General features: G+C 45.6%; 57 protein-coding genes and 1 pseudogene (1 of these 58 running past the window's edge). 6 read left to right on the top strand and 52 right to left on the bottom strand.

All coding sequences use genetic code 11. The features are described 5' to 3' along the window. The 29 genes from spo0A to MHB46_RS24525 form a co-directional block, all read right to left on the bottom strand. On the bottom strand, positions 1–519 hold a 519-nt coding region (gene spo0A / locus MHB46_RS24385), incomplete at its 3' end, for a sporulation transcription factor Spo0A (RefSeq protein WP_341163796.1). A 216-nt stretch (positions 520–735) separates the two neighbouring features. Continuing rightward, positions 736–1,896 (bottom strand): SpoIVB peptidase, encoded by a 1,161-nt coding sequence (gene spoIVB, locus MHB46_RS24390; RefSeq protein ID WP_341163797.1) that lies wholly within the window; start codon positions 1,894–1,896, stop codon positions 736–738. A gap of 123 nt (positions 1,897–2,019) precedes the next feature. Then, the gene (recN, locus tag MHB46_RS24395; protein ID WP_341163798.1) at positions 2,020–3,738 is read right to left on the bottom strand and encodes a DNA repair protein RecN; all 1,719 of its coding nucleotides are present in this window, start codon (positions 3,736–3,738) and stop codon (positions 2,020–2,022) included. 58 nt (positions 3,739–3,796) lie between these two features. After that, positions 3,797–4,246: a transcriptional regulator AhrC/ArgR gene (gene ahrC, locus MHB46_RS24400; protein ID WP_013310809.1), complete on the bottom strand. Its 450-nt coding sequence runs from the start codon at positions 4,244–4,246 to the stop codon at positions 3,797–3,799. Positions 4,247–4,262: 16 nt separating this feature from the next. Next, a complete protein-coding gene (locus MHB46_RS24405; protein ID WP_341163799.1) occupies positions 4,263–4,739 on the bottom strand; it encodes a hypothetical protein in 477 nt (158 codons plus the stop codon). Positions 4,740–4,894: 155 nt separating this feature from the next. Further along, positions 4,895–5,746 carry a TlyA family RNA methyltransferase gene (locus tag MHB46_RS24410; RefSeq protein WP_023989243.1) on the bottom strand — a complete coding sequence of 284 codons (852 nt, stop codon included), beginning with the start codon at positions 5,744–5,746 and terminating at the stop codon, positions 4,895–4,897. Positions 5,747–5,821: 75 nt separating this feature from the next. Then, complete coding sequence (dxs, locus tag MHB46_RS24415) at positions 5,822–7,720, bottom strand: 1-deoxy-D-xylulose-5-phosphate synthase (RefSeq protein ID WP_341163800.1); 1,899 nt, start codon at positions 7,718–7,720, stop codon at positions 5,822–5,824. A gap of 107 nt (positions 7,721–7,827) precedes the next feature. Next, complete coding sequence (locus MHB46_RS24420) at positions 7,828–8,751, bottom strand: polyprenyl synthetase family protein (protein ID WP_103048687.1); 924 nt, start codon at positions 8,749–8,751, stop codon at positions 7,828–7,830. Further along, entirely contained in the window at positions 8,723–8,983 is a 261-nt protein-coding gene (xseB, locus tag MHB46_RS24425) for an exodeoxyribonuclease VII small subunit (RefSeq protein WP_013310814.1), read from the bottom strand. Before xseB ends, MHB46_RS24420 begins: the two co-directional genes overlap by 29 nt. Then, complete coding sequence (gene xseA, locus MHB46_RS24430) at positions 8,973–10,337, bottom strand: exodeoxyribonuclease VII large subunit (protein WP_165177310.1); 1,365 nt, start codon at positions 10,335–10,337, stop codon at positions 8,973–8,975. The genes xseB and xseA overlap by 11 nt, the downstream gene beginning before the upstream one ends. Before the next feature lie 12 nt (positions 10,338–10,349). After that, complete coding sequence (folD, locus tag MHB46_RS24435) at positions 10,350–11,207, bottom strand: bifunctional methylenetetrahydrofolate dehydrogenase/methenyltetrahydrofolate cyclohydrolase FolD (RefSeq protein ID WP_341163801.1); 858 nt, start codon at positions 11,205–11,207, stop codon at positions 10,350–10,352. 37 nt (positions 11,208–11,244) lie between these two features. Further along, the gene (nusB, locus tag MHB46_RS24440) at positions 11,245–11,694 is read right to left on the bottom strand and encodes a transcription antitermination factor NusB (protein ID WP_165177314.1); all 450 of its coding nucleotides are present in this window, start codon (positions 11,692–11,694) and stop codon (positions 11,245–11,247) included. Between the two features lie 135 nt (positions 11,695–11,829). Further along, the gene (locus MHB46_RS24445; RefSeq protein ID WP_023989248.1) at positions 11,830–12,063 is read right to left on the bottom strand and encodes a DUF2273 domain-containing protein; all 234 of its coding nucleotides are present in this window, start codon (positions 12,061–12,063) and stop codon (positions 11,830–11,832) included. A gap of 15 nt (positions 12,064–12,078) precedes the next feature. Continuing rightward, positions 12,079–12,618 carry an alkaline shock response membrane anchor protein AmaP gene (gene amaP / locus MHB46_RS24450; protein ID WP_013310819.1) on the bottom strand — a complete coding sequence of 180 codons (540 nt, stop codon included), beginning with the start codon at positions 12,616–12,618 and terminating at the stop codon, positions 12,079–12,081. A 73-nt stretch (positions 12,619–12,691) separates the two neighbouring features. Then, positions 12,692–13,105: an Asp23/Gls24 family envelope stress response protein gene (locus tag MHB46_RS24455; RefSeq protein WP_013310820.1), complete on the bottom strand. Its 414-nt coding sequence runs from the start codon at positions 13,103–13,105 to the stop codon at positions 12,692–12,694. A gap of 125 nt (positions 13,106–13,230) precedes the next feature. Then, a complete protein-coding gene (gene accC, locus MHB46_RS24460) occupies positions 13,231–14,574 on the bottom strand; it encodes an acetyl-CoA carboxylase biotin carboxylase subunit (RefSeq protein ID WP_165177316.1) in 1,344 nt (447 codons plus the stop codon). A 60-nt stretch (positions 14,575–14,634) separates the two neighbouring features. Further along, complete coding sequence (accB, locus tag MHB46_RS24465; RefSeq protein ID WP_039270944.1) at positions 14,635–15,126, bottom strand: acetyl-CoA carboxylase biotin carboxyl carrier protein; 492 nt, start codon at positions 15,124–15,126, stop codon at positions 14,635–14,637. 138 nt (positions 15,127–15,264) lie between these two features. Continuing rightward, positions 15,265–16,089 carry a SpoIIIAH-like family protein gene (locus MHB46_RS24470; RefSeq protein ID WP_165177318.1) on the bottom strand — a complete coding sequence of 275 codons (825 nt, stop codon included), beginning with the start codon at positions 16,087–16,089 and terminating at the stop codon, positions 15,265–15,267. A gap of 62 nt (positions 16,090–16,151) precedes the next feature. After that, the gene (spoIIIAG, locus tag MHB46_RS24475) at positions 16,152–16,793 is read right to left on the bottom strand and encodes a stage III sporulation protein AG (protein WP_029517255.1); all 642 of its coding nucleotides are present in this window, start codon (positions 16,791–16,793) and stop codon (positions 16,152–16,154) included. Between the two features lie 16 nt (positions 16,794–16,809). After that, positions 16,810–17,580: a stage III sporulation protein AF gene (gene spoIIIAF / locus MHB46_RS24480; protein WP_341163802.1), complete on the bottom strand. Its 771-nt coding sequence runs from the start codon at positions 17,578–17,580 to the stop codon at positions 16,810–16,812. 39 nt (positions 17,581–17,619) lie between these two features. Further along, complete coding sequence (gene spoIIIAE, locus MHB46_RS24485) at positions 17,620–18,810, bottom strand: stage III sporulation protein AE (RefSeq protein WP_039270939.1); 1,191 nt, start codon at positions 18,808–18,810, stop codon at positions 17,620–17,622. Positions 18,811–18,822: 12 nt separating this feature from the next. Next, on the bottom strand, positions 18,823–19,212 hold the full coding sequence (gene spoIIIAD / locus MHB46_RS24490; RefSeq protein WP_039270937.1) for a stage III sporulation protein AD: 390 nt from the start codon (positions 19,210–19,212) through the stop codon (positions 18,823–18,825). A gap of 8 nt (positions 19,213–19,220) precedes the next feature. Then, on the bottom strand, positions 19,221–19,424 hold the full coding sequence (gene spoIIIAC, locus MHB46_RS24495; protein ID WP_010345636.1) for a stage III sporulation protein AC: 204 nt from the start codon (positions 19,422–19,424) through the stop codon (positions 19,221–19,223). Between the two features lie 12 nt (positions 19,425–19,436). After that, a complete protein-coding gene (gene spoIIIAB / locus MHB46_RS24500) occupies positions 19,437–19,955 on the bottom strand; it encodes a stage III sporulation protein SpoIIIAB (protein WP_029517252.1) in 519 nt (172 codons plus the stop codon). Continuing rightward, complete coding sequence (gene spoIIIAA / locus MHB46_RS24505; protein ID WP_013310828.1) at positions 19,948–20,943, bottom strand: stage III sporulation protein AA; 996 nt, start codon at positions 20,941–20,943, stop codon at positions 19,948–19,950. The genes spoIIIAB and spoIIIAA overlap by 8 nt, the downstream gene beginning before the upstream one ends. A gap of 410 nt (positions 20,944–21,353) precedes the next feature. After that, positions 21,354–22,607, bottom strand: coding sequence for an aspartate kinase (locus MHB46_RS24510; protein WP_028540593.1), 1,254 nt, complete (start codon positions 22,605–22,607; stop codon positions 21,354–21,356). 196 nt (positions 22,608–22,803) lie between these two features. Continuing rightward, positions 22,804–23,361 carry an elongation factor P gene (gene efp, locus MHB46_RS24515; RefSeq protein WP_029517249.1) on the bottom strand — a complete coding sequence of 186 codons (558 nt, stop codon included), beginning with the start codon at positions 23,359–23,361 and terminating at the stop codon, positions 22,804–22,806. Positions 23,362–23,394: 33 nt separating this feature from the next. Beyond that, positions 23,395–24,468, bottom strand: coding sequence for a M24 family metallopeptidase (locus tag MHB46_RS24520; RefSeq protein WP_061829060.1), 1,074 nt, complete (start codon positions 24,466–24,468; stop codon positions 23,395–23,397). Positions 24,469–24,549: 81 nt separating this feature from the next. Beyond that, positions 24,550–25,131 (bottom strand): YqhR family membrane protein, encoded by a 582-nt coding sequence (locus MHB46_RS24525; RefSeq protein ID WP_341163803.1) that lies wholly within the window; start codon positions 25,129–25,131, stop codon positions 24,550–24,552. Positions 25,132–25,417: 286 nt separating this feature from the next. On the opposite strand from MHB46_RS24525, the gene MHB46_RS24530 reads away from it, so the two are divergent. The 3 genes from MHB46_RS24530 (at position 25,418) to MHB46_RS24540 (ending at position 27,916) form a co-directional block, all read left to right on the top strand. Further along, positions 25,418–26,419 (top strand): ABC transporter substrate-binding protein, encoded by a 1,002-nt coding sequence (locus MHB46_RS24530; protein WP_341163804.1) that lies wholly within the window; start codon positions 25,418–25,420, stop codon positions 26,417–26,419. A 176-nt stretch (positions 26,420–26,595) separates the two neighbouring features. Beyond that, positions 26,596–27,588: a DUF1385 domain-containing protein gene (locus MHB46_RS24535; RefSeq protein ID WP_039270928.1), complete on the top strand. Its 993-nt coding sequence runs from the start codon at positions 26,596–26,598 to the stop codon at positions 27,586–27,588. A 7-nt stretch (positions 27,589–27,595) separates the two neighbouring features. Beyond that, complete coding sequence (locus MHB46_RS24540) at positions 27,596–27,916, top strand: hypothetical protein (RefSeq protein ID WP_039270926.1); 321 nt, start codon at positions 27,596–27,598, stop codon at positions 27,914–27,916. A gap of 117 nt (positions 27,917–28,033) precedes the next feature. On the opposite strand, the gene MHB46_RS24545 is transcribed toward MHB46_RS24540, so the two are convergent. The 3 genes from MHB46_RS24545 to mntR form a co-directional block, all read right to left on the bottom strand. Next, positions 28,034–29,023: a patatin-like phospholipase family protein gene (locus MHB46_RS24545; protein WP_341163805.1), complete on the bottom strand. Its 990-nt coding sequence runs from the start codon at positions 29,021–29,023 to the stop codon at positions 28,034–28,036. Positions 29,024–29,118: 95 nt separating this feature from the next. Continuing rightward, positions 29,119–30,861: a family 10 glycosylhydrolase gene (locus MHB46_RS24550; RefSeq protein WP_341163806.1), complete on the bottom strand. Its 1,743-nt coding sequence runs from the start codon at positions 30,859–30,861 to the stop codon at positions 29,119–29,121. A 136-nt stretch (positions 30,862–30,997) separates the two neighbouring features. Next, a complete protein-coding gene (gene mntR, locus MHB46_RS24555; RefSeq protein WP_007430946.1) occupies positions 30,998–31,423 on the bottom strand; it encodes a transcriptional regulator MntR in 426 nt (141 codons plus the stop codon). Between the two features lie 252 nt (positions 31,424–31,675). On the opposite strand from mntR, the gene splB reads away from it, so the two are divergent. After that, positions 31,676–32,740 (top strand): spore photoproduct lyase, encoded by a 1,065-nt coding sequence (gene splB / locus MHB46_RS24560; RefSeq protein WP_341163807.1) that lies wholly within the window; start codon positions 31,676–31,678, stop codon positions 32,738–32,740. Here the strand turns inward: splB and MHB46_RS24565 are convergent. The 8 genes from MHB46_RS24565 to adhE all read right to left on the bottom strand — a co-directional run bounded on the left by MHB46_RS24565 (position 32,733) and on the right by adhE (position 45,538). Next, on the bottom strand, positions 32,733–33,449 hold the full coding sequence (locus MHB46_RS24565; RefSeq protein ID WP_250262059.1) for a cytochrome c biogenesis CcdA family protein: 717 nt from the start codon (positions 33,447–33,449) through the stop codon (positions 32,733–32,735). The genes splB and MHB46_RS24565 overlap by 8 nt on opposite strands. Positions 33,450–33,614: 165 nt before the next feature. Beyond that, positions 33,615–35,633: a methionine--tRNA ligase gene (metG, locus tag MHB46_RS24570; protein ID WP_013310841.1), complete on the bottom strand. Its 2,019-nt coding sequence runs from the start codon at positions 35,631–35,633 to the stop codon at positions 33,615–33,617. Positions 35,634–36,047: 414 nt separating this feature from the next. Then, complete coding sequence (yidD, locus tag MHB46_RS24575) at positions 36,048–36,338, bottom strand: membrane protein insertion efficiency factor YidD (protein WP_341163808.1); 291 nt, start codon at positions 36,336–36,338, stop codon at positions 36,048–36,050. Position 36,339: 1 nt separating this feature from the next. Continuing rightward, positions 36,340–36,831 (bottom strand): Fur family transcriptional regulator, encoded by a 492-nt coding sequence (locus MHB46_RS24580; RefSeq protein ID WP_013310843.1) that lies wholly within the window; start codon positions 36,829–36,831, stop codon positions 36,340–36,342. A 253-nt stretch (positions 36,832–37,084) separates the two neighbouring features. Further along, a complete protein-coding gene (locus tag MHB46_RS24585) occupies positions 37,085–39,307 on the bottom strand; it encodes a copper amine oxidase N-terminal domain-containing protein (protein ID WP_341163809.1) in 2,223 nt (740 codons plus the stop codon). A gap of 218 nt (positions 39,308–39,525) precedes the next feature. After that, positions 39,526–40,284, bottom strand: coding sequence for a pyruvate formate-lyase-activating protein (pflA, locus tag MHB46_RS24590; RefSeq protein ID WP_013310845.1), 759 nt, complete (start codon positions 40,282–40,284; stop codon positions 39,526–39,528). A gap of 51 nt (positions 40,285–40,335) precedes the next feature. Further along, on the bottom strand, positions 40,336–42,597 hold the full coding sequence (pflB, locus tag MHB46_RS24595) for a formate C-acetyltransferase (protein WP_103048672.1): 2,262 nt from the start codon (positions 42,595–42,597) through the stop codon (positions 40,336–40,338). 328 nt (positions 42,598–42,925) lie between these two features. Next, complete coding sequence (gene adhE / locus MHB46_RS24600; protein WP_341163810.1) at positions 42,926–45,538, bottom strand: bifunctional acetaldehyde-CoA/alcohol dehydrogenase; 2,613 nt, start codon at positions 45,536–45,538, stop codon at positions 42,926–42,928. 258 nt (positions 45,539–45,796) lie between these two features. Here adhE and MHB46_RS24605 point away from each other — a divergent pair, with 258 nt between their 5' ends. Then, positions 45,797–46,513 (top strand): Crp/Fnr family transcriptional regulator, encoded by a 717-nt coding sequence (locus MHB46_RS24605; RefSeq protein ID WP_013310849.1) that lies wholly within the window; start codon positions 45,797–45,799, stop codon positions 46,511–46,513. Positions 46,514–46,652: 139 nt separating this feature from the next. Here MHB46_RS24605 and MHB46_RS24610 read toward each other — a convergent pair whose 3' ends face one another. The 7 genes and pseudogenes from MHB46_RS24610 to MHB46_RS24640 form a co-directional block, all read right to left on the bottom strand. Then, entirely contained in the window at positions 46,653–47,420 is a 768-nt protein-coding gene (locus MHB46_RS24610; protein WP_341163811.1) for a DODA-type extradiol aromatic ring-opening family dioxygenase, read from the bottom strand. Positions 47,421–48,160: 740 nt separating this feature from the next. Next, positions 48,161–48,505, bottom strand: coding sequence for a winged helix-turn-helix transcriptional regulator (locus MHB46_RS24615; protein ID WP_071641521.1), 345 nt, complete (start codon positions 48,503–48,505; stop codon positions 48,161–48,163). A 246-nt stretch (positions 48,506–48,751) separates the two neighbouring features. Next, a complete protein-coding gene (locus tag MHB46_RS24620; RefSeq protein WP_322171439.1) occupies positions 48,752–49,483 on the bottom strand; it encodes a ThuA domain-containing protein in 732 nt (243 codons plus the stop codon). Positions 49,484–49,503: 20 nt separating this feature from the next. Further along, positions 49,504–50,472 carry a sugar phosphate isomerase/epimerase family protein gene (locus MHB46_RS24625; protein WP_341163812.1) on the bottom strand — a complete coding sequence of 323 codons (969 nt, stop codon included), beginning with the start codon at positions 50,470–50,472 and terminating at the stop codon, positions 49,504–49,506. A gap of 74 nt (positions 50,473–50,546) precedes the next feature. Then, positions 50,547–51,629, bottom strand: a complete 1,083-nt coding sequence (locus MHB46_RS24630) for a Gfo/Idh/MocA family protein (RefSeq protein ID WP_341163813.1) — start codon at positions 51,627–51,629, stop codon at positions 50,547–50,549. Further along, positions 51,622–52,389 (bottom strand): sugar phosphate isomerase/epimerase family protein, encoded by a 768-nt coding sequence (locus tag MHB46_RS24635; protein ID WP_341163814.1) that lies wholly within the window; start codon positions 52,387–52,389, stop codon positions 51,622–51,624. Before MHB46_RS24635 ends, MHB46_RS24630 begins: the two co-directional genes overlap by 8 nt. A gap of 189 nt (positions 52,390–52,578) precedes the next feature. Further along, positions 52,579–52,872 (bottom strand): annotated as a pseudogene (locus tag MHB46_RS24640) (Gfo/Idh/MocA family protein); the annotation flags it as partial. 166 nt (positions 52,873–53,038) lie between these two features. Here MHB46_RS24640 and MHB46_RS24645 point away from each other — a divergent pair. Beyond that, the gene (locus MHB46_RS24645; RefSeq protein ID WP_341163815.1) at positions 53,039–53,857 is read left to right on the top strand and encodes an AraC family transcriptional regulator; all 819 of its coding nucleotides are present in this window, start codon (positions 53,039–53,041) and stop codon (positions 53,855–53,857) included. Between the two features lie 84 nt (positions 53,858–53,941). On the opposite strand, the gene MHB46_RS24650 is transcribed toward MHB46_RS24645, so the two are convergent. The 5 genes from MHB46_RS24650 to MHB46_RS24670 all read right to left on the bottom strand — a co-directional run. Continuing rightward, positions 53,942–55,426 carry an alpha-N-arabinofuranosidase gene (locus MHB46_RS24650; RefSeq protein WP_341163816.1) on the bottom strand — a complete coding sequence of 495 codons (1,485 nt, stop codon included), beginning with the start codon at positions 55,424–55,426 and terminating at the stop codon, positions 53,942–53,944. A gap of 320 nt (positions 55,427–55,746) precedes the next feature. After that, positions 55,747–56,025 carry a hypothetical protein gene (locus MHB46_RS24655; RefSeq protein WP_254349974.1) on the bottom strand — a complete coding sequence of 93 codons (279 nt, stop codon included), beginning with the start codon at positions 56,023–56,025 and terminating at the stop codon, positions 55,747–55,749. Positions 56,026–56,122: 97 nt separating this feature from the next. After that, a complete protein-coding gene (locus tag MHB46_RS24660) occupies positions 56,123–56,443 on the bottom strand; it encodes a hypothetical protein (RefSeq protein WP_341163817.1) in 321 nt (106 codons plus the stop codon). A gap of 72 nt (positions 56,444–56,515) precedes the next feature. Then, positions 56,516–57,460: a Gfo/Idh/MocA family protein gene (locus MHB46_RS24665; protein ID WP_254349976.1), complete on the bottom strand. Its 945-nt coding sequence runs from the start codon at positions 57,458–57,460 to the stop codon at positions 56,516–56,518. Between the two features lie 167 nt (positions 57,461–57,627). Further along, positions 57,628–57,671 carry the end of a TerC family protein gene (locus tag MHB46_RS24670; protein WP_025722249.1) on the bottom strand. 646 nt of this gene lie beyond the right edge of the window, so the window shows 44 of its 690 coding nt (coding positions 647–690); its start codon lies beyond the right edge, outside the window — the gene reads right to left on this strand; the stop codon is at positions 57,628–57,630.

A 57,671-nucleotide genomic window follows, 5' to 3' on the forward strand; every position in this document is an offset into this window, starting at 1 on the left:
ATAGCCCTTGATGTGAGCTGGTACACCAATTTCATGTATGATGGCCGTGATACTGGCATCCAGGTTTTTAGTCTTACCCATAGGTACAACATTGGACCGCATGGATGAAATGGTCACCGGACTGCTGCTAACTAACTGCGGCCCCACTAATTGGCGAACACGGTTAGCCAGCACTTCCATGTCAAACGGCTTCAAAATATAATAAGATGCCCCGAGCTGTACGGCCCTCTGTGTAATATTTTCTTGACCGAATGCAGTCAGCATAATGATTTTCGGCTGTGGAGTCAGGTTCATTTCTCTTAAACGCTCCAATACACCGAGACCATCCAGATGAGGCATAATAATATCTAAAATAAGTACATCAGGTATGTTGCGGGATTCTGCGATGCGTTGGAGCACTTCTTCGCCGTTATAGGCGATTCCTGTAACTTCCATATCCTCCTGATCGGAAATATATTCAGCAAGCAAATTCGTAAATTCCCGGTTGTCATCAGCCAACAATACCTCAATTTTTTGCAATGTACTTCCTCCTCATTGAGTGATATTCCATTGTGATATCTGTTTACAGTATATAAATATTTCTTGTCGGAGTATATGATTTCGACATCGAATTATGAATTCCTTCTGTCGAAAATTATTTTTATTTATTTTTTTTATAGTTTCTATTATAATTGATTCTTTATCTTGCAAATATGAGTTATTCCCCTGCTTTTCGACAAAAAAATCTTAAGGCCACTAGCTCGCCTTAAGATTAGAAGATGATTTCAAGCTTACGTTATTCTGCATGATTCCTGCATCGCGCAGCATCCATTCGATAAAACAACCGTAACCTGATTTAGGATCATTCACAAATACATGTGTCACAGCCCCGATAAGCTTACCATTTTGAATAATCGGACTACCGCTCATTCCTTGCACGATTCCCCCGGTCTTATCCAACAGCTTTGGATCTACAATGCGAATCACAAGTCCTTTGGTTGCTGGTTTGTCCTGCTGAGAAATGTGTACAATTTCCGCCTGAAACCGCTGAATTTGTTGACCTTCCAGTACAGTCAAAATTTCTGCAGGTCCTTCCTTTACTTCATTCGCAAGAGCCACCGGAATAGGAGTTGAATACAATCCATATTGCGGCTCATCTGACATTTTCCCAAAAATTCCGAAATTCGTATTTCGTTCAATATTTCCTAATACCCGATGATCTTTGAGAAAATGAGCGCGTTTTTCTCCTGGTTCCCCACTTTGGCTTTTCGCAATTGACGTCACATTGGACTGCACAATCTCTCCGCTCCCCACGACAATAGGGGTTTGGGTATTCATATCGGTAATTACGTGGCCCAATGCCCCGTATACACCCTGGTCCGGTGCGTAAAACGTTAATGTACCTACACCTGCAGCCGAGTCTCTAATGTACAATCCAAGCCGCCACGCTTTATCATCTTGATCATATGCTGGTGTTAACTTCGTGGAAATCGTCTGTTCTCCTCGACAAAGTGTAATGTCGAGCGGCTTTTTATTCTTACCTGCTTCGTCTACTGCCTCAGCAACCTTTGCCAGGCTATTGAGTGGTTTGCCGTTCATGTGTGTAATCCGATCCCCTAGGCGAATCCCCGCTGTTTCACCAGGTGACACCTTACGATCATTACTTTCCTGAATGATATGGTGACCGACGACAAGCACTCCTGAAGATTTTACTTTGACCCCAATCGTCTGCCCCCCCGGGTATACTTTTAAATCGGGAACTACACTTTCTTGGGTTGTCCTCATGCTTTTAGAGCCGAACAAATCCAAAGAAGCTTGTGGAGGCAGCGCAGCTTGCACATGCTGAGCGTTACCGATAGAACACATAAGAAAAACAAGCAAAAGACCGAGCAATTTGATCCTGGAGTAAAAATTCAATGGCTGTCACGCTCCCTTTGCTTCTTTCGCTTGACGAGTAAAGGTGGTCGCCAATTGCGTACCTATAAGGTAACCTTGCCCCCAGGCTTTTATAACTGTTAAACATTACGCCAGCCGCTCTTTTCAGGCTTTCTTTCCTTCCGCCAAATTCAGCATTTCCTGTGCGTGATGCAAAGTTTTTTCGGTAATTTCCACGCCGCCCAGCATCCGTGCCAATTCCTTGACACGCCCATCCTCCGTAAGTCCCTCAATTTGAGTCATGGTCCGTCCATCATAGACATTTTTCTCAATAAGGTACTGATGATCTGCCATACATGCCACCTGTGGCAAATGAGTAATGGAAAAGACCTGACAAACGGAAGATAAACGATATAGCTTCTCGGCAATGGATTGAGCTGCACGACCACTCACCCCGGTATCCACCTCGTCAAAAATGAGTACTGGAATTTGATCATGACGCGCAAAAATACTTTTCATCGCCAACATGATACGTGATAGCTCACCGCCTGAAGCGATCTTACCAAGTGGACGTAATGGCTCACCTGGATTGGGGGATATAAGAAATTCCGCATTATCAATGCCCTGCTTGGTAGGTCTTACCTTCAGACCTTTATACTCATATCCGCGTGGATCTTCAATTGGATCAATGCGCACCTTGAGTGACGTTCTTTCCATCTGCAGGTCTTTTAACTCCTGCTCCACTTGCTCTGCAAGCTCTTCAGCACAAATTTCGCGTGCTTCTGTAAGCTCTTCCGAAATCTCAAGCAAATCGGAAAGCAGCTCGTCCCGTTTTGCAATGAGCTGCTCCAACCGCTCATCTTTATTTTCCAGCAGATCGGTTTCCTGCTCAATACGGCTATAGTATTCCAAAATCTGCTCTATACTATCACCATATTTTCGCTGTAATCCGGTAATTTGATTCAAACGTTGCTCCACTTCATACAGCTTGCCTGGATTAAATTCAATATCCTCACGATAAGAACGTAATTGGAATGCTGCGTCCTCCAACTGGTAAAAAGCAGACTGAATCTGCTCCGCAATGGGCTGAAGGCTTTTGCTGTCATAGCTTTGGACATCGTTTAATCTGGACAACACGTTATTGATCGTATCCAGTCCACCTCTGCCGCTTAGCAGTTCGTATGCTCCTGATATCCCATCCATCATTTTCTCACTATGGGATAGCTTGACCCGTTCCTCTGCCAATAATTCATCTTCTCCCAATTTCAACTCCGCCGCAGCGATCTCTTCTAATTGAAATCGGTACATATCCAAAAGCTGATAAGCCTTTTGACTGGAACTTTGCAGTTCTCTTACTTCTTTTTCCGCTTTGACAAAAGCATTGTAACGCTCCCGATAAATCGTTTTGACCGGACCGATGACCGAATCACCGAACGTATCCAGCAGCGCCAGATGACGATCTGCACGTAGCAGGCTTTGATGCTCATGTTGCCCGTGGATATTGACGAGTTGCTCACCTACCTCACGCAGCATCGTTAAATTAACCATCTGGCCATTAATTCGAGAAGAGCTTTTCCCTTGAACCGTAAGTTCGCGACGAATCAGCAAATGCTCCTCCGCATTAGCCTTAATCCCTTGTTCCTCAAGTGTATTCCAAACTGGATGTTTTACCGGCAGTTCAAATAAGGCTTCCATCTCTGCTTTATCACAACCGTAACGCACTAAATCAGCAGAGCCCCTACCGCCTGCAATCAGCCCAAGTGCATCGATAATAATGGATTTACCAGCACCTGTTTCCCCGCTCAACACATGAAACCCTTTATAAAAATGAACATCGACGGCCTCTACAACCGCCAAATTCCGTATAGACAAAGTGACCAGCATCGTTCTTTCACCTCTATGATGTACAAATTAAAACGCCTAATATGCGTAGCCATTATAATTAGGAAATGTAGCCCATAAGACGATTCACGATAGCTTCGCTGTTTTCTTCCGATCGGCAAATAATCAAAATGGTATCATCCCCGCTAATCGTCCCCATGATCTCGGACCATTCAATATTGTCCAATAAAGCAGCAATCGAGTTGGCTGTTCCCGGCAGGCATTTCATCACAATCAGATTGGTTGTGTAGTCAATATGCAAAAAGTTATCGACCAACGTACGTTTCAGTTTCTGGGCCGGATTGTAACGTTGATCTGAAGGCATCGAATATTTATATCTGCCATCGTCCATTGGAACCTTGATGAGCAGCAACTCCTTGATATCACGCGATACGGTCGCCTGCGTGACCTGAAAACCAGCCTTACGCAATGCTTCAACCAGATCATCCTGCGTCTCAATCTCATGTTGTGAAATAATTTCCCTAATTTTAATATGTCGTTGACCCTTCATATAATCCTCCTATGGATTAACCTTCATATTCCTCTTCTTCGAGGTCTTCCACTAATGTAATAAGGCGAATACTTCGCTCGTCCGTATCAACGTACAATACACCCGCGCAACCCGGATAGAGCAATAAATACGGCATGAGCCTGTCCCTTAAATCAGGACCACTCCACTCCATTGGTTTCTTGCGGCGTGACGTTTTGACCATATATGTCGAACCGTTTCGTACAGCCACGTAGTCTATAAACAAACGGCTATACACGGTATGTCCATTCACTTTAAAAGCAAGCGGTATTTTCATCTTCCCGCCCACTACTTCATATCCTGCTTCTTCGAGTAGGTCTGTGGCAGGTCCTTCGTCCAAGTCCTCGTTAATCGGTATCGTCTTTAGCACAAGCGGCCCTGGCTCCTTCAACCAGGCACGTAGGCTATACAAAGCCCATATCCCTAATATCACCCCGATCACAGCGATGATAACCGTATCATATCTTGTGTCCATGGACCGATCACCTCATGGACATATTCTAGGACAAGATGTAAAATCCCTTTTCCTTTGTACATCTCATTATAGGCGAACGTGAGTTCTGTAATCAATCCCTCACACCAAAAAGAGGTTCCCTTAAGTTCACAGAACTCATGGAGAACCCCTGAATGTTACTTACGCGATGGACCATTATTAAAAGTCTGACCTGCTTCCTGAACGGTACGTTCAATCAGTGGTCTGAAATCCATCTTCTCCAGCTGCGATTCTGCAGCAGGAAGCCCATCCAAACGCCAATGCGCTAAAAATTCAATATTGCCTTCTCCACCTGTAATAGGCGAATAAGCCAAACCTTGCAGCGTAAGTCCAAGCTCATGTGCAAACATCAGAATGGTCTGCAACACTTCTTTATGCGTAGCAGGATCACGGACCACACCGGATTTTCCGACCTTTTCGCGTCCAGCTTCGAATTGCGGCTTGATTAGAGCTACAATATCAGCAGGTTGATGCAACAAGGCAAGCAACGGGGGCAAAATAATACGTAATGAAATAAAGGAAACGTCAATACTAGCGAAATTCGGCACGGAACCATTCAAATCCGCGGGTGTCATATATCTGAAATTCGTTTTCTCCATTACGCATACTCGTTCATCATTACGAAGGGACCAATCCAGCTGATTATAACCCACATCAATGGCGTATACGTATTCAGCTCCATGCTGAAGCGCACAATCCGTAAAACCTCCAGTGGACGAGCCAATATCCAGCATTGTCCTGCCCTTCATATCCAGCTCAAATTGACGGATGGCCTTCTCCAGCTTCAATCCTCCACGGCTTACATACGGATGCACCGAACCCTTAACTTTAAGCTCGCTGGCGCGTGGTACCTTCATCCCCGCCTTCTCGATCCGTTCGCTGTCCGCCAGCACTAGCCCAGCCATAATCGCAGCTTTAGCTTTTTCACGGCTTTCAAAAAAGCCTTGTTCTACAAGTAATACATCAATGCGTTCCTTCGGAACAGACATGTTAATCTCCCTTTAGGCAGCCAGGCTGCTCTTGTCATACTTTTTATAAACGTCATGGTCTTCCTTCAAGTTACCCTATACGGATTGTCCCATGCCATATGCTGGCTCAGCAGCCCATTTACGCAGCTTTAAGCATACATCTTCAATGGTAAGACCTACTTCAGCACGCTGCTCTTTGATGGAGCCATGCTCCACGAACAGATCGGGAATCCCCATTAGGCGCACCTGTGCCTCTTGTATTTCGGCTTTAGCGTAAAATTCCAGTACAGCGCTACCCAAGCTTCCTGCTTCAGAAGCTTCTTCCAATACGATCAGCTTCGTATGCTGACGAGCCAGCTCACGCAACATATCCTCGTCCAAAGGCTTCAGGAAACGGGCATTCACGACGCCCACTTGCAAACCTTCCCGTTTCATCGCCTCCGCAGCCTCTGTCGCCACCTGGAGCATCGGTCCTGAAGCGATTACAGCAAAGCCCTCGCCTTTACGCAGGAGCTCCCAACTGCCGATGGGAATAGCCTGTAATTCTTTATCCATCGGCACGCCAACCACATTAACACGCGGGTAACGATAAGCAATTGGACCATCTTCATAGTCGAGCGCTGTTTTCATCATATGGCGTAGCTCGTTCTCATCCTTTGGCATCATAAGCACAAGATTCGGGATATGACGCAAGAATGCCACATCAAACACGCCATGATGAGTTTCCCCGTCAGCCCCAACAAAACCTGCACGGTCAATCGCGAACATTACGTTCGCATTATGACGACAGATATCATGCACAATCTGATCATAAGCACGCTGCATAAAAGTGGAATACACCGCAAACACCGGCTTCATCCCTTCCATTGCCAACGCAGCACACATGGTAGCTGCATGCTGTTCAGCAATGCCGACGTCAATCATACGGCTAGGAAACTCTTTACTAAACGGTACCAATCCTGATCCGCCAGGCATAGCGGGGGTGACCGCAACGATGCGCTCATCCTGCTCAGCCAGCTCAATCAACGTTCGACCGAAAATTTCCGTATACATCGGATTACCTACAGCTTTGAGTACCTGACCCGATTCAATTTTGTAGGGACTGATTCCATGCCATTTGTGTGAATCTGCTTCCGCAGGTTTATAGCCCTTGCCTTTGGTGGTTACGACATGCACCAATACAGGGCCAGTGACATTATCAGCCTGCTGGAAGGTTTCGATTAGCTTCGGCAAATCATGTCCGTCCACTGGACCGAGATACGTAAGTCCCAGTTCCTCAAACAGTACACCAGGCACCATCATATATTTAAGACTGTCCTTGACACGGCCAGCCGATTTGGCAAGTTTACCGCCGATCGCGGGTATTTTTTTCAGCAAAACTTCCAGCTCATCTTTTGCTCGCAAATAATGACGGTCCGAGCGAATTTTGCTCAAATAATTATGCATGGCCCCTACATTAGGTGCTATGGACATTTCGTTGTCATTCAGAATGACCATTAAATTTTTGCGCTCATGACCGATATGATTCAACGCTTCGAAGGCCATCCCCCCAGTCAACGCGCCGTCTCCGATCATTGCAATGACTTTATTGTCCTCGCCCTTCAAATCTCGAGCCAAGGCCATTCCTATTGCCGCCGACAGAGAAGTGCTGCTATGACCGGCTTCCCAAACATCATGCTCGCTCTCACTTCTTTTTACAAAACCACAAAGTCCATCACGCTGACGAAGTGTATCAAAACGGTCCATTCGCCCTGTCAATATTTTGTGTACGTAGGCTTGGTGCCCAACGTCATAAATCATCTTGTCCTTTGGACTGTTATAGCAATAATGCAGGGCGATCGTGAGCTCAACCACTCCCAGATTCGATGCCAGATGCCCCCCAGTCACGGACAGCTTCTCAATCAAAAAGCTCCTGATTTCCTCGGCTAGAGAAGCCAACTCCTCAACCGACAGTGATTTCAGATCGCCTGGTTGCTTTATGTGTGGAAGCAGCACGCATATCTCCCCGCTTTCCTTCAAGTTTGTGTGTAAAGTTAACAAGTATTATATCACACTTTTTAACTGTGCTTAAACGCAGACAAGTCAAAACAGCTCTAACGCAACTAATGATCACGCTTCATCAGGTAATCCGCTATCTCCAGCAAACGAGAAGAATCGGGAATACCGCTCTCTGTTATCACTTTTTTAGCAGATGCGGTGAGTTCCTCCACCTGCCGCAAAGATGCGTCCATACCAATGAAATACGGATAGGTAACCTTCTCCTGCTCAACATCACTTTGCGTTTTCTTACCCATTTTGCTCTCATCGCCTATGAGGTCCAGTATATCGTCCTGTATCTGAAAAGCCAGCCCCAAGTCTCGTCCAAAGCGGCGAAGCGCCTCTAATTGACTCTTGTTCGCCCCACCAATCCGTCCACCTGCCAAGAGCGAGAAAATAATCAAATCAGCAGTTTTATGAAGATGGATATATTCCAGTTCCTCGATCCCCGTTATTCCTTGCTCGCCTGACATATCGGCGACCTGTCCACCTACCATGCCCCGCGCGCCACTCATTTCGGACAAATCCTCAACAATAGACAATAGCGAATCGGATGAAACACCGTGACGCCGTCCCGCTTGCACAATGCTGTAAAAGGCATGGGTCAACAGAGCATCACCCGCAAGGACGGCAACCGCCTCGCCGTATACCTTATGATTCGTCAGCTTACCTCGCCGATAATCATCATCATCCATGGCTGGCAAGTCGTCATGAATGAGGGAGTACGTATGTACCATTTCTACCGCACATGCCACTGGCAGCGCAGCTTCCCTGCTTCCACCGAATGCTTCAGCAGCAGCGATCACAAGCAGAGGCCGCAGCCGTTTTCCGCCTGCGGTGAGTGAATAATTCATAGATTCTCGAAGAACATCGGGAATGTTCCAATCGGCCGGGAACTGCTCGGTCAGTGCAGACGAAACCGCATCCGCCGTTCCGGTCAAATATTCCTTGAACGACGGTCTATTCAAGCCCTTCACCGCCGTTTTCATCTAATCCGCCGCCAAAAGGCTTCTTGCGCAAATCTCCATCCTCTTCCACGATCATTTCAATTTTACGTTCAACCTGCTCCAGCTTTTGACTGCAAAGCTGAGACAGCTTCATCCCCCGCTGGAACAAATCAATGGCTTGCTCCAGAGGAACGTCTCCATGCTCCAGTTGTCCGACAATTTCTTCAAGAGCGGCCATAGCCGCTTCAAAATTCAATTCCGTTTCATTCGCCACCGTGCTTCGCGTCCTCCTTCATTCCCCATACTTGGCAGTCCAACTGCCCATCACTCACTTTAATCTTGATGGAATCTCCCGGCTGTACGTCTTTGAGCGACTTAATCAGCCGTTTCTCCTGCTCATCGTATACCAAGCTATAGCCTCGGGCCATGACTTTGAGTGGGCTCAGCGCATCCAGCTGACGAATTCCCGTGTGCAACTGCTGCCGTCCCGTTTTCGTAATAGCACGCATCGCAGACTCCAGCTGACGTTGCGCCATATCCGCCTGCTTGCGTGCCGAACGAATTTGTTCACGTGGATTAAACCGCTCTAGTACCTGACGCATACGTGCATTCTTTTCTGCGTTTAAGCGTGAACGGTTACCCACTGCGCGGATTAGCCGCTGATGCAGCATGTCCATTCGCTCTGCATGCTGTAGCATATAGCGGCGTGGGTGCAGCAGGACTGGTGAACGCTGAAGCCTCACCAAGCGTTCACGGCTGGTTTCCAGCCGCTGCCGGAGGGCGTTGCGCAGGCGTTGCTCACGCTGGAGCAGCTGATCCCGTAGCTCTGCCTGATTAGGCACAGCCAACTCAGCTGCTGCGGTTGGCGTTGCTGCACGCAAGTCAGCCACAAAATCGGCAATGGTAAAATCCGTTTCGTGTCCAACTGCCGAAATAACCGGAATGACCGATGCGTAAATGGCGCGCGCAACCGCTTCCTCATTAAACGCCCACAGTTCTTCCAACGAGCCACCTCCCCGTCCGACGATCATCACCTGAACCTCTTGCATACGATTCATAGCTTCAATTGCCTTGACAATCGAGGGTGCGGCACCTTTTCCTTGTACAAGCACAGGATACAACACAATTCCAGCCTGCGGGTATCGCCGTTGAAGGGTCGTAATAATATCACGCACAGCCGCTCCGGTCGGTGACGTAATCACGCCAATGGTTGCCGGATGGGCAGGGAGATTACGCTTACGAGCAGTATCAAACAGTCCCTCTGCATCCAGCTTTTGCTTGAGCTGTTCGTAAGCCAAATAAAGGCTTCCTATACCATCAGGCTGCATTTGAGTCGCATAAAACTGATATTGTCCATCTCGTTCGTACACGGATACGTTTCCCCGGGCAATAACACGCGTACCTTCTTTCGGTACGAAGGGAAGCCGCTGATTATGGGTTGCAAACATAATCGAACGTATGCGGCTCCCCTCATCCTTGAGCGTAAAGTACATGTGACCACTCGAATGATGCGTAAAATTAGAAATTTCCCCGCGTATCCATACATCAGACAGCACCTGATCCGATTCCAGTTTCATCCGGATATAACGATTCAGGTCCTTTATAGAGTAAATACGTTGTTCAGCCATAGGCAGCTGCCCTTATGCCAAACCGTGCGACCGCTTGGCCGCTACAAGCGTATTTTGCATCAGCATCGTAATCGTCATCGGGCCTACTCCGCCGGGAACAGGCGTAATCGGACCAGACACTTGCTTCACGCTCTCAAAATCAACGTCCCCCGCCAGCTTTCCGTTCTCCAGACGGTTCATCCCCACATCTATCACAACCGCTCCGGGCTTCACGAACGAAGCATCAATAAAGTTGGCTTTGCCGATCGCAACGACTAAGATATCCGCTTGTCGACTTAGATCCCCGATATTCGCTGTACGGGAGTGGCACATCGTAACCGTAGCATTTTCACGTTGCAACAATAAAGACACTGGCTTGCCTACGATATTACTGCGACCAATAACTACCGCATGTTTACCAGCAATCTCCACTCCAGCACGCTTGATTAACTCAATGACTCCAGCAGGAGTACAAGGCAATAGACTATCGTCACCGATGACCAAATTCCCTACGTTCACCGGATGGAATCCATCCACATCCTTCTCCACTGCAATCGCGTCAATGACAGCTTTTTCATGAATATGCTTTGGCAACGGCAGTTGAACCAAAATCCCATGGATAGTACTTTGATGGTTCAGCTTGTCCACTAGTTTCAGTAATGCTTCCTGAGAAGTATCTGCTGCCAACCGGTGAACCTCTGAGTAATAGCCGAGATCATGGCACGCCTTTTCCTTGTTTTTAACATACACCTGTGAAGCCGGATCTTCGCCTACCAATACAACAGCCAGTCCCGGTTGAAAGCGGTGCTCTTTCAGACGAATGACCTCTTGCTGAATGCTTGCGCGAATATCCTGAGAGATTTGTTTACCATCAATGATCGGTGCTGACATGTTTAACCACTCTCCAACCTGATTCAGTAGTCTCTACTTAAAAACGTGTTTTCAATTGCTCCAGTTCTTGAATCACTCGTCCCAGTACACCATTAACAAATTTACCGGATTCCTCGGTACCAAAGTGCTTCGACAACTCAATCGCTTCATTAACAGCTACCTTGGCTGGAACATCCTCACGGAAAATCATCTCATATGCCGCAAGTCTCAAAATTTGACGATCTACACGTGAAAGTCTGCTGATCTGCCAGCCTTTAAGATAATCCACCAACAGCCCATCAATGGCTTCCTTGTGCTCCCACGTACCCCGCACATGCTCTAAAACATACGCTCTTAACACTGCCGCGTCTTTAACGACAACTTCCGCTTCGTTTTCCTCAGCGGCTTCTTGAAGCAACATGTCCACGGCTGCTGCCGCATCCACTTCATTCATTTCCATATGGTACATACTCTGTACCGCTAATTCCCTCGCCAGACGTCTTTTCATGCCCTGCCTCCTACGCTTGCCTATATCTATTTTTCATTCTAACCAATTTCCACAAAAAAACCTGTGAACGCATCCTCCAAAACGTTGGGCGCAAAGAAGCTACAGCTCTATTTTGGAGAACACGTATCACAGGGTTCATTTAAAAGGACGCCAACGCTGCGACAACCAATCGCCCCATTCCTTCCAAGGGAGAAATGAACCAAGCGCTGAATCGCTACGTCTTCCTAGCGTATATCCGATGAACACCATCAATGCAAAGAACAACATATTCCAAAAGCCTGCCCACAAATAAATAAAACCGAAAAAAATACCAGCCGTGATCCCCATGATCCGGCCCTTGTAACTTCCCCATATTTCTTTCCAGGGCATCAGGGAAAATCACCTCTATTCCACACGACTCTTAAAGCTGGGTGACTGAGAAACATTAGCGATGTACACCGACACATTGGACACAGGAATTCCTGTAATTTCTTCCACATGATCGTGTACCCCCTTTTGTACCTCGGAGGTTAACACCGGAATGGAGCTTTCCCCGTCTACAACCGCCCGAATCGTAATATCAAGTCCCGATTCCAACACGCGAACGCGTGCTTTCAAATCCTGCATCCCGCGAAATCGGGAAGCTGCTTTGAGGCACAGATTTTCAATGGTGTCCACTGAAATCTGAATGTCACCATATTCCGTTCGTTGATCAATAGAATGCTGTACGGTTTGGTTCCGTCGAATAGAGATATAAAAAAAACGAAGACTCAATAACAACAGAACCCCTGCAATAATCAGGCTGGTGAACCACACCACTCGCTCATCCTCAATACTTAAAACATACGGAATGGCCCCGCTCAGGAGGAGGATGGCGAGAATGGAAATAATTCCGATACTTAAGCTGTACAAGAACAGCAGAAGTCTGTCCATAACTTTAGCCACGAAACGCACAGCCTCCTTAAATTAGAGTAAACCCTCGACCCATAAGGGTCGGGGGTTTGTACAAAGTATCGCTCTATTTAACCCGTCCGGCGCCCAGCACTTCCGGCTCTTCTACTTTTTCAGCATTTTTGAATTGAACATCATGAATTTGCACGTTCACTTCAACAACGTTAAGACCTGTCATGTTCTCAATCGAACGCTTAACATTATGCTGAATAGCAGCAGCCACCTCAGGCAGACGGTTACCGTACTCAATAATGACGGAGACGTCTACAGCAGCTTCACGCTGTCCGACTTCCACTTTTACACCTTTAGATAAATTTTTGCGGCCTAGCAGTTCGGCAAACCCACCAGCAAATCCGCCACTCATTCCCGCTACGCCTGGTACCTCAACGGTAGCCAGTCCGGCAATGACTTCAATAACTTCTGGGGCGATTTGAATCTCCCCAATTTCTGTACGTTCGAATTCGGTTGGCACTGTGCTCATACCTTCAACACCTTTCGGTCAAAATAAGTTTCATTCCAGCTTTGGATTTCAAAGCAGACATGCTCACTTATTATCCATACTATATCATTTGGCGTTCATTATGACAAACTGAGGAAATATACCGATTAAACTTCGTTTTCCTCCAAAAATTTAATATCAAAATCGCCTCTAATAAAGGTCGGATGCTCTAGCAAGCGCTGATGAAAAGAAATCGTTGTGGGTATGCCCTCAATAGCAAACTCAGACAAAGCCCGCTTCATTTTGGCAATTGCATCTTGCCGTGTAGGTGCCCACACAATCAGCTTGGCGATCATAGAGTCATAATAAGGAGGAATGCTATAACCTGGATATGCTGCGCTGTCTACCCGTACTCCAGGACCGCCTGGAGGCAGATAAAATCCGATTTTACCCGGTGCAGGCATAAAATTGCGATCCGGGTCCTCAGCGTTAATACGGCATTCTATCGCCCAACCATTGATGGTGACTTCTTCCTGCGTAAAGGAAAGCGGATGTCCTTCAGCGACAGAAATCATTTCCTTAATCAGGTCTACACCGGTAATCATTTCTGTTACGGGATGTTCTACCTGAATACGTGTATTCATTTCCATGAAATAGAAATTATTGTCCGGGCCGAGCAAAAATTCGAGAGTACCTGCACCAGAGTATTGAACGGCCAAAGCTGCGCGAACAGCTGCCTGACCCATTTCTTCACGGACATCCTGCGATAGTACAGGACATGGTGCTTCCTCCAACAACTTCTGACGACGACGCTGAACAGAGCAGTCCCGTTCGCCCAAATGGGCAACATTACCATGCTTGTCCGCTATGATCTGTATTTCCACATGTTTCATACCGGTCAAATATTTTTCTAGGTACACACCCGCGTTGCCAAATGCTTTTTGCGCCTCCTGCTGAGCGGTAGTAATTTGCTGAATAAGGTTATCCTCATCTTCGGCGATACGAATACCTTTACCTCCACCACCTGCTGTGGCCTTGATAATTACCGGATATCCAATATCACGTGCGATGCTGATCGCATCCTGCAAATCCTCAACCAGCCCGTCTGAACCCGGAATAACCGGAACTCCGGCATCCTTCATGGTCTGCTTGGCTACGGCCTTATCTCCCATTTTGTTAATGGCTTCAGGAGAAGGACCAATAAACGTAATATTACACGATTCGCAAATTTCAGCGAAGTCTGCGTTTTCCGCCAAAAATCCGTAACCTGGATGAATGGCATCACATTCAGTCAATGTAGCAACGCTCATCAGGTTCGTAAAATTAAGGTAGCTGTCCTTAGATAGCGTCGGTCCGATACAGTAAGCCTCATCTGCGAGACGCACATGTAACGAATCCTTGTCAGCTTCCGAATATACGGCAACTGTCGAAATATTCATCTCGCGGCAAGCGCGAATGATACGAACCGCAATTTCTCCACGATTTGCAATCAATACTTTTTGAAATGTCATGACTTTACCTCCCTGGGAGCAGTCTTGCCGAACCCTCAAAAGAGGGTTCAAACAAGCTCTTTACTCCGGTTTCACAAGGAACAATGGCTGGCCATACTCGACCAACTGTCCGTTTTCGGCCAAAATTTCCACAATTTCGCCCTTCACTTCAGCTTCCAGCTCATTCATCAGCTTCATCGCTTCAATGATACATACCGTTGTTTTTTCGCCCACTTTGCTGCCAATACTCACATACGGAGCCGTATCCGGGGATGAAGAACTATAGAAAGTGCCTACCATCGGAGATACGATTTTATGTAGATTGCTTGCATATTCCCTCGGTTCCCCAGCAGTTGCAGGTCCAACATCGGACTGTACTTGTGGATTTGGAATAACAGCTTGTGGTGCCACTGCATAAGTAGGTGTTGCCACAGGAGCCTGTACCGTAACGATCTCGCTTTTGCCAGGTTTTCGGATCAACAGGCGAGTTCCTTCATTTTCAATTTCAAGCTCATGCACAGACGTTTCATCCACCAGCTTGATCAATTCCTTAATCTCGCTTAATTTAAACATCTCTATTAATCACTCCTTCAGCATTTTGCCGGTTGCTGATTACATTGTTGAAACAGCTTTATGTATTATATCACAATCATTAAAAATAGAAAGAGCCCGGAATAATGCAGAAATCCGGGCTTTTTCGCGTTTTTTGTCTTATTGTGTAACATACTGGACACTGATCTTATCCTGCGATACGTTCAGTTCCTTCATGACTTTATCAACAATTGTTACCGCTTGCTTAGCATCCAATTTTTCACTCAGAACCACTACTTTGTATTTATCAGCATCTTCCTCACGGACGACCGCATTGGCGAACTGCTGCTGAAGCTCTTCTTCGATTCCAGTAATTTTAGCCTGCTTATCTTCAAGTACATGTAATTCCTTTTGAGCCTCCGCGGCTTTCTTTGGTGTGCTGTCGTTCATTGCGGTAGTCAGTTCATCATTTTTCTTCTGATTTTCCACGTCCCGTTCCAGCAAATAGTTGTCAATCACAGCTGCTGCTGTAGGTTGGGCAGCTTGATCGGTTGCCACTTGATCCAGTACCTGCTGGTCGGTTTTGGCTGTAGAGGCTGCTTTGTCGTCACTTTGTGCTGTCGCGTCCGTCTTAGTCGCAGTTGTGTTTTGATCGGATGTCGCTGGTTCAGTAGTAGGGGTAACTGCCGTATCTTTATCGCCTTTTGAGTTTTCTGTTGCTGGGTCAGTTGTGGAAGCCGTATCCGATTTTGTGGAAGTTGCTGATGCTCCATCAGTTACTTCTCCATTCGTCACTACTTCATTTACCTTCAGTTCTTTCAATTGTTCCTCTGCCTTCGTCGTTGCTTCCTGTGCGGCATCCTGCTTAACCTTGCTCACTTGCTCACTATCGGCTACTGGTGGATTGGCAGGGCTTGAGTCCTCCGTAAACAAATAATACGCAGACAGCACGACCATTAAACTCAGCATGGACACCAGCCAAACGGTTTGTCTTTTGTTATTCATGTTCCGTCCTCCATATTCATTAATGGTTTAAAATATAAACTTCTTTGCTCTTAAATTCCAAATTACCCCTGTTTGCGCGGTACGACTGAAATTTTGTAGGAAGGTACATTTAGTCCCTTCTGTACAGCATCGACAATTAGCTGCTTCACTGTAGGGTTTTCTGCCCCCATAGCCACAACAAGCACTCCCCTCACCTGCGGTTTTACTTTTTTTGTCACAATCGGGGTGTGCTGGCCACCTGATGACTCATAGGTGACAATCTCGCCATCACGTGTATATTGAGTAGTGTGCCGTTGTCCGCCATTGGCGTCCGTCTCGTTGTTCTCTTCTTGCATGTCCTTTACATTGCGTTGAACGATAACTTCTTCGGTGGAATCTACCGTAACCATGACATCGACGGTTCCTACGCCAACAATCTGCTCCAGCATCTGTTTCATATTGTCCTCAAAAACCTTCTCGATCCCGGCAAAGGAACTTTCTTCACCTGTTGTTGTCTCTAACGTAGGCTCATTTTTCATCACGCCAGGCGGCTCACGGCCTACGTTTTCTGGATCAACCTTTTTCACATTAACGAATGAATTAAAAAGCATGATCGCTACACCGATAAGGCCAAGTATAAGCAGCCAACGAAATGAGTTGAATCTTTTCGCCCCATCCGCCCCTCCACCCAGCCATTGCTCCAGCTTTTTCAGCCATTTGCTCATTTCTGCTCACCTCCTGTTACCATTCATGTGTTCCATCCTGCGAAGAAACCACCTGAACATTTTTGCTGTCTATCCCCCATTTTTCACGTAGAAGTCCTGTAATTAGGCCAAAAGCTTTCGTATCCGTTGGCTTTCCGTCCTCAGCAGTTTTATCAGGATTACGATCATCTTCTCGTGTTCCTTCATTAAGTTCTGAATTTTTTGTATGTGTCGGTTCCACACGAATATTCACTGTCTTTTCGGCTACAGGCTCCACCATTATCGGCTTGGCATCTGCACCAGGCGAGCCCTCTGTGTTGTTCTTTTCTTTTTCTGGCTGCTGCTCTGCCAATTTGACCACTACCGACTGGACACCCGTTCCTGCCTCCAGCTCCGATTCCTTCTGTTGAATCTTTGCAAGGGTAACCTGGACCGACTGAATTGCTAACCCAGTATATTGTTCCAACTGTCCTTTCATTTCCTTAGCTACCTCTTTGCCGGCCCATTGCATGGAGCTTTGTTCTTGCTGTTGCTTCAACTGGCTGCCTTTTGCTAAAATCTCCTCCAATGTCGGTTCCCTCTTGCCTGTCTCAGCCTGACGTTGAAGATCCAATGCTCGCCCTAGAACCTCGGAGGGGCTGCTACTCAGTAAGCGCACGACCGGAGACAGCAACGTCAGCAAAATAAGCAGGCTGAGAACGAGTTTGACATACCTTTCCATAGATCGGCTCGGTAAGATCATATCGACAAAAGAAGCCAGCAACACGATTAGCACCAGTTCCTTAAGCCAGCCTCCCAGCCAGGTCACTTCACTCCCCTCCCCCCTTGTTGGTTTACATGCATTGGTTCACCTCATCATGACCGTCATATTGCCTGCTGCGAGCATGACTGTAATCGCAAGGAAAGACATTAATCCCACTGCCGCCAGCGCCGCGAAAACATAAATCATGCTCTTGCCGATTGCATCCAGACATTCCACGATAGGCGTATCACCCAAAGGCTGCATGATCGCTGCTGTCACTTTATAAATGAGAGCCAGTGTCAGAATCTTGAGGGCGGGAAAGGCGCACAGGAACAATATAATAATGACTCCTACCAGACCAATGGCATTTTTAACGAGCAGCGAAGCCGAAATGACTGTATCTGTCGCATCTGCCAACGCCTTGCCGACCACCGGAACAAAGCTACCCGTAATATATTTGGCTGTGCGGATCGTTAATCCGTCAGTAACTGACGAAGTCAAGCCTTGTACCGAAATGACTCCCAGAAATATGGTCAGCAGCACTCCCAGCACTGCTACTCCAGCGTTCCGCATCAGATCGGCTAGCTGGGTCAGTTTGTATTTGCCCGTCAGCGAGTTGACCAAGTACAGCACAGCCGAGAAGAACAGTAGCGGGAAAACCAGCGTATGAATGACTGTTCCGACTGTGTTGATCATAAATACAATCAGCGGGTGGGTCACCGAAACTGTTACGACGTTCCCCATCGAGGCTAACATGGTAAACAACAAGGGCAACATTGCCATCATGAAGTGAATCATGCTATCAATCGCTTCTTTGGCATAACCAATCGCTACACTAAAGCTATTAATCGCCAGAATGATAATGACCATGTATACGATAGCGTAGGCCACTTTGCTGACCTGTTTGCTTTCAAAAGCGCTTTGCAGCGTTTCCAGCACCATACTCATAATGCTGAGCATGACGATGGTGACGAGCAACTTGGCATTTACTCGGATTTCATGGATGAAAAAATCAGCTATAGCGCTCAATACACCCTTTATGCTGAATCCTTCACCGCCTGGAAGCAGCATGTCCATGAAGGAAGGCGTTTTCTGATCAGGGAAAAATCCGCCGTATTCCTGCATGAGCCCGTCCCAATAATGTTCTACTTCATCTTTGGGCATTTGCTCCGCCTGCTGTCTGATCCATTCGTTAGTCGGTGTATCTGCAAAGAGGACCGCAGCTGAGGCACACCAAAGACATAGCAACAACATCGCAATTACTTTGAGATTCGGCATGCCCCCTAGCCTTTTCATGGCATCACCCCCTCAGGCGGGCATCAGCTTCAGAATGGTATCAATAATAATGCTGATAATCGGGATTGCGAGCACCATAATGAGTACCTTTCCGGTAAGCTCAATTTTGGAAGCAATCCCATCTTGTCCTGCATCCCGAACGATTTGCGCTCCAAATTCAGCAATATAAGCGATACCGATTATTTTCAATACGGTTTTAAAATAGATCATATCCATGCCTGAAGACCGAGCCAGTCGCTCCAGTACAGAAACCACAGATCCGATCTTGCCAATCAGCAGCAAAAAAATGACGATTCCCGCAGCTGTTGCAATCAAAAAGGCAAACATCGGCTTCTGTTCCTTAATGACTAAAATGAGGACTGTGGCAATGAGGGCGAAGCCCACCACCTGAATGATTTCCATGTGTCCACCTACTGAAAAAGAAAGATAGATTTGATCTCTTGCAGAAGGTTATCCAGCATTCGCACCACCATGAACAGGACCACGACGAAACCGATGACCGTTACCCAGTGGGCCATGTCTTCTTTGCCCATTTGCTTTAATACGGTATGAATCATAGCGATAATAATGCCAATTCCGGCAATCTGGAAAATCGCATTCACTTCTAAATTCATTCGAGCACCCCGCTAATAGATCAAAATGACGATCAATGCTCCGATCAGCAGTCCCAGGCTCCTGCTCATACGCTCGTACCTCACCTGATCTGCCTGCGCCTGCGCTTCCTCATGGGATAACTGCTGGATGGTCAGCGCAATGTGCTTGATCTGGTCTTCACGGTCGCTGGTTCCAAGACTGTAAGCAAGCTGCCGCATCGCTTCCTTCTCGGCTTGCTTCATAGAGGAACGGCTCCACGAGTCTTCAATGGCTTTATGCAAGCTTTCTCTGGCAGTCAGGCCAAAAGAGGGGTGCATCCAGCGTGAGGCTTGCTGAAACAGAGTGCGCAGCGGCTCTCGCAAGGGCTCTCCTGTCTTGGCGAAAGCATCTGGTAGCGGAGACACCCCGTAGGAAACCTCGGTGGTCAGTCTTTGCAGCGCAAGAATCAACTCCCTGATTTGCCGCGGCCTCATCGCAAACTGCCTTGCTCGCTGCCAGCCTGCCAGCGTAGCGGCCAGTATAACCAAGGCGGCACCCAGCAACTTAAGCATAGGAGATGCCCCCATTCTGCCCTTCTCCAGGCAGTGTAATCCTGCGTTGCTTGGCATCTGCCAGCCGGAATGAGACGCCCCGGCTCGTCCGCTCCAGCATGACGTAGAGTTGAAACAGCTCTTGCCCTGTAGTTAATCCAGCAAAAGCAGGCCGGGTCGCCATTTCAGCCACATCGCGACCATGTGCGGAAGCAATGACTGCAATGCCTGCATGAAGCGCTTCGCGCACCGCCTCCGCATCTTCCGGTCGTCCGATTTCATCAACAATGAGGACATCCGGTGACATCGAGCGGATCATCATCATCATGCCTTCTGCTTTCGGACATCCGTCCAATACATCGGTGCGAGGTCCGACATCAAAACCGGGGATACCTTTGTGACTGCCAGCGATCTCAGAGCGTTCGTCTATAATGCCTACCTTGAGTCCATTCCGTCGCCCCCCATTGCTTTCCATCCCTCCGTAACTGAGTTGCCGAGCCAAGTCCCTAAGCAGTGTCGTTTTGCCATGCTGAGGAGGGGACAAAATGAGGGTGTGCCGGATTTTCCCGGACATTCGATCTGCTACATAAGGCAATATCCGATCAGCTATGCCGGGAATTGCACGAGCAATTCTTACATTAAAGCTGCTTATATCCCTCAAATGTTCCACTCGTCCTCGGTTGAGCACGGTTCTCCCTGCCAAGCCAATACGATGACCGCCAGGGATCGTAATAAACCCTTTACGAAGCTCCTCTTCCATGGTATACAGGGAATGATTGCTGATAAAATCCAGCAGTCGGTGGGCATCCTCACGGTCAGGCTTATAGGCTTCTACATGGTTCAAAGTCAGCCGACCCGCAGACGTTACAAAATGATGATCACCATTTGCATTAATTTCCAACGGCCTTCCTTCCCTGACCCGGATTTCTTCCAGTTGCTTAAATACCGTTTCCGGAAGCCTTCCGAGTATACCGTGCAACGGTTCGGGAAATAACTCCAGCCATTCCATACCGATGCCGCCCCCTCACAGTTGTCCTTTTTCTTTAAGACAAGTCTATGGTTGACTCTCGCTTTTTATGCCGAAAATATATTGAAAACCTAGGCAAACTTTTGCTAACTCCTATCAACGCTCAACAGACCTTTCCCCCGCTTGTTAAAGCACCATTCTCTAATTCGCACAAATAAAAAAGGGCCTCTCAAAGCCTTGTCGGCTAAGGGATGCCTTGGGTAGAAAAGATAGATTCAGCAAAAAAGAGGCTGCCCCTCAGTTTAACTCTCACTGATGGAACAACCTCTTAACCTACTGCTGTATTCTATGATTTATCAAACTATAAATAGAGGACTTATAATGTATCAACCTTTACCTGTCATAGCATCGTTCACATTAGACATATTCATGTCTAGATCACGTTGCAGTTATTAACGACGGTCTTGCGGTCCACCCACAAACGCTTGCTCCTCGGTGTCCAGGTTATAAGCTGTATGCAACGCCTGAATAACCTCATGAAGCTTACCCGCTTCAATTACACACGATACTTTGATTTCAGATGTGCTTACCATTTTAATGCTAACGCCTTGCTCTGCCAGTACGGCAAACATTTGCGCAGCAACACCTGGATGGCTAACCATTCCTGCACCTACAATGGATACCTTCACCAGATTTTCCTCAGACGTTACTTCACGGTACGGAAGCTCTCCACGAATACCTTCCAGCGTCTTCAATGCTGCTTCACGATCCGTCAGAGCTACTGTAAAGGAGAAATCTGCTTTACCAGCTTCGACCCCGCTCTGTACAATAATGTCTACATCAATTTTAGCTGCCGCCAGTGTTCCGAATACTTTCGCCAGTACACCGGGGATATCGGCGACGCCCAAAATACTGATTCTTGCTACATTTTTATCATATGCAATCCCACTGACTACAACGCCCTGTTCCATTACTGCATCCTCCTTTACGACCGTTCCTTCATTATGGTTAAAACTGGACCGCACAATCAGCGGTACCCGGTTATGTTTGGCATATTCTACCGCACGAGGATGCAATACAGCTGCACCCAGATTGGCTAATTCCAGCATTTCATCATAAGAAATTTCTTTTAGCTTACGAGCAACCTTCACGATCCGTGGATCTGTTGAATATATACCGTCCACATCCGTGTAAATTTCGCAGGCATCCGCTTGAATCGCCGCCGCCAGCGCAACGGCCGTCGTATCAGAGCCACCACGTCCCAGCGTCGTAATGTCTCCCTCTGCAGACATCCCTTGGAAACCAGCTACAACAACGATCTTGTTGCTGCTCAGTGCATCAAGCACACGCTGAGGTTGAATGTCCGTAATCCGTGCTCGACCAAAGTCAGATTCAGTACGAAAACCAGCCTGCCATCCCGTAAACGATACCGCTTCATGACCCAACTGCTGAATAGCCATCGACAATAAGGCGATTGAAATTTGCTCACCTGTCGTCATCAACATATCCAACTCACGTGCAGGCAACTGCTCATTCAACAATTTGGCCTGGTCAATCAGTTCGTCTGTCGTGTCTCCCATTGCGGAAACGACCACTACACATTGATGCCCTTCACTCTGTTTCTCAACAACGCGTTTTGCCACGCGCTTCATGCGCTCCGTGTCACCGACGGAACTGCCTCCGAATTTCATGACATACAAAGACAACGTTATTCACTCCCTCAGACTCAACAGTATGTAACCTTGAGATGGCACCAAACGACTGAACGTGACATCCTGCGGCATAACTTTAGTACAGTATAATACGAAAGTGCTGTGTGGAGCCAATGTTTTTTAATATTAGTGCTTATAAAAATATCCCCTGCCCTTAACAAGGACAGAGGAAATCTAAAAGTTGCAAATTTTATGCGCGAGACATGTATTTGCCGTCACGTGTATCAATCAACAATACGTCATCTTGGTTAATGAACAAAGGAACTTGAACATTCAAACCCGTTTCCAGTTTGGCATTTTTGGTAGCACCTGTAGCTGTATTACCTTTAATGCCTGGCTCTGTTTCGATTACTTTCAGTTCCACGCTTGTAGGCAGGTTAATACCCAGAATTTCGCCGTTATAGCTGACGATATTTACATTCATGTTTTCTTTCAGGAAGTTAAGCTCCCATTTCAGTTGATCGCTGGACAATGTAAATTGATCATATGTTTCATTATCCATGAATGTATGGTCGTCTGCACTAGCGTACAGATAGGACACACCACGATTTTCGATTTGCGCCCGACCGATCGTTTCACCCGCACGGAATGTACGTTCAACGGTGTTACCGTTACGCAAGTTTTTCAACTTTGAGCGTACGAATGCAGCACCTTTACCCGGTTTTACGTGTTGGAAATCCAGCACCGTAAAAATATCTCCGTCTACCTCGACGGTCAAACCTGTTTTAAAATCATTTACGTTAATCACTAAAATACCCCTCCTACAGGACTGTTATCGTTATTAAACGACTGTAAATTCTTTGCTCGAATGTGTTAATACTTTGATGCCGCTATCTGTAATAACGATATCATCCTCGATCCGTACACCGCCCAATCCAGGGACATAGATACCTGGCTCGACCGTTACCACCATACCCGGCTCCAGAATATCATCACTCGCCTTCGACAGACGTGTAGATTCATGTACTTCAAGACCCAGACCATGACCTGTACTGTGCCCGAAATTGTCTCCATAGCCATGGCTCGCAATAATATCCCGGGTCAGTGCATCCGCTTCACGGCCTGTCATGCCCGGCTTAATATGTTCGAGTGCGTGAAGCTGCGCCTTAAGTACAATATCGTAGATTTCGCGCAACTGGGGCGCCAAATCCCCTTGTGTAGCCACTGTACGTGTCAAATCAGAGCAATAGCCATCCAGCAACGCACCAAAATCAAACGTAATCAGCTCGCCTGCTTGTACTAACTTAGCACTGGCTACGCCATGAGGCAATGCCGAACGAACCCCGGAAGCCACAATTGTGTCAAATGAAGAGGACGTAGCTCCCTGCTTGCGCATGAAGAATTCCATTTCCAGATCCAGCTCACGCTCGCTGACACCTGGCTTGATGTAAGGTAAAATGTGTGCAAATGTAGCATCTGCCAAATCCGCTGCCCGCTGCATCACTTCCAGCTCTTCTGCATCCTTGTACACTCTTAACTTCTCCACAATGCCCGACACCGGAACCAGTGAAATAGGTGACAAATCTTCGCTATAAGCTTTATGCGTCGCAACAGTTACAGCATCTTGCTCGAAGCCTGTTTCGCTGATCTGATGGGAAGACAGCAATTCTTTCACCGTTTCCATGACCTGTGCAGCGTGCTGCACCACCGTGAAGCCTTCAGCTTGTTCGGTCGCTTGCGTCATATAGCGAAAGTCAGTCAGCAAATAGCTATGGGATTCCGTAATCAGCACATAACCCGCCGAACCTGTGAAGCCTGTCAAATATCGACGATTGACAGGGCTAGTAATTAGCATAGCCCGCAGATTATGCTCGCCCAGCGCCTGCCGCAGCTTTAACACCCGGTCATTCTTCATCTTTCATTCCGCTCCCCTCTGTCAAATAACCAAATGCTATTTTAACACAGGGAATAGGCGCTTGAGAAGTTTTTGTTACGTTCAGCCCTCAGCTTTCTCAGGCTCGCGCTTTCTTTCATCCGTATACTCGACAGCAACAGTATATCCGATAAATAGTCCCCACAGCATAAACACACAAATTTCCGTATATAAGGAATTCCATGTTAACCGATTAGGAGGATTCATCATCCCTAGCTTAGGACCTGTTAATACAAATAAAACAACCCACCAAATCAGGCCATATACAATTCCGGGTAAAGGACCCTTAAATCTGCGCAGCAACAGAGTGTACACCAGTGAAGCTACGACGGATAATGCAATAAAAAACAGTAGCCCTACCAGATGCCCCGCCATGGTGTTCATAAACGAATGCTTGAAAAAAGGCTCTGAGAGAAAGCCAGGCGCTACTACCGTAAAGTGCAACTTATAAAACAGCCAGCGCAGCAATCCCCAGAGCAAACCCGCAAAAAAACCCAACTCAAGTGCAAAAGGAATGAGAGGCGTATGTATTTTGCCTGACTGCTGCCTGCCTCTACCACTGTCGTTATGATTACGTTGATCCTGAGATTCGCGAGACTGCTCCTGTTCATGGCCTATCTTGGGTATAGAGTAGGTTTCACTCATGTTGTTTAATCCCCTTTCAATATGCAAACTTTTTTCGTGGTAAAGACTATTGCAATCGGAAATGCATGTACTTTCATCGGATTTTGTATTCCTATTTTGCTAGGTAGTATGCTCAAAAGGAGGATCGTTTAACAATGAACCGGAATGCTGAATAATAGCAGCTTACCAATTAAGCGTTCGGACCCGTTTTTTGCATTGACAAAATTTCAATCCTCTATCATAATATAATGATGAAAATGATAATCATTATCATTTTCTAAAAACATATATACGGGAGAATGCTTCTATGAAAAAGGGACTCATTGGCATTTTATTATTAATGGTTTTTACGCTCACTTTGGCAGGTTGCGGAGCAGCCGACAAAGCATCGGATAAAGATCAGGCACCCACGTCGGGTAGCAAACCGACTGACACAGCGACCGGTCCTGTGACGGTAAAGCATAATCGTGGTGAGATCACGCTCGACAAGCCCGCACAGCGTGTCGTAGTACTGGAATGGACATTTACAGAGGATTTGATTGCATTGGGCGTTCAGCCGGTTGGTAATGCTGACAATGCCAACTACAAGGTGTATGTGACACCGGAGGCGGCTCTGGACAGCAGCGTGGTCGATGTCGGTACGCGTAACGAGCCGAACCTGGAGGCGATTGCTGCATTGAAGCCGGATCTGATCATTTCCAATGTTGATGGGAATGAAGCTATCTATGATCAACTCAAGGCCATCGCTCCGACGATCGAATATAATCTGAACGATGGTAACGGCTACGATCATGATAAAATGGTAGAAATTTTTAATAGCATCGCAGTCGCTCTTGGAAAAGAAGACAAAGCTAAGCAGGTGCTTGCCGAACTGGATCAGCATTATGCTGAAGCCAAAGAAAAGCTCACCGCTGCTGGCAAGTCGGATTATCATTATATACTGACACAGGCTTTCACTTCGCAAAATGCGGCCAGCCTCCGTATGTTTTCGGATAATTCAGTCGTCGTGGCAACACTGGCGAAGATCGGTATGATTAATGATTGGAAACCGAGCAAAGTTGAACAGTATGGCTTTTCAACTGCAGGCATTGAAGCTCTGTCTGCCGTTCAGGATAGCAACTTTATCTATATTGTGCAGCCGGACGATAATGTTTTCGGTGCACCTATGAAAAATAATTCGGTTTGGAACGGTCTGAATTTCGTTAAAGAAAAACGTACCTATTCACTGAGCGGTACGACATGGACATTTGGCGGTCCTCTCTCATCAAAAGGACTGGTTGACCAGGTTGTTGGGGCGATTACAAAATAAGTTGTTTTCCAAATATTCATTCGGTTTTATAATGATTAGCATTTATGTGAGCAGTCTGACGCTCCATAAATGCTTTTTTTATAAGCCTGTGGTTACACCAGTTTCAACTAACTAGATATTCCCTTCCAAATTCGATACAATATACAAAAAAGCATGTATTAAGAGAGGTGAGACGGTTGTCACAAGCATCCAAGCCTGTGAGCTACGGCGGTCAGGCAGTCATTGAAGGTGTCATGTTCGGCGGCAAGCGTGTCAATGTCACGGCAGTTCGCCGCAAAACTGGCGAAATCACATATTTGGAAGTACCACGCAAGGAGCAATCCTGGGTATCCAAATTCCGCAGAATTCCTTTATTGCGGGGGATTGTAAGCATCATCGACTCCAGCGCCAAAGGTACCAAGCATTTAAACTATTCGGCCGATGCGTATGCTGATGATGAAGTAGATCCGGAAGAACGCGCTGAGCAAAAGAAAAAAGAAGAATCTCGCTGGAGTCTGAGTATGATGATCGGTGTGGCGGCGGTCGGTATTTTGTCATTCCTGTTTGGCAAAATTGTATTGACTCTCGTTCCGGTTATTGTAGAGAATTTCCTGTTCGGTAGCTTGTTTCACAGCCAAATTTTGCATAACCTCGCAGAAGGAGCTATTAAGCTGATTCTGTTACTGGCTTATTTGTGGGGTATTTCCCAAACTCCGTTAATTAAACGATTGTTTCAATATCATGGTGCAGAGCATAAAGTAATTACTGCATTCGAAGCTGGGGAAGAACTAACTCCGGCCAATGTACAGAAATACAGTCGTCTACATTACCGCTGTGGTAGTAGCTTTATTATGCTGACTGTGATCATCGGAGTGCTTGTCTATTCCTTATTTACCTACGATAGTCTGTGGGAACGTATGGGGCAACGGCTTTTACTACTTCCGATCGTACTGGGGCTTTCTTTTGAATTCCTCAAGCTAACCAATGCCCTTCGTGAAATTCCGGTACTTCGTTATTTAGGTTACCCCGGTCTGTGGCTGCAACTACTTACCACCAAAGAACCGACTGATGATCAAGTTGAGGTATCTATTGCCTCATTTAAGCGTATGCTTGAATTGGATGCTGAGTTGGAAAATGTACCTGTAAAGGAGACCTTCAACAGTCCGGTCCTTGATCCTGTGAAAGGATGAGTGAATAATGAACAGACATGCCGTTATTTTCTGGCTTACCCTTGCTTTGGGTGCATATGGGATTGTGGATATGCTATGGAGAGGAAGCTGGGGCTTTCTCATAAGTTTACTAATTCCCGTCCTTGTTTTTGCAGTTATATTTCTGCTATACAAATACCTGCCAGGACAACGTAGCCGTACTCCCAAAATCAAACCCTCTGTGCGTACCATGGCCAAAACAGCCAACGCACGTAAGCAGCAAACTACAGGCAAGCGCAAAGCGTATCCTTTTCATGTAATTGAGGGTTCCAAGGGAAAGAATGAAGAAGAACAACCTAAATATCATTAATGATAATCATCCTTTAAAATGTAGCACAAAGGAGCCATCACCCGCGTATTCAAATATGACGGGGAAGATGCTCCTTTTTTACACCCTTTTAAATTAACTTTAACTGCAAGTAAGTGTTTATTTCATAGCGTACAGGGTATCCTTCATCAATTGATATTTGCTATACTGCTGCTGGTAAGAAGTGATGCTCCATTTGTGGAAAAAAGCATCCCCTGCCTGCACACCGGAAGCATACAACAAATCACTTTGCTCTGTAGAAATATTAAATTGTGCAGTGCGGATACCCAATGTTGGAATCTTAATCGTCCGATACCGATTCTCCTGCTCAATATATCGCTCATCGTGTGCTGATAGCATGGTATCAAAAATAGCCTGCAGCATGGTCAATGGACCCCGTATATAAGAAACTTTGGTCTCCGTACCCGTTTTGCCCACCATTTGAAACCCTACCGTTGGGATCGTTTTGGCCTCACGTTCATTTACAGGCTCATCAAAAAGCCACAAAGGCAAATTGCTTAGTAAAGCCCCATCAACTACAAATACAAATTGCTGAGAAAAAGTCTTTCCCTTGGCAATTGCAGAATCAAGCCTTAACATAACGGGATCAAAAAAATAAGGGATACTTGTGCTCATCCGAATGGCTTTAGCTACCTCCAGTGAAGATGGATTGATACCAAAACGTTTGATATCCTCAGGAAGCACCAGAATGCGTCCATTCGTGATATCTGATGCTATAATGCGCAATTTGCCAGGAGGTAAATCCGCGAACGTACGCACTCCCTTAGCTCGTAACAGCTCACGTACCCAGTGCTCCAGTGCCTCCCCTGAGTAGAGCCCTTTTTTAAGAAAGATACGAGCTGCTGGTCCAACCCACTTAATATTGAACACTGGAGAACGTCGTAACAACTTGACCAAGGGGGTTTTCTCAATTACGGCTTTCATTTCATCCGCAGAGTATCCCGCCGCCAATAAAGCAGCTACAATAGAACCTGATGATGTACCTGCCAAACGATTGAATACAATTCCATGCTCCTCTGCAGCCTTAACTGCACCCGCCAGCGAAATTCCCTTAACCCCTCCACCCTGGAACACAGCATTGATCAGCATAGATCAAAAAACCTCCGTTCTCTTGGGAGTAAGCAGTTCTACTGCTTATGTATGAGAACGGAGGCCCAAATAGAACCTATATGATCCAATTTATATCACATTTGATAATAATTTTGAAGAAGCTGAATGAGTCCGTATGGATTTTTACGCAAATGCTGTGCACTAAAGTAAATATCGCCTCTGACCTGTTTATAATTTTCGTTCAGTTCAAGCTGCTTAATTAGCTCTTGAGCCGTTTGCCAGCCCTTTTCAGGGGTACCGATCTTATACGGAGAATGACCGATATACAGCTTAACATCTGTGTTTTTGACCTCATTGGACCACCATGCGACAAGCTTGTCATATCCCGCCGCCGGGAAACCGATACTCCAGTAAATTTGTGGAGCTATATAATCAATCCATTCTTTGTTAATCCAGGTTCTTACATCCGCAAACGTCGTATCGTACGCTGTAACGCCTGCCTTCGTGTCTGAACCCGTTAAATCCTGAGATTTGTTACGCCATACCCCAAAAGGACTAATTCCAAATTGAACTTTAGACTTGCTGCCATGAATACTTTTGCCCAAATCGCGGACAAAACTGTTCACATTATCTCTCCGCCAGTCGCCCTTGTTAGAGATTTTGTTGGCATTATATACTTTGAAGGTCGCATCATCATCAAAAGTCCCGCTGTAAGGATAAAAATAATCGTCCAAATGCACACCGTCAATATCATATCCGTTCACGACCTCCATAATCGCCGCAATGACATGCTGACGTGCAGCCGGAATTCCTGGATTGATGTACAATTGGCTACCATTCTTAACAATCCAGTCCGGGTGTTGATTAGCCACATGGTTTGCAGCCAAACCGCTGGTTGTTCCTGTGGAATTCGCACGGAATGGATTAAACCAAGCATGAAATTCCATCCCTCGCTTATGCGATTCGCTAATCATAAATTTCAAGGGATCATAGCCTGGATTTTTACCTTGGGTGTTGGTCAAATACTTGCTCCATGGTACGAGACTTGAGGGATAGAGCGCATCACCGCTGGCACGAACCTGAACAAATACCGCATTGATGCCCATCCCCTGCAAATCATCGAGCATTTTAGTAAACTCCTGCTTTTGCTTCTCGGAGCTGCTTCGGGCAGCGGAAGAAGGCCAATCTCCATTAATGGTAGAAATCCATGCTCCACGCATAGAAGTTGAAGCCTTTACCTGAACAACATTTGCCTGCGAAGAACTTGAACCCTCCTCACTAGTAGACGTTGACGGTGAAGTGACAACCGCCTGCTCATCATCGATAGCTCCCTGATTTCTACTTACACTGTTCTGATTGCTTGATGCAGACGTATCTGATATGGAGCCGCTGCTTCCGGCAGAAGTGTCCCCGCCAGTAGAGACACCTTCCTTACCACTGCTTAACGTAATGACTCGCTCTGAAGCTTGCCAATCTACTTTTAATCCCAACTCTTCCCCAACAAAACGCAGTGGCACCATGACTCTCCCGCTTGTCATACGGGCAGATGCATCCAGTCGAACTGACTTGCCATTCACTGTAGCGCTTTGTGCACCGTTCTCCATAGATATATTTTTGTTCTGTGCTGTAATCGTTACCGTACCGGACGATTCCGACCAGTTGACCTGAGCGCCCAATCCCTCACTAATCACTCGCAAAGGAACCATCGTAACATTGGCTCCCTGTACAATATACGGTGACGCGTCACTTTGCAGGGACTGTCCGTCCAATATAATTTCAATATCACCAGTTGGAGCTGCTTGAACTCCAGGAACGATGGCAGTCTGCACTGCTAAGAGTAGACCTGCAGCCAACGCCACTATTTTCTTTCGATTCATATTATTACAATCCTCCGCTAACCCTGTTAATTTTAACCCCTATCTTGTCCTGCTATATAATGGATAGACGCTAATAACCGGATATTTGTTGCGGTCGGGACAAATAAAAAAGCATCGTCCGTAAGGACAGATGCTTTTAGGAATCTCCACTCAATTCCTTGTGTATGTCATGAAGCTGGCGCAAGCGATCTTCATCCCGGCGAAAATATTCGACCAATGTTTCGATACGGGTGATGGAATCCCAGCTCAGATGATGCTCAATACCTTCCACATCTTTATATATCAGGTCCTTGTCAACCCCAATCATATCCAGAAATTGCTCTAATAACTGATGGCGATCAACCAACCGTTTGCCGACCTTTTTCCCTTTCGGTGTCAAAATCAGTCCCCGATACTTCTCATATACAAGATAATCGTCCTTATCCAACTTCTGAATCATTTTGGTGACAGACGAAGGATGCACCTCTAACCCCTCTGCGATATCCGAGACACGAGCATAGCCCTTCTCATCAATCAGTTGGTAAATGCGTTCCAAATAATCTTCCATGCTTGGCGTTGGCACTTGTTTCCCTCTTTTCTGTTATTGAACGGGCGCTTACCGCCTTCATTTCCTGCGTTAAACCTACTATGTAATGATACATGTTATCATTGCCCATTGGCAAGTCTCATCCCTTCACTCACAGCTATTGCCACGATTTGTTCAATTTAAGCCGGGCATACTAATATCGTCGTTCTGTATCGGTTTATTTCTGCGGCAAAATGTTAAAGTTGGACACCAGAGCACTGTGGATTTATTTCGAAAGGAGCGTTAGCCATGTCTACGCTTGAGCGTACTCCTGTCCAAACCAGAGGAACCAAGCCATTTTTGCCTGACCTGGTGTTTTTTGAGCCAGACGCACTGAATTATCCCAAGGGCCAGCGTATTATGGATTGGGTTAAAGCCAAGGATATTCCGTATCGGATGACTACCTCTCACAACCGAATTACCAATTTACCAGGTGAAACTGAAGTTGAAAAGTACCGAATGGCAAAAAAAACTTTGGTAGTCGGTATCCGTAAAACGTTGACTTTTGACCAATCCAAACCCTCTGCCGAATACGCTATCCCCATTTCGACTGGTTGCATGGGGCACTGTCACTACTGTTATTTACAAACAACCTTGGGAGCAAAACCGTATATTCGTGTATATGTCAACACTGACGATATCTTATCAGCAGCTAAAGCTTATATCGAGGAGCGTGCGCCTGAAATTACCCGTTTTGAAGCAGCTTGTACCTCCGATCCGGTTGGTTTGGAGCATATCACCGGAACGCTTGGAGACTTGATTCGTTTCATGGCAGATGAGGAATTTGGTCGTCTGCGTTTTGTTACTAAATATCATCATGTTGATCCATTGCTGGATATTAAACATAATGGTCATACTCGCATCCGCTTTAGCATTAATTCCGATTATGTAATTAAACAGTTTGAACCTGCAACTTCACGCTTCGAGGAACGTATTGAAGCCGCGGGCAAAATCGCACGAGCCGGTTATCCATTGGGGTTCATCATTGCACCCATCATCTGGTATGACGGCTGGGAAGAAGGCTACGGCGAGTTGCTGCGTAAATTGGGAGAAACCTTGCCCCAGCATGCTACAAAAAATTTGACGTTCGAATTAATTCAGCATCGCTTCACCAAAACATCCAAAGCTGTCATCGAGAAACGTTATCCGAAAACCAAGCTGGAAATGGACATAGAGAAACGCAAGAAAAAATGGGGCCGCTGGGGACAAAACAAATATGTTTATCCCGATGAACAGCAAAATGCACTACGAGAGTTTATCACAGAGCGCATTTTTGAACATTTCCCTTTAAGTCGTATTGAATATTTCACATAACTAGCATCCAATCTGGGGTAATCCGTTGTAAAAATAGCGTTACGTCAGTCATATGATCCGTTACCAGTAAAATGCCAGTGATAACAAGTAGTATGCCACCTGTTTTGATTAGGATGGAGGTATAGCGAGAGGATAGTCGAACAGAGCCTGCCAGCAAAGCTAATACAAAAAATGGAATCGCAAAGCCAAGCGCATAGCCTGTAATCAGCTTGAACCAAATGTGATGCTCTACTGCCGCCAAAGCGATAATAGCTGTTAGCATGGGACCGATACAGGGCGACCAGCCTGCCGCAAACCCAATTCCGATCACAAAGGAACCGGCGTACCCGGCAGGCTTCCATGTCCAGCGAAGCTTATGCTCCCTCATTAGAATCAAAGGACGCACCACACCAAGAGATACCAGTCCCATTAGTAAAATAAGTAACCCTGCTACCACTCTTAGCGTATCCCCATAATTAGCAAACCATTCTCCAAGCAACCCGACACTTGCACCCAGTGAATAGAAAACGACCGAAAAGCCCAATACAAAAGCAAGTGTATGTCCCATCGTACGATAACGAACCTCGGCCTTGTGCCGCCCTTCAGCCAGTTCACGTGCAGACATCCCTGTCATATACGATAAATAAGATGGATACAGCGGTAAACAACACGGTGAAAAAAAAGAAACCAGTCCGGCTACGATCGCCAACCCGGCGTTGATATTTGTCATCATATTCCCTCCCACCTGTCTTAAGTGAACACGAACAAACAAGCCCTGCCTACTAAAACATACGTGTAGCGGGAGCAAAATATGATGCAAGCCAAAAAGCGCATGCCCAGGAAGAATGATTCCCGGACATACGCTCATTACGTTCTTTTATTTTTACATAGCGTACTACTTTACAACTGCACCATTCGGCATACCTTCCGGTACGGTGGCCAGCGTAAGCTGATCTCCATGTGATGCTGCCAAAATCATACCTTGCGACAGCTCTCCCCGAAGTTTTACTGGCTTAAGATTGGTCACACAGATCACCTTGCGTCCAATGATATCTTCAGGTGTATAAAACTTCGCAATCCCTGATACTACCTGCCGCTGCTCATAACCAAGATCAAGTTGGAGCTTCAACAGTTTATCGGCCTTCTTCACTGGCTCGCAGGCGACGACCTGAGCAACGCGCAGTTCTACCTTGGCAAAATCCTCAATGCCAATCTCTTCCTTTGCCTCCGGGGCTTCCTGGCTCGCCTCAGATGCATTTTGCGGTTGAACTTGTGCTGTAGCTTCTTCCGGTTTCTTCCCCCCAGTCATTGCTTCCACGATAAAAGCAACCTCTTGCTCTGAATCCAGACGTGGGAAGATCGGATTACCTTTGACCAGCTGCGTTCCTTCCGGAATACGACCAAACTGCTTGCCGCTATCCCATGTAGTCAGCTCACCTTGGCTAATACCGAGCTGTTCCCAAATTTTATGAGGAGCACGGGTTAAGAATGGCTGGAGTAAGATGGAAGCGATGCGCAAGCTTTCTACCAAATGCAACATAACAGATGACAATTCGCGACGTTTTGCCTCATCCTTAGCCAAATTCCATGGTTGCGTCTCGTCAATATACTTGTTGCTACGGCTAATAAATTGGCTAATCGCCGTTAATGCCACGGAAAACTCCATGTTTTCCATGGCTTCTTCTACTTTGCTATAAGTCGATGTTGCCATGTCTTCCAAAGCTCCGTCGAATGCTGTTACATTCGCTTCATAAGCCGGAACCTTGCCATCAAAATATTTATCTACCATCGCCACGGTACGATTCAACAAGTTGCCCAGATCATTTGCCAAATCCGAATTAACTCGATCTACAAAACTTTCTGGTGTAAATGTTCCGTCTGCCCCAAAAGGCACCTCGCGCAGTAAGTAGTAACGAAGTTGGTCCAGACCATAACGGTCAATCAACGTCACCGGGTCTACAACATTGCCTTTAGATTTCGACATTTTACCGTCTTTCATGAGCAGCCAACCATGTGCAAATACTTTTTTAGGCAACGGAAGATCCAGCGCCATCAGCATGATCGGCCAATATATCGTGTGGAACCTTACAATCTCTTTACCTACGATATGCACATTTGCAGGCCAGAATTTATCATACAACTCGGTATTGGAAGAGCCATAACCCAAGGCTGTGATGTAGTTGGAAAGTGCGTCAATCCAAACATACACGACATGCTTCGGATCCCCCTTCACCTTAATGCCCCAATCGAAGGTAGTACGTGATACTGCCAAATCCTCCAGACCCGGCTTGATGAAGTTATTGATCATCTCTTTTTTACGTGATTCCGGCTGGATAAACTGTGGGTTCTCTTCATAAAATTGCAGCAACCGATCAGCATACTTGCTCATACGGAAAAAGTAACACTCTTCCTTGACCAGTTCTACAGGGTGTCCACTATCCGGGCTTTTTCCTCCAGCCACATTGCCTTCGGCGTCCTTCACCACGTCAACCAGCTGAGTTTCTGTGTAATACGTCTCGTCAGGGATGCTGTACCAGCCTTCGTATTCTCCCTTGTAAATATCGCCTTGCTTCAGCAAACGATCAAAAATTTCCTGTACGACAGCCTTATGACGTTCCTCCGTAGTACGGATAAAATCGTCATTGGAAATGTCGAGCTTCCGCCACAGTTCTTGAATACCTGCCACAATATCATCTACGAAACGTTGCGGCGTTTTGCCTGCTGCACTCGCTTTCTGCTCAATCTTCTGACCATGCTCATCCGTTCCTGTCAAATAGCGCACTTCATAACCACGTAGCCGCTTGTAACGGGCCATTGCATCTCCCGCAACCGTCGTGTAAGCATGACCTATATGTAGCTTGTCGCTCGGATAATAGATCGGTGTCGTAATGTAAAATGTGTTCTCATTGGACATGTGTGTTGCCTCCTGTTTTGTTCACGGCAGCTCGATAAGATCTGCTGACATGATGGTACTCCAATTCATGAATTTGGCACAAATTGGGCACAAAAAAGACCCCCGCCCCTATGGGACGAGAGTCACCTCACGCGTTACCACCCAATTTTCCTGTATCCTCGCAGACTACAGGCTTCACCGGTCACATCTGACCGCCCATTAACGCTGGAACACGCCTCCCCCTTACGCTTGCCTCCTAAGCACTAATAACTGTGGCAAATACGCTCGAAAAAGGTTCCTCCAGGACCATATTCAGGCTTCGCTCCAGACCGGTTTGCAGCTAACCCCGGCTCTCTGTACTGGACGGTTTACCCTACTCATCCCTTCGCAGGAAAACAATATTAACCAAAATATAACCAAATCCGCATAGCGCTGTCAAGTCAGACCCTTCTTGGAGTGGGTAGCCAAACGATCTTCGCTAGACCTATCTGTTCCCTTTTTTGCAGGAGGGACCAAATCTACGCCGCCCGGATGAAAGGGATGGCACTTGGCTATACGCTTAGCAGCAAGCCATGAACCTTTGAGTGCACCATGCACCTCTACCGCCTCCAACGCGTACGCCGAACACGTTGGATAGAATCGGCAGGTAGCCGGCTTTAACGGTGAGATATAGGAACGATAAAACTTAATCGGAGCCTGTGCCACTCTGCGTGTGGTGATTTTCATTTCAGTAGCCCCCGTGGCTGTGAGTGTGACTGCTCGTCTGTCTGAATCCCCCATCCGAATTACTATCAGTATGCCCATTCTTCTGTTGACAATCTTTGCAATAACCAAAAATTTCAAACTTGTGCTCGACGATTTGGAATTGATCCGTTGTATCTGTCATTTGCATTGGGCAAAAAGAAATCGGTAATGTTTTCTGACAGCTCAAGCAAATCATATGGTGATGGTGATGATGCTCATTACAGCTCACCTTAAACTTCATTCCATCCTCAAAAGATACCTGTTCCAACACACCCAATTCCTGCATTACACGCAGATTACGATAAACCGTATCAAAGCTAAGTCCACTGTACTTCTTACCCATATATTCATAAACGTCTTTGGGGGACAGATACCCTTCATTCTCGGAAAATAACGTGGCCAACGTCTTGCGCTGATCTGTAATACGCAGACCCTGAGCGGACATTGTTGCAATAATCTCATCCTTTGTCAGCATGCGTTTCACCCTCCCCTGTCTGTAGTTTCAGGTTTTCTGATGCAGGCTTAGGCTTGCATCTATTTATTATACCACGATTAAAGTCAATATTATAAGAGATATTCGGATCTAGACATAAGAAAAAGACGCTCTCCGGCGCTACGATTAAATTCGCAGCAGGAGAACGCCTATATTCTGCAAGTGACATCGACTTTTAAACGGTGAATGACGAGACCCAAGGTCTAAGCCGGTAAACAGCACCGGTTATTTCATATTAATTTTTAATAGCTGGCAAAGGCATAACTACTACGGAAACCGGCAAGTTACTTCCTGCAGCAGCAGTGAAATACATCTCTACACTTTCCTCGATATGCCCTGTGCGATACAGCACACTCATCTCATTTGGAGCCCATACTGCGCCGTTCGTCGGGATACCCACAACCTGATTGTTTACCATCGCATAGCCGGAATATTCGCCTCCACGCGGGTTGAACGTAATCAGTGAATACGGCGCTACATGATCCAATTTAACTTTATATACAACACCAAAATTACCGGCATTGGAAGCAGAAGAGCCGTCCAGACCGTCCGTACCAATCAGGTTCGGATCTACCTTATTATCACCAAGAACGATACGTTGAGCTGTTTTACCAACCTCTTCGGTATAATTGAGCGAGATATCAGCATTAGCGTACGTTCCACGGTTGTGAATTCCGTCTTTCGGAAGTTTTGCCAGAGTAGGCAGTACGGTCATAGGATCTGCATTCGCATCCACCATAATAACCGTATATTGGATTGGTTGATCCGTGTATAGATCGGACAATAGAGAAATGACCTGCTTTTGCTTCATTTTTTTCTCGTTCAAATCCTGCAAAATAATACGGCTTTCACCCGGATTCAGAACCGTACTAGAACGTTTGCTTCCATCTATCATAGATTGAAAATATTTTTGAATTGAAACTTTACCCGCTGCCGTTGCAAATTCAGATGGTCCAGCAAAACCGGAATTTTCGACATTCAGGTTGGTAGCAGTAATATTGTTGTTGGTCGCAATCACGTACATTTTCACATCTCGACCCGTTTCATTCACATGATGGACGAGTATGCGCGTGCTGCCTGATCCGGTTTCCTGATACACAATTCCATCCTGAAATACACGTTCCGGGCTGTTAGCACGGATCAAAAGACGCGGAGAAGATGTACTAGTCAAAGGAATGGTAGCCATGGTAGGCACCTGACTGCCGTCTACTGTATATTTATCACCATATGGTGTGAAGATTTTATTGAAATCATCTTCGTTGTACAGCAATTCATTCGTAATTTTAATTGTTTCACTTTTGGTACCTGTTACGCCGTGCTTATCAGTCACGGTGAGTGTGATTGTTACATCACCTGGTTGGAAGAAGGCAAGTTTCTTATTCTCCCAATCACGCTTAGTGATAGCATTCTCATCATCTGTACTCAGGTCGGTAATGGTGATTTTCTCACCCATTTTGTACTCTTTTTTATCAGTTGTAAACAGAGCCACTGGCGGCTGATTTGGTGGCCTTACTGTAATTGTAACTGAGTAAGGATCACTCCAGTTCCCAGCAGAGTCAAGAACAGAATAGGTAACTACATATGTACCCGGCTCCTGAAATATGTCCTGCTTACCTTCCCAACGTTGGTTCACAATCGGAAGACCTGTAGGAGAAGATTCCTTCGTCAAATACGTAACTTGGGTTTCGCCCGCATAGATATCTTTTTGTTGAACCGTGAAGGAAGCTTTAGGTTTCTGATTCAAATCCATGATAACTTGTTTAGTCGTATTATTCACAGTATAAGGAATATTTAAGGCCTGTGTAATCGAGGTCAATGGCACCATAAATACGTTCTTTTGCTGAAAAGCAGGTCCCTTCATTTGTCTGGCTTCACCGTTAACCGTATAAACCTTGCTGTCTGTTTTGAAGCGCATGACATTTATTCCTTGTGTGATTACGGTTTCTTTGGTGGCAGTGTCATAACTAAACTGCAATCCGACACGGCTGACAAGTGAACGGATAGCTACATAGGAAACTCCGTCCTTCACGGTCATCGGCTGAGTTGCTGTGTACACCTGTCCGTTTTGTTCCATTTTCGCGCTGTTTAAGTACAAAATCAATTGATTAGCACCCATGGATGTTGGAGCTCCACCAGGATTGGTGATCGTTCCGTCTCCACCGTATACATCATTGGATACGTTCGATCCGTTGGTTGTATCCGTAGGCAGGCCAGTCAATGGATCATTGGATACGCCTGTGTTATTAGGTGTCACCGTGTCAGTTTGTGTGCTAGTTCCATCTTGATCTCCGATGCTATTCTGAACGCCTGAATCAGCAACATTGGCCTGAGCCTGCTGTGCGCTAACCGAATCGGTGGATTGAACGGTTGTTGATGCTGCTTCTGCTCCTACAGGGGCTACTGCGGCCACCTGAGCTACCGCAAGGGCGGTGAGCATGGTCCATTTCTTGAAATTCATTGTCTGTCTCCTTCTATCACCAAATTATTATCATTCCCGTAAAAAGTCATACTATTAGACGCGTCAGTTGTTAAAAAGTTTCTGGAAATTTTGCTGATCATGAAAAAAAGGGAACTTTCTCCTGTGACTGCAAAAAATTCAACAACAAAAAACCGCCGCCCATCTGACCTGATGTGGCGGCGGCTTCATTACTAGGAAATAGCTTTGAGCCATTTACATTATGATGGACGACAGACAGCATTCTTTCCTGCAGTCTCCAGACGCCCCTCTTCAATGAGTCGGTATGCACGTTGAACTTCTTCATCTGTAGGAGATGGAACTCCCTCTAACGGATACTCCTTACCAAGCATTTCCCATTTGTAAACACCCATTTGATGGTAAGGTAAAATTTCGAATTTCTCGACTCCGTTCAACGTTCCGATAAACCGTCCCAAATTCAATAAATCTTGCTCGTCATCATGAATACCCGGTACAAATACGTGTCTAATCCACATTTTGCGCCCTTGCTCAGACAACCAGCGAGCCGTACTTAGCATACGGTCGTTAGACTTGCCTGTAAGCTTAATATGCTTGTCATTGTCAATATGCTTAATATCCAGTAGCACCAAGTCTGTTACGTCCAGCAGTTCATGGATACGGCCCGCGTCATTAAATCCGTTACTGTCCAGTGTCGTGTGCAAATTCCACCGACGTTTCACTTCTTTGAACAGCTCTGCGACAAAATGAGCTTGCAGCGTCGGTTCTCCACCGGATACGGTCAATCCGCCTCCTGAAGAACGGTAATAGGCTAAATACGGCTCAATCTCAGCCAATACCTCCTCCAACGTCATCGGATTACCTTCATTCAAGGCCCAAGTGTCCGGGTTATGGCAATATTGACATTTCAACAAGCATCCTTGCATAAAGAGCACGAAGCGGATGCCGGGACCATCGACGGTCCCGAAGGTTTCCAATGAGTGTATGTGACCTTTCAACATGTTGCATCATCCTTCCCGCATCCGCTATGCGTGCGTCATTGTAATACTTATTTACATTGTACCGTGGAAAGTACGGTTAATAACATCCAATTGTTGTTCACGAGTCAGCTTGATAAAGTTAACGGCATAGCCGGAAACACGAATCGTAAGCTGTGGATAGTTTTCTGGGTGCTCCATTGCATCCAACAGTTGTTCGCGAGCAAACACATTGACATTCAGATGATGTGCGTGGCTTCCAAAGTAGCCATCCATCATCGAAACAAGGTTTGTTTTGCGTGTTTCTTCTTCTTTACCCAGTGCTTTAGGCACGATGGAGAAGGTGTTCGAGATACCATCCAGACTGTGTTCATAAGGCAATTTGGCTACGGAACTCAGAGATGCCAAAGCACCTTTTTTATCACGGCCGTGCATTGGGTTTGCCCCTGGTGCAAACGGTTCGCCTGCTTTACGTCCATCTGGTGTTGTACCTGTTTTCTTACCGTACACCACGTTGGAAGTAATAGTCAGTACAGATTGAGTAGGAACCGCATTACGATAAGCTTTATGCTTGCGAATCATGCTCATGAAGCTTTCTACCAGTTCCACAGCGATGTTATCTACACGGTCATCGTTGTTACCATAGCAAGGATATTCGCCTTCGATTTCAAAGTCAACGGCAATCCCTTTTTCGTTACGGATTGGTTTAACTTTTGCAAATTTAATGGCACTCAAGGAGTCGGTAGCAACTGACAGACCCGCAATACCACAAGCCATGGTACGGAGAATATCACGATCATGCAACGCCATTTCAATGCGTTCGTAGCTATATTTATCATGCATGTAGTGAATAACATTCAAAGTGTTCATGTACAGTTTTGCCAACCATTCCATCATAGGTTTGAAGCGGCTCAACACTTCTTCATAATCCAGAACTTCACCTGTAATGGCTGGGAATTCAGGCCCTACTTGAACGCCAGATTTTTCATCTTTACCACCGTTAATTGCATACAGCAGAGCTTTAGCCAAGTTGGCACGAGCACCAAAGAATTGCATTTGCTTACCGATTTTCATTGCCGATACACAACAAGCAATACCATAATCGTCTCCATAAATTGGACGCATCAGATCGTCATTTTCGTACTGAATGGAGCTAGTTTCAATAGAAACTTTCGCACAATATTTTTTGAAGCCTTCAGGCAATTTTTCCGACCACAGTACAGTCAGGTTCGGCTCCGGTGCAGGTCCCAGATTGTAGAGGGTGTGCAGGAAACGGAAGCTGTTTTTAGTTACCCGTGTTTCTCCAGTTACGGACATACCACCAATGGACTCAGTAACCCAAGTTGGATCTCCACTGAATAGTTCATTATAGTCAGGTGTGCGCAAGAACTTAACAATACGCAATTTCATAACAAAATGATCGACCAGTTCTTGAGCTTGTTCTTCTGTCATTGTACCCTCTTCCATATCACGTTGAGAGTAAATATCAAGGAAGGAAGATACACGTCCTAAGGACATTGCTGCACCATTTTGTTCTTTGATTGCTGCAAGATATCCAAAATATACCCATTGGAAAGCTTCTTTCGCATTGTTAGCAGGTTTTGAAATATCAAAACCGTGCTCAGCAGCCATTTGTTTCAGTTCATTCAAAGCACGAATTTGTTCGGAAATTTCCTCACGCAGACGAATTACGTCTTCTTCCATGGAATCAACTTCAAGGCTTTTCAGTTGCAGCTTTTTATCTTGGATCAAGAAGTCTGCACCATACAAAGCTACACGACGATAGTCACCGATAATACGACCACGACCGTATGCATCAGGCAGACCAGTAATGATACCAGCTTTACGGGCTGCTCTCATTTCATCTGTATAAGCATCAAATACACCTTGGTTGTGAGTTTTACGAATATGAGTGAAAATATCAATGATACTTTCTGGTACTTCAAACCCATAGGCTTTACAAGCGTCGATCATCATCCGAATTCCACCAAACGGCTGCAAAGAGCGTTTGAATGGAGCATCTGTTTGTACACCGACAATTTGCTCTTTATCCCGGTCTAGATAACCCGGTTTATGTGAAATAATAGTGGATGGCGTATTCACGTCTACATCAAGCACGCCGCCGTTTGCCAACTCTTTTTTGGTAAGATCGGATACAATATCCCACAATGCAGTTGTGTTGGCGGTAGGACCAACCAAAAATTCTTCATTGCCAACATAAGGTAAGATATTAGTTTCAATAAAATCGTTGACGTTAACTTCTTTAGTCCATTTGCCTTTTTTAAAACCTCTCCAGCCAGATTGTTGCTCTTGTAATTCTCTCTCAATCACCGACATGTAAATCCCTCCAAATTGTTTGGTCTTCCGGACTTGTGATTTTTTTCACGATAAAGCTATTTCTTGAGCCCGGCCTGTTCACCGATGCCTTACGCTCAGTGTCGGGACCTTTCTTACACCCTTATTGTAGAATAATGATAGAGTGTAGTATGTGATAAAAATCACAATATGAGTGATTTTTATCACTTTATTTTCCCTAGCTTCACGCCTATATCCTTAGCCTTGCCGTTCACCTCCCTTCCCAAACCAACAGGCCCTCTATATAGAGAGCCTGCATCGGTATTGAACGAGAAAATGCTTTTTCACAAGCCTCTTCGTACCTATTATATTATTGGTCAAAACGTCCGTAGAAGGCATTGCGATAGACATCAGCCAACTCAGTAACCAGCGGCAACTTCGGATTCGCAGTTGTACATTGATCTTCAAAAGCGCGGTCAGCCAGATAGTCTACACGTGATTCGAAATCCTTCGCATCGAAACCGATTTGTTGGAACGATTCCTCGATACCAAGTGTTTTGTTCATCTTACGGATCGCTTCGATCAAGCTGTTAACCCCTTCTTCGGTGGTACGTGCAGGCAGTCCCAGTATGCGCGCAATTTCTGCATAACGCTCATCCGCAACAAAGTGCGAATATTTAGGGAACGAAGCAAATTTTGTCGGTTTTTTCGCATTATAGCGAATGACGTGCGGCATCAAAATGGCATTCGTGCGGCCATGCGCTGTGTGGTATTGTCCACCCCATTTATGTGCAAGACTGTGGTTAATGCCCAAGAATGCATTAGCAAACGCCATACCAGCAAGTGTGGAAGCATTATGCATTTTTTCACGAGCCAGCTTATCACCGGTCAGAGCCGATTGTTCCAGGTATTGGAATACCAATTGAATGGCTTTAATCGCCAGACCGTCTGTGTAGTCATTAGCCATTACGGACACGTAAGCCTCGATAGCATGTGTCAGAACGTCCATACCTGTGTCCGCTACAGCTGTTTTAGGCAGCGAATATACAAACACTGGGTCAATAATTGCCACATCAGGAGTCAACTCATAGTCAGCCAGCGGGTACTTCGTGTTGCCCAGGTTTTTGTCCGTAATTACTGCGAACGATGTAACTTCGGACCCTGTACCCGAGGTTGTAGGGATAGCTACAAATTGTGCTTTTTGACCCAAACGTGGGTACTTGTAAATCCGTTTACGGATATCCATGAATTTTTGTTTTAAGTTATTGAAATCAGTATCTGGATATTCATAGAACATCCACATGCCTTTAGCCGCATCCATTGGCGAACCGCCGCCCAGTGCGATGATGCAATCCGGTTGGAAACGTCTCATCATTTCAGTACCACGTTCTACCGTAACTGTCGATGGATCTGGCTCTACTTCAGAGAACACTTCGATAGCTACTGGTGTTTGGCGTTGATGCAGATAATGAATAACACGATCTACATATCCCAGTTGTACCATCATAGGGTCCGTGATAATGGCTACACGTGTGATATCAGGCATTTTAGCAAGATACTGTGTCGAATTTTTCTCAAAATAGATTTTGGAAGGTACTTTGAACCATTGCATATTCACCGTCCGTTTCGCCACCCTTTTCACATTAATCAAATTGACTGCCGATACGTTCGACGAAGTCGAGTTACGACCGTACGAACCGCAACCGAGTGTCAACGAAGGAAGGTTGGTGTTGTAAATGTCGCCAATCGCACCATGTGTGGAAGGTGCATTTACAATGATACGTCCTGTTTGCAGACGGTTTGCGAAGCGAGCGATAACGTCCTCATCGTTCGAATGAATAGCGGACGAGTGGCCCATGCCCCCGAATTCCACGACTTCAGCAGCGCGTTGAATACCTTGTTCTGCATTTTTTACTTTATAGCAAGCCAATACAGGACTCAATTTTTCCGCAGACAATGGGAATTTTGTTCCTACCCCTTCAATCTCAGCGACCAAAATTTTAGTTCCTGCTGGTACTGTGATACCACTCATTTCAGCAATTTTCACAGCAGACTGCCCGACGATAGCTGGGTTCACTGCACATTTCTCGACATTCATAGCTCCTTGAGTGAGCTTAGCTGCTTCTTCTTTATTTACAAAATAGCAGCCGTTAGCGATCATCAATTTTTTCACTTGTTCGAAGATTGGCTCTTCGATAATAACCGCTTGCTCGGAAGCACAAATCATACCGTTGTCGAAAGATTTAGAGAGGATGAGATCGTTCACAGCCTGCTTGATGTCTGCTGTTTTTTCAATAAAGCAAGGCACGTTACCTGGGCCTACACCCAGAGCAGGTTTACCGCAGCTATATGCCGCCTTAACCATGCCTGATCCACCAGTTGCCAGAATCAGCGCCACATCAGGGTGGTTCATCAGTACATTGGTCTTATCCATCGAAGGTGCTTCAATCCATTGAATACAATCAGCTGGAGCACCATGTTTAACAGCTGCTTCGAGCAAGACGCGGGCTGCTTCCGCACTACACGATTGAGCAGATGGATGGAAACCGAAAATGATTGGGTTACGTGTTTTAATGGCAATCAACGCTTTGAACATCGTAGTCGAAGTCGGGTTTGTCACTGGAGTGATCCCCATGATAATTCCGACTGGCTCTGCTATCTTTTGAAAACTCTCAAAATCATTGTCCTCAATGACACCGACGGTTTTTTCATTTTTGATACTATGATAGACATATTCTGTTGCAAACATGTTTTTGGTGATTTTGTCCTCGTACACACCGCGTCCTGTTTCTTCAACAGCCATCTTCGCCAGGTACATGTGTTTATCCATCCCTGCAAGTGCCATAGCTTGTACGATTTCGTCAATCTGTTCCTGATTCATACTCATGAAAGCTTGCTGTGCCCGGTTTCCCCGGTCAATCAGCGTTTGAATATACTGCTCTGCGCTTTGCTCTTTTTGGATAACCTCGTTTTTAACAGCCATTTCCCTCATCCTCCTGTTATCTCGTGTACTATCTCTTGTTCACGCACTGATCGTAACACAGCTTTTCAAGATATATTGTGATTTTTTTCACAATCTATTTAAAATTTTATTTTATGAAGTGAATTAAATCACAAAGTTTGGAATTCTGCCACTTTTACCCCCTCTTCTTGCCCCAAAAACTCATTGCACAGGTATATAATGAATTTGAATTGATCAAGTTGCAGATAAAAAACATAGGATACAAAGGGGAAATGGACGATGAGAAACCCTACAAATGTAATGGAAGCCCGCGGCAACACCTGTTGCTTCTCGGAGGCCAGCTTCAACCGATTGCAAGTGATGATGAAAGATCGAGTTATGCCAGAAAGCTCGCATCTGTTCTGGGAAGGAGATACAGCGGATAAGCTGTTTTATATTAAGCGCGGACGCGTGAAAGTAACCAAAACAACGGATGAGGGTAAGGAACTTATTCTATATATGTATCAAAGCGGCGATCTTGTTGGTCAAGCTGATCCATTTTTCGGCACCAAGCATTCCTTTTCTGCTGAGGTTCTGGAAGACAGTGATATTGGCGTAATCGATCATACAGATCTGGAGCTGCTTATTTGCCAACATTGTGATTTTGCGATTGATTTTATGAAATGGATGGGTTCGCATCACCGCATTACTCAGACTAAGTTCCGCGATTTGATGATGTACGGCAAGCCAGGCGCTTTATGTTCGACACTCATCCGTCTATGCAATACCTATGGTGAGCCTCACGGCGAACATATCCTGATTCATAAGAAAATTACTCATACTGACTTATCTAATATGATCGGTGCGACCCGGGAAAGCGTAAACCGGATGCTTAGTGATCTACGTAAGAAAAATGCAGTAGAATACGATAATGGCATGATTGTTGTCAAGGATTTGGAAATGCTGCAAGGCGTATGTCATTGTGAATTGTGCCCTCGTGAGATTTGCCGGATATAATAAATTGTTTTTTATGTAAAAGGGAGTGTTATAAGCCATTATAGCTTATAACACTCCCTAATTTATTTCCACTCCCCTACTTATACAGGAGCAGTAGCGAAGCATTTTAACAATAGTCCTTCTTCTGGCAACAAACTTTCTAAAACTGTAAGCATAGATAACTTAAATTCCCCATCTCATAGCTTCTATGGATGACCTTGGCTTTGTTTGCAGGATTTCCACTCCCCATCGCAATAAACAACGGTACAAAGTGCTCTGCTCTTGGTACGGCCTGACGAGCATACGGTGCTTCACTTTCATAGTGATCCAAAGCCTCTATATCTCTACTTTGCACTTTTTCAATAATCCAATTATCAAAATCTATAGCCCAAGGTTCTGTTTTCGTTTCCCCCCATTTGACGATACGCAGATTATGAACAGTCACTCCACTGCCAATGACCAGAATATCCTGTTCTCCCAGTCCACGTAGCACTTCACCAATGACATATTGTGCTTTGGGCGAGAGATATGGATTTACAGAGATCTGAACTATCGGAATGTCTGCCTCAGGATACATACGATGCAACAATGTCCAGGATCCATGATCCAGTCCCCTCACCCGATCAGTTTGTACGTCAATACCCTTTTGTTCATATAATTTTTCCAACTTATTGGCCAGTTCGACAGAACCATGTGCTGGATATTTCACCGCGTACAGTTCCGGTGGGAAACCACCAAAATCATAAATGGTATCGTACACGTCATCCATCGAACTGATCGTTAACGTTTGCGCTTCCCAATGAGCAGTAAAGATAACAACCGCTTTAGGACGAATGCTTTTCCCCAGTTGCTCTAAAAATGAAGTATAGTCTGTCTGTTCAATAGCAAGCATCGGTGAGCCGTGGGCCAAAAATAAAGATGGCATCATATAAATATCCCCTTGTCATCAATAATTTATTTTATTCATTAAGTAACTTTATGTAAGTAATAGTACATAAGTAACAGAGTTATGTCAACACAGACTCCAACATACACTTAGATCAGTGATTCCATAAATAAAGATTGATATAGGTATAAGGTCATAGTAATATGTAACTAATAAATTTCAAAATTTCACTATACTTCGATACAAAGGACTGGTTTCTATGGAGATGCATAATTCTAATTGCCCAAAATGTGGTTCCGTTTTTCGTCAGAACCTTAGAAACCTGTGTAGTACTTGTATTCAGGAAGAAAATATATTCTTAGACCGCTGTTCTAACTATCTATGGAAGCATCCTTCTACTCATACCCGCCAGCTCAGTGATGTAACCGGCACACCTATAGAATTACTCACAGACTGGGTAAGAGCAGGCAAGTTTCCCTCCACATACAGTCAGCTCGATTATCCTTGTGAGTCCTGCCGTTCCCCTATTTATGCAGGAAGACTTTGCCATTCCTGTCTGGGTACATTCCGTTCGGCCGCGCTGGATATTCAAACCCGTGTGCCCCGCCGTACAACAGCAGCATTATTCTCAGTTGCAGGGCGCGTCAAAGGCTATTAGCCGTGCTACCTATGCACATCATTTCTGTGATATGGATAAGTAGTCCTATACACAAAATAAAAAAACAGCCTTTTTCCTAGGAAAAGGCTGTTTTGCTATGAGAAACGCTTATTTAGTTTGGTGCTCATCTAATCCATTCCTCAGCCCAAAATTGAATCTGTTCCATAACCGGCTGAAGTGCACGGCCTTTGGTTGTTAGCTCGTATTCAATGCGGACAGGAGTTTCCGGATATACATGACGTGTAAGAATTCCTTCATTTTCCAAATCTTTCATCCGCTCTGATAACATTTTGTCACTCATTGTGGGAATCAGATTGGAAATATCCTTAAACCGCTTAGGACCGCTCATCATGGATTGAATAATTAATCCATTCCAACGCTTGCCCAAACATGAAAAGGCGGTTTCAAAACGCGGACACATTTTTGCACATTGCGGTTGACTCTCCAAATTTTTCACCTTCTTTTGCATTTCGGTTTGATAAAGCTTTCCTTTTGTTAGTATATATCATTTTAGCATACTTTATCCCGAAAGAAAACACTTTCTTCTTAAATTAAATACCTGCGCCGATAAAGTTGCCATGACCAAAACTGATTATACAACAAACCAACACAGCAGGTATATGTCTAAATCGTTAAATACAAAAAGGCGGAATCCCAAGAGGTTCCGCCTATCAGTCTGTTCATTATACAGCTCATCCATATGTGATGATTGTCATTATACCAACACTCCACCGAGAGGTCTTACAGGTTCACTCCTACCATATATTGGTTTGTTAATACTTGTCGGAGAAGTCCAACGAATGCTGTTGGCGATAACTTTCAAAATATCAGGCTGGTAATAAGTCGGATAGGTCTCATGACCTGGGCGGAAATAGAATATCTTACCGCTACCTCGGCGGAAGGTACATCCGGTTCTAAATACTTCGCCGCCTTCAAAGTTACTAACAAATACCAGTTCATCCGGCGTAGGAATATCAAAGAACTCGCCATACATCTCTTCCTGCTTTAACAAAATTTTGGCATCTATGCCTTCTGCAATGGGATGTGACGGATTCACCGACCAAATAATCTCCTGTTCACCTGCTACCCTCCATTTCAGGTCACAGCTCGTGCCCATTAGGGCTTTGAATGGCTTGGAAAAATGGCCTGAGTGCAGCACGATCAACCCCATTCCTTCCTGCACTCGCTTGACAACACGCGCCGTAACTTCATCGCTCACCTGATCGTGGGCTTTATGCCCCCACCACAGCAGCACATCTGTGGAATTCAGAATATCTTCTCCCAAACCATGCTCGGCATCATCACGCAGAGTAGCTGTTCGAATGGCAAATCCCTCTCCTGCCAGGCCGTCAGCCAACGCTTTGTGTATCCCATCAGGATATATCTGTTTGGCTTCATCATTCAACTTTTCGTTCAAAAATTCATTCCAAATGGTGACGTTAATCATCAACATTTCCCCCTATTAGGTTAGACCCACCACATCTCGCTCAGCGGTTCTTCAATCAGTACCTGGCGAAGATTGTGGACGGCCTTAGTAAAGCCTTCCTCCACGGACATCAGACCATCTTCATGCTCAATACTCACTACATAATCGTATCCCACCAGACGCAGGGCACTGATAATATCTGCCCAGGTTTTTACATCATGCCCATAGCCCACAGTTCGGAACTGCCAAGCACGATCTAGCATTTTCGTATATTCCTGCATATCGGTAAGTCCATATTTATTTACATTGATCGGATCAATCGTCGTATCCTTGGCATGAAAATGGTGAATGGCTCCCTCTCGGCCCAAAATTTGAACCGCCTGCACTGGGTCAATTCCCTGCCACCACATATGGCTCGGATCCAGATTAGCACCAATGACCTCTCCCGCAACTTCACGCAAACGCAGCAAGGTCGCTGGTGTATGAACGGAGAAGCCCCCGTGTAGCTCCAGCCCAATTTTAACATGATGATCTGCTGCAAATTTCCCCGTCTCGGTCCAGTAAGGAATAATTTTATTCTCCCATTGCCACTTCAACACTTCCTGAAAATCATTAGGCCACGGAGCCACAGGCCAGTTTGGATATTTCGCATCCTCGTGATCACCCGGACAGCCAGAGAAAGTGTTCACAACTGGAACTTCCAGCTTTTCTGCCAATCGAACGGTTTTAAGAAACGTATCATGATCAGCCTGGGCCAAATGCTTTTGCGGATGGAGAGGATTGCCGTGACAGCTAAGCGCACTAATCGTTAGTCCGCGGGACTCTACTGCCTTTTTGAAATTTTTGAGCGCTGTATCATTCTCCAGCAACTCATCCGGCTTACAATGCTTATCTCCAGGGTTGCCACCTGTACCGATTTCTACAGCATCCAATCCTTGAGAAGCCACATAATCCAGCGCCTCCTCCAGCGAACGTCCGCCAAACAACACCATAAATACTCCAAGTTTCAAAAGAAATCCCTCCCTGTATCATATGTGAAAAAAGCTGCTTTCATTATAATGATGGTCTATTCGGGATTACGGGCTTAGTCAAAATAGACAGCTTTCCCCGTACGAGCCGATTCATAGATAGCTTCCAAAATTTCAGTAACAACCAGTGCCTGTTCCGGCTTCACAAGAGGTTCTTTGTCGTCCAGAATAGATTCGATCCATAGACGGGCTTCGCGGTCTGCTTCATTTTCCGTTTCTCCAGAGTAAAAGGCAACACCGCCTGCATCCAGATCTATTTTCGTATCAAACAAGCGGCTGTTCTTTTCCCCGTTAATGCGCAATCCATCCTGCATATCGGCTCCGCCTTCGGTACCGCATAACAGCGTCTTCGCTTCGCCAAACTCTACAACGTTCAATGCCCAGCTGGACTCTAGTACAATAGTAGCTCCATTTTGCATCGTAATAAAACCAAAAGCTGAGTCCTCTACCTTAAATTCCTCAGGATTCCAAGGTCCAAAGGCATTTGCTGCATCTTTACGATCCCCTAGCTTATGGAAGGTTGAACCTAGTACGCTTTTAGGCTTGTAATTATCCATCAGCCAGAGTGTCAGGTCGAGTGCATGCGTGCCAATATCAATAAGGGGACCACCGCCCTGCTTCTCTTCATCCAAGAATACTCCCCAGGTCGGAACTGCGCGACGGCGTAGAGCAATGGCTTTGCCCAGATAAATGTCTCCAAGCTCTCCTTGTTCGACCAAGTGCTTCAGATACAAACTATCATCACGATAACGGTTTTGATACGCAATAGACAGCTTCTTACCTGTACGGTTGGCCGCATCGAGCATTTCCCGTGCCTGCTCTGCAGTTTTAGCCATCGGTTTTTCACACAGCACATGCTTACCTGCCTCAAGCGCCGCTACGGTAATTTCCGAGTGCGAGTCGTTGGGTGTACATACATGTACGACTTCAATGTCTTTATTTTCTAACAGCTTACGGTAATCGCTATAAACTTGCGAGCCTTCAACTCCAAACTTTTCTGCTGCCTCTTCAGCGCGCTCCTGAATGATGTCACAGAATGCAACGATTTCTGCACGCTTCTGCTTGGCAAGACTCGGCAAGTGTTTGCCGTTGGCAATCCCTCCACAACCAATAATCCCGATTTTGAGTGTTTTAGACATGAATATTTCCTCCCTGAGCTGCGTATTGTTGGAGCCATTTAATGCTGGTTTCAATGCTTTCGATTGGAGGGTTTGAGCAGAAATCCTGTTCTACGACGATCCAATCCACACCTGCCTGAATAGCGGCGTCTGTAATGGCCTGAAGCTGCACTTCGCCTTTGCCAAGCTCTACAGTCACTGCTTTTTGTTGCTCGTCACGTGCCATATCCTTTAAGTGAATGATAGGCAGGCGTCCATTATAACGTCCGATGTATTCCACTGGATCATAGCCCCCATAGTATACCCAACAAGTATCCATTTCGACCTGTAACAAATCATCGGAAACCGCATCATATAAAGCATCGAATACCGGGCGATCATTGATTTTTTCTGTCAATTCAAAATCATGATTATGATAAGCCAGTACCAAGCCCTGTTCTTTCACTTTTTCACCAATACGATCCAAATTAGCAAAAAGTTCATCCCACTGTCGCTGTTCTTCGGTTAAATAAGGAACGATTAGGTATTTATTTCCCAATTCTTTGTGGTATGCAATCTCCTCATCCAAATGATCCAGCAAACGAGAATATTGTATATGAGTTCCGACAACTTCCAGATTCAGCTCATCCAAAAGCGCTCTGACATCCTTGGCATTGCGTCCGAAAAAGGTATGAAATTCTACCCCTTTATAGCCAAGCTCAGCTACCTTGCGCAATGTACCTTCAAAATCCTGTTCAAGCTCTTCCCTTACTGTGTACAATTGCAATCCTACTTTAGCCATTCCCCTTCACCTCTTTAATTAGGATGAGTTTTCCATTATATCTGTTCCATAATACAAATCCTCGTCCGGTTTGAACGTGCTTTCATCGTCATGTGCTTCCCTTCCAAGATGAGCACCGAAAAGCATGCATGGCTTCTAACACATGGTAGGCCAGCTCAGTATTGACACGATGGTCCGTGAATTTCAATGCGCCAAAGGCTTTTCACTGTACACATGCTTGCCTGCCTCTAGTATCGCCACATCTGACCGTGCATGGCTGCCAGGCACGGTCAGATTAAATACAAGCTCAATCTCAGGCTGACGAAGCAATTCATCCACCTTGTATACGTTTTCAATGTTGAATTCATCGGCCCTCTCCTTGGCCCTCTCATCTAGTAAATCAGCGACGGCCACCACTTCAATAAGTGGGCTCTTTTGGAGATTTTCAAGATATACCGAGCTAATAGTACCGCATCCGATAATCCCGGCCTTCATTCGTTCCACGTCGTCACACTCCTTAGCCTCCAACATGTACTTTCTCATCTAACATGTAAGCTTTACAGTTCACATAGTATTCTATTTCTGTTTCGTTTAAAATGAATAATATGATTAAAACATGAACAATCTGGTCAATATTTGAAACAGCCATATGCCCAAAGGAGTCATCGTCATGTCTATCATCGAGCCTTGTCAGGTTCTTACCGCAGGCTATTCCTTCCATCGAAAGCCCTTTTATTCGAACCAGCCTGATGGGATCAAAAATTATTTATTCCGTTTGCAAACAGATGGACGCTGCCAGGCCCGCATTAACGGGGAAATGACACGTATTGAGGCGGGTGACCTACTGCTATTCAATCCTACCGAGCCTTATGAACTGGATATTCATAGTGAGTTGAATCCCATGGGAGAGCAGGTCGTGGAAAGTGGAGATTATCACATTTTTTTCGGTGGTTCCTGGGTAGATGAGTGGTGGAACCATCATAAACGACCCAACAGAATTAAGGTTCAGCTCACAGAAGCCCTGCTTGGCCTATTTCGTCAGCTTGTGATGGAGCAACGACGTATTTCTAATCCTTACCCGGAAATATCAAGTTATTACATACGCATTTTATGTTTGGAGTTTGACCGTATGCTATCCGATCATCCTATCGCTACTCATCATAACTATCTTGCGTATCAGATTAAAAATTATATTGAAGAAAACGCATCCTCTAACTTCAAACTGGATGACGTGTCTTCACACGTCGGTATCAGCGTATCCCGAGCAGTACATCTGTTTAAGGAAACATTCGATACGAGCATTATGCAGTACACGCTGGACATCAGGCTCAACATGGCGAGAGAACGAATCATTTTCAGTCCCATGTCACTGGAACAAGCCGCCGAATCGTCAGGATTTGCAAATTACACGTATTTTCACCGTGTATTTCGTTCCCGCTTCGGTATGTCGCCCAAGGAATTCAGGGTGATTCACCGTGAGCAATTGTAGGACAAAGAGAGCGTTCACCTGAACGCTCTCTTTGTCCATAACCAATAATAGTGAATACTGCTTACATACCACGACCCAGTTTTTTTACGGAGCAATTGTCAGCATTACTACCGACATTGGTGGCAGTGTAACATCCAAATGCTGACCTTGCAGCTGATAGGATGTGAAAGCTTCCTTTTTCAAACGCTCTGGCTGATCAAACGTATTATGTGCCTGCATATCGTCGCTGGCAAGGACAACACCGCTGATCTTTTTAACCTCTTCCAGTCCTCTTAGCTCCAAATTTAAGTTTGCCGACTCGCCCGGATGGACGTTGCAAAAGCTAATATGAATATTGTCATCCTGCGCCTTGGAGGCGGACACGCTTACTTGTGGGATGGAATCCCCATCATATTCATAATCGCCCACCTTTACATGAACAGCCAGTGCTTGTGCATCCTGATGCACCTTAAACATTTCAAATATATGGTATGTCGGCGTCAACAGCATAGCAGGGCCTTCGGTCAGAATCATCGCCTGTAAAACATTGACCATTTGAGCGATATTCGTCATCTGTACTCGGTCATGGTGATTATGGAAAATGTGTAGGTGCAGCCCAGCTACCAGCGCATCGCGCATCGTGTTTTGCTGATACAGGAAGCCGGGATTGGTCCCCGGCTCAGTAAGGAACCAGGTTCCCCATTCATCGACGATCAGTCCGACCCTTTTGTCAGGATCATATCGGTCCATAATGGCAGAATGACGAGTAATCAATTCATCCATATGCAATGATTTTTTCATCGTCTCGAACCATTCCGCTTCATCAAAGCCGAGTGCGTGCCGTTTCCCTTCCCAGTTTCCCGGGATCGTATAGTTATGCAGGCTCAAACCGTCCATAAGATGCCCAGCTTCACGCATCAACACTTCGGTCCAACGATAATCATCCACATTCGCCCCACCTGCAATCCGATAAATGCGGTTCTCGCCATAGTTACGGACATATGTCTGATAGCGGCGATACAGGTCGGCATAATATTCTGGGCGCATGTTACCGCCACAACCCCAGTTTTCGTTACCCACTCCAAAATATTTGAGCTTCCATGGTTTCTCACGACCGTTTTCCTGACGCCATGCAGCCATAGGCGACTCTCCATCGAAGGTCATGTACTCTACCCATTCCGACATTTCCTGAACTGTACCACTGCCGACATTTCCACAAATATAAGGCTCTGCATCTAACAGTTCGCACAATTGAAAAAACTCATGTGTGCCAAAATGATTATTTTCAACCACACCGCCCCAATGCGTATTTACCATTCTCTTACGGTTTTCTTTTGGTCCGATACCATCTTTCCAATGGTATTCATCGGCAAAACAGCCTCCCGGCCAGCGCAGCACAGGAATATTCAGCTTTTTCAGAGCTTCCACCACATCATTTCGAATTCCGTCTGTGTTTGGAATCGGTGAGTCCTCTCCAACCCATATGCCTTCATAAATGCAACGTCCAAGATGCTCAGCAAATTGTCCATAAATATTTTTATTAATAATGCCTTGTTTCCAATCGGTATTAACAACAATAGAACCCTTCACAACAAACCCTCCCCAAAAATATTAAGATTGTTGGAACACCCGCACAAATGTTTGCGCTTTCATTTTAGTCTAAATATCACTCATACCATCGATCTTCTTTCGATCTTAATTTTTACGCACCATCACACCCAGCAAACATTAATATAAATATTAATAATTAAACAAAAACATTTCACGTGTTTAATATATTTTATTGTCTACTTTTTGTCAATCGTTAAGAAAAGGTCCAATCAAACCAAAAAGTCTGCCATTAAGGCAGACCAAGGTATGACTATTTTAACCCGTAATCCAGGTTCAGCTGAGCCTGAGCATTATATCTTTTAGGCTGTTCCTATCCAGCGTGAACCATGGTAACTTGGACAATTTTGAGCTGCCGCCAAAGCACGTACACGAACAATACTTCCGCTGATACCACATGTATGCCCGGACATTAACTCTTCACATTGTGAGCAGGCCAACAGTCTGGCTTCGTACACTTCATCATTTACACATTCCATTTTGGGTCTCATGTTGGTTAGAATTCTGGTAATTTGCTCTTCCGATATCGAGATATCTCTTTCACAGCCTTTACAGGTACTTGGCACAGGTATACCTTCCATCGTAAGCTTACCCTCCCCATCAACAATGTCTTAAGTAAATATAGTTGAGTCCATGATGCCATAAATGATAACAGTATATTCTCTATTCTGGCTAGCCCTATTTCCGTTCAGACGGAAGGTCCGCAGCCGCCTCAGATACGACCATCGCCAAGTCCTCATTTCCGAACATGGACAGTACCCCTAATACCGTATCCAGCGGAATATCACCCGCTTCTTCACGCGATACAGTCAACTTGCGTACTCGTAGCAGACGCTCATTGCTATCCTGATGCGGATACGCTTCACTATATAGTTCCTCTGGCTCCAACCCGTGATTGATACACCATTGCGCAAACACAAGGATCATCATATCTTCTTCTTGCTTATAATTTTCAATGATGGCTTCTTCTAGCTGCTTACCACGGTTATCTTCTTCCATTCATTCATTTCTCCTTCAACCTAATTCTTGATGTCTGTCTGGACTGTTAAGATCACGTTCGGATGTTCCATATTAATTACTCAAACGGCTGATCAGCTCGTCAGCCAGCATATGGCTATCCAATACTTTTCCAGCCCGTACAGCACACTCCTCTGGACGATGAATATGCTCCAGAAAATGATTTACGACTCCGGTGAATCCCCGTCTTTCCAAAATCGTATCCCAGCTTCCAAAAGCTTGCGTTAGTGGTGAATGATTTTTTTGCATAAAAACAGCCTGTTCCATATTTGTTACTTCAACAGACCGTCCTGCCCCGTGAAGCTCCAGCTTCTCTATGTCAGCTCCTGCCTGTCTACTCATACTATAGCTTCCGGTAGCATTCCCCAAACGTACGGTCCCGAACGCAGCATCCATATATCCTTCACTCGTCGTATTCAGACTACTATGCAGCAGCTCATAATCATCGCCACCCAGCCACAAAAGCAAATCAAGCATGTGAATTAAATCATCATAAACCGTCTGTGCCGCCGGTCTTCGGTCATATCCAGTACGGTGTTTAATGGCCGCACATTGACTAAATCCACCTGCTTCCTCTAACCATGCTTTAGCAGCTACATAATGCGGGGCAAAACGTCGATTAAAGCCCACCGCCAGCAGCACGGCCTGCGCTTCCGCAAAAGCGGTCATTTCCAGATTCTGACGAACATCATAGGACAACGGTTTATCCACATACACGGCAATCCCTTTTTCAATACACGCCATAACCAGATCAAAATGAGCTTCGGTCGCGGCATGTATAAATACAGCTTCCGGTTCCCATGCTAGCAGCTCCTTCACATCTGTCGTTCCTCTTGGCAACCTATATTGCTCCATAATGGAACTCACCGGCTCCTGTGAACGGTTCATGACACCTACAATATCTACACCTTGGTGTGCTGCCAGTAACGGTAAGTATACTTTTCGAGCAATACCACCCAGTCCTGCAATAGCTACTCTTGTCTTCGTTTGCTTGTCCATATCGTTCCCACCTCTAATCACTCATTCATCTGTTGTCTAGTTTACATGGAAGTCTGCTGACAAGCAAAGAAAAGAGACTGCTCCCGGTCCAGTTGGAGGACCTAACGGAACAACCTCTATGGCATGAACGTTCAGCTTCAGCTAAGTTTACTTCAGTGTAAGTTAGCTTAGGCGTGCTGTGCTTGCTTTCTTGTTTTTTCACTTTTAATTT

Origin of the sequence: Paenibacillus sp. FSL H7-0703 (genome assembly GCF_038003485.1) — a bacterium.
Classification (GTDB): domain Bacteria; phylum Bacillota; class Bacilli; order Paenibacillales; family Paenibacillaceae; genus Paenibacillus; species Paenibacillus polymyxa_B.

What these genes read in the sequence shown, in the direction of transcription:
- recN (WP_341163798.1), bottom strand. Translation starts at nt 3,738, where the DNA reads ATGCTGGTCACTTTGTCTATACGGAATTTGGCGGTTGTAGAGGCCGTC.
- ahrC (WP_013310809.1), bottom strand. Translation starts at nt 4,246, where the DNA reads ATGAAGGGTCAACGACATATTAAAATTAGGGAAATTATTTCACAACAT.
- MHB46_RS24405 (WP_341163799.1), bottom strand. Translation starts at nt 4,739, where the DNA reads ATGGACACAAGATATGATACGGTTATCATCGCTGTGATCGGGGTGATA.
- MHB46_RS24410 (WP_023989243.1), bottom strand. Translation starts at nt 5,746, where the DNA reads ATGTCTGTTCCGAAGGAACGCATTGATGTATTACTTGTAGAACAAGGC.
- MHB46_RS24420 (WP_103048687.1), bottom strand. Translation starts at nt 8,751, where the DNA reads ATGAAAACGGCGGTGAAGGGCTTGAATAGACCGTCGTTCAAGGAATAT.
- xseA (WP_165177310.1), bottom strand. Translation starts at nt 10,337, where the DNA reads ATGGCTGAACAACGTATTTACTCTATAAAGGACCTGAATCGTTATATC.
- folD (WP_341163801.1), bottom strand. Translation starts at nt 11,207, where the DNA reads ATGTCAGCACCGATCATTGATGGTAAACAAATCTCTCAGGATATTCGC.
- nusB (WP_165177314.1), bottom strand. Translation starts at nt 11,694, where the DNA reads ATGAAAAGACGTCTGGCGAGGGAATTAGCGGTACAGAGTATGTACCAT.
- MHB46_RS24445 (WP_023989248.1), bottom strand. Translation starts at nt 12,063, where the DNA reads ATGCCCTGGAAAGAAATATGGGGAAGTTACAAGGGCCGGATCATGGGG.
- MHB46_RS24455 (WP_013310820.1), bottom strand. Translation starts at nt 13,105, where the DNA reads ATGAGCACAGTGCCAACCGAATTCGAACGTACAGAAATTGGGGAGATT.
- accC (WP_165177316.1), bottom strand. Translation starts at nt 14,574, where the DNA reads ATGACATTTCAAAAAGTATTGATTGCAAATCGTGGAGAAATTGCGGTT.
- accB (WP_039270944.1), bottom strand. Translation starts at nt 15,126, where the DNA reads ATGTTTAAATTAAGCGAGATTAAGGAATTGATCAAGCTGGTGGATGAA.
- MHB46_RS24470 (WP_165177318.1), bottom strand. Translation starts at nt 16,089, where the DNA reads ATGAATAACAAAAGACAAACCGTTTGGCTGGTGTCCATGCTGAGTTTA.
- spoIIIAG (WP_029517255.1), bottom strand. Translation starts at nt 16,793, where the DNA reads ATGAGCAAATGGCTGAAAAAGCTGGAGCAATGGCTGGGTGGAGGGGCG.
- spoIIIAE (WP_039270939.1), bottom strand. Translation starts at nt 18,810, where the DNA reads ATGAAAAGGCTAGGGGGCATGCCGAATCTCAAAGTAATTGCGATGTTG.
- spoIIIAD (WP_039270937.1), bottom strand. Translation starts at nt 19,212, where the DNA reads ATGGAAATCATTCAGGTGGTGGGCTTCGCCCTCATTGCCACAGTCCTC.
- spoIIIAC (WP_010345636.1), bottom strand. Translation starts at nt 19,424, where the DNA reads ATGAATTTAGAAGTGAATGCGATTTTCCAGATTGCCGGAATTGGCATT.
- spoIIIAB (WP_029517252.1), bottom strand. Translation starts at nt 19,955, where the DNA reads ATGCTTAAGTTGCTGGGTGCCGCCTTGGTTATACTGGCCGCTACGCTG.
- spoIIIAA (WP_013310828.1), bottom strand. Translation starts at nt 20,943, where the DNA reads ATGGAATGGCTGGAGTTATTTCCCGAACCGTTGCACGGTATACTCGGA.
- MHB46_RS24520 (WP_061829060.1), bottom strand. Translation starts at nt 24,468, where the DNA reads ATGAAGAATGACCGGGTGTTAAAGCTGCGGCAGGCGCTGGGCGAGCAT.
- MHB46_RS24525 (WP_341163803.1), bottom strand. Translation starts at nt 25,131, where the DNA reads ATGAGTGAAACCTACTCTATACCCAAGATAGGCCATGAACAGGAGCAG.
- MHB46_RS24530 (WP_341163804.1), top strand. Translation starts at nt 25,418, where the DNA reads ATGAAAAAGGGACTCATTGGCATTTTATTATTAATGGTTTTTACGCTC.
- MHB46_RS24540 (WP_039270926.1), top strand. Translation starts at nt 27,596, where the DNA reads ATGAACAGACATGCCGTTATTTTCTGGCTTACCCTTGCTTTGGGTGCA.
- MHB46_RS24545 (WP_341163805.1), bottom strand. Translation starts at nt 29,023, where the DNA reads ATGCTGATCAATGCTGTGTTCCAGGGTGGAGGGGTTAAGGGAATTTCG.
- MHB46_RS24550 (WP_341163806.1), bottom strand. Translation starts at nt 30,861, where the DNA reads ATGAATCGAAAGAAAATAGTGGCGTTGGCTGCAGGTCTACTCTTAGCA.
- splB (WP_341163807.1), top strand. Translation starts at nt 31,676, where the DNA reads ATGTCTACGCTTGAGCGTACTCCTGTCCAAACCAGAGGAACCAAGCCA.
- MHB46_RS24565 (WP_250262059.1), bottom strand. Translation starts at nt 33,449, where the DNA reads ATGACAAATATCAACGCCGGGTTGGCGATCGTAGCCGGACTGGTTTCT.
- metG (WP_013310841.1), bottom strand. Translation starts at nt 35,633, where the DNA reads ATGTCCAATGAGAACACATTTTACATTACGACACCGATCTATTATCCG.
- yidD (WP_341163808.1), bottom strand. Translation starts at nt 36,338, where the DNA reads ATGAAAATCACCACACGCAGAGTGGCACAGGCTCCGATTAAGTTTTAT.
- MHB46_RS24580 (WP_013310843.1), bottom strand. Translation starts at nt 36,831, where the DNA reads ATGCTGACAAAGGATGAGATTATTGCAACAATGTCCGCTCAGGGTCTG.
- MHB46_RS24585 (WP_341163809.1), bottom strand. Translation starts at nt 39,307, where the DNA reads ATGAATTTCAAGAAATGGACCATGCTCACCGCCCTTGCGGTAGCTCAG.
- pflA (WP_013310845.1), bottom strand. Translation starts at nt 40,284, where the DNA reads ATGTTGAAAGGTCACATACACTCATTGGAAACCTTCGGGACCGTCGAT.
- pflB (WP_103048672.1), bottom strand. Translation starts at nt 42,597, where the DNA reads ATGTCGGTGATTGAGAGAGAATTACAAGAGCAACAATCTGGCTGGAGA.
- adhE (WP_341163810.1), bottom strand. Translation starts at nt 45,538, where the DNA reads ATGGCTGTTAAAAACGAGGTTATCCAAAAAGAGCAAAGCGCAGAGCAG.
- MHB46_RS24605 (WP_013310849.1), top strand. Translation starts at nt 45,797, where the DNA reads ATGAGAAACCCTACAAATGTAATGGAAGCCCGCGGCAACACCTGTTGC.
- MHB46_RS24610 (WP_341163811.1), bottom strand. Translation starts at nt 47,420, where the DNA reads ATGATGCCATCTTTATTTTTGGCCCACGGCTCACCGATGCTTGCTATT.
- MHB46_RS24615 (WP_071641521.1), bottom strand. Translation starts at nt 48,505, where the DNA reads ATGCAAAAGAAGGTGAAAAATTTGGAGAGTCAACCGCAATGTGCAAAA.
- MHB46_RS24620 (WP_322171439.1), bottom strand. Translation starts at nt 49,483, where the DNA reads ATGATTAACGTCACCATTTGGAATGAATTTTTGAACGAAAAGTTGAAT.
- MHB46_RS24630 (WP_341163813.1), bottom strand. Translation starts at nt 51,629, where the DNA reads ATGTCTAAAACACTCAAAATCGGGATTATTGGTTGTGGAGGGATTGCC.
- MHB46_RS24635 (WP_341163814.1), bottom strand. Translation starts at nt 52,389, where the DNA reads ATGGCTAAAGTAGGATTGCAATTGTACACAGTAAGGGAAGAGCTTGAA.
- MHB46_RS24645 (WP_341163815.1), top strand. Translation starts at nt 53,039, where the DNA reads ATGTCTATCATCGAGCCTTGTCAGGTTCTTACCGCAGGCTATTCCTTC.
- MHB46_RS24655 (WP_254349974.1), bottom strand. Translation starts at nt 56,025, where the DNA reads ATGGAAGGTATACCTGTGCCAAGTACCTGTAAAGGCTGTGAAAGAGAT.
- MHB46_RS24660 (WP_341163817.1), bottom strand. Translation starts at nt 56,443, where the DNA reads ATGGAAGAAGATAACCGTGGTAAGCAGCTAGAAGAAGCCATCATTGAA.
- MHB46_RS24665 (WP_254349976.1), bottom strand. Translation starts at nt 57,460, where the DNA reads ATGGACAAGCAAACGAAGACAAGAGTAGCTATTGCAGGACTGGGTGGT.